Genomic DNA, 56,391 nt, shown 5'->3' with positions numbered 1-56,391 from the left:
CAAGACGGCTCGGAGGAACTCCCGGGTGCTGACGACAAGAAGACCTTCAGCGCAAGGCGCCTGGGGTAACAGTCAGCGGGCCGACCGAGAGGTCGCCAAGGGAAGCAAATAGCGATCCCCGCCTTACATAAGCGCAAGCAGTTGCCCACTGCGACACAAATTCAAATCTATGAAACTTGCGCTGACATCGTATCTCGCCATATTCGCAGAACTCGATTGAGCGCATTAACTTCGGCCAGAAGACGATTGTTTTCTCGCTTCAGACGAAACAACTCAGCTCGTTCGTCCCCTGTCAAGCCGTCGTCATACACAGTGGGACGAGGAGTCAGCCCGCCCCACTGACGCCTATCGTGCGGAAGGCCCAGCGCTTCGGCCAACAGTCGCACAGTGTCGTGACGCGGATGACGGCGCGTGCCGCGTTCTAGGGCACTGATCGCCTCAACACTCAAAGAAGATCGGTCCGCTAGCTTTTCTTGCGTAAGCCCCGCCGATTGCCTGTGCCACTTCAAGATCTCCCCAAATCTTGGTTGCAATTACTCCGCCCCCTCCAAGCAGCACCGTGGCAATAACACCAAAGTGGCCACTTTGGTAAAACAGATCCACCGTCAAGCCGTCGAAATTCGGGATCTCTACCAGTTTCCCCAGCGCATCAACGCTAACCCATGCAGCGATACTGGGCAACGACGCGAGCAGCACCCAGTACTTAAGTGTTAACCCACTCGGGTGAACCTAACTCGGCTTGTACGGGTTGCCGTACGAGTGTCGTACGGGTTGTCCCTTCCACTGCAACATCCTTATGCAGAACCATGCCACTAGATAGAAGAAGCTCGAACAGTTAAAGAAGCGGAACTGATGCTATAACTGGAAATTATGTTCGACCTGACAGTATTGGAGTATTATGATTAGCGGCACTGGGCTAACCTTCTCCCGAAAAAACCTAGCAGTCCTTTTCATTATTGCGCTTGCTAGCATGTTGTTTGCAGTGCAGAACGCCCCTCAGGCCGAAGCTGCGAACAATTGCAGATATAATGCGGTTGTAGACAATCACGATCGCTTGAATTATTACTTTGGTATCGGCTACGCAAATTGCAACGGCATCGATAAATTCGAAATTTCCGTTGCACTATATAAAGGTGGCGCCCCCGGAGAGTCGGGTGCACAACGAGTCTCCAGCGGCTACCGTATGTGCGATAGAGTCTCAACATCCTGCGCTGCTTCGACTGACATGATCGCCAGAACACCGGGATCCGGAGTTAAATGGTGTGCCAGAGTTGCAGGTAGAAGCGCAGTGGATGGATGGGGGAATTGGTTCTACAACACGTCGTGTAGGTACAGTTGACAAGATTCGTAATCTCCGAATCAAGGATAAGGATCCAGAGGATGTCCAAAAAGAAGAACTGCGCGACCAAATCCAGGCTAGCTTCGGCGATTCTCTGCGTGTTGGCGATGTCATCTGCCAGTCTATTTCTTGGCAGCGGCACGGCTCTCGCCATCGAAAGGGGTAAGTGTGATCCCTACTACGCATCAACTGCCCTGGCGTACGATAATGGGGTATGGAAATCTCAAGGAACAGCCTCGGCTGTTTGCGCGGCCACGCACATTCAGCTCAAGGCAACTCTATACATGAACGGAAGCGTTTATGCTTCTAACACCAAAACTTTCAACCGAAGCTGGGCGTCTCAATTCTATGATATAGAGGTTTCGGCTTACGACGTTGGAGGTACACAGAGATGGCGCACTCTTGCGACCGTGATATGGACTGATACATTTGGCCAGAGAAACGTGCTCACAAGATGGTCGGAACCTGTAACCTACTAATCGCCTAGCCACTTATCCGGGGTTTCGTGAGGATTCTTCCTTTCGAAACCCCGGGTTTGGCGCAATCTGAGATAGGCAGAAGAACCGGAAACATACGGTATGCGAAAGACCTGCAGAGTTACACTATTCACCACACAAAATTCAATCAGAATAACTCTGAGAGCTCATATTCGCTAGCGCTCCAGGAGTGTCCGGAAAAACGCGCAATTTGCTCTTTCTTCAGGTTCTCGAAGATCCGCGCTGGCGGGCCCTGCACACCGCGTCAAGGCCGTGGTCGAACATGACCACGCGGTCGGAGATCTTCTCCGCAAATCGAATCTTGTGCGTAATCGTCAGCACGGTCATGTCCGTGCTCTTCGCGATGTTGCGAATCACGTTCAGCACGTCCCCGATCAGCTCGGGATCCAGCGCCGAGGCTGGCTCGTCGTACAGCAGCACTTTCAGGCGCATCGCCATGGCTCGCGCGATCGCCACCACTGCTGCCGACCACATGAGCACTGAGGCGGTTTACGGTCGACGTGCTGGCTCCGCCCGACCATCCAGCAGTCCATCCCGCGCTCCTGCACCTCGCCCTTGGACATTCCGAGGACCTACTCTGGTGCATCCGGCAGGTTCTGGTCCCCGTCGGTCTCGCGGCCGCGCTTGCTCGACACGATCCAGAGGTTGCCGTCCTCGATAAGCCAGCACGGCGGACTCATCCAGGTCAGCGGCTTGTCGGACGGTTCGGTGTAGGAGCACGCCGACACCGAACTGTCCGGCTTCACAGGGGAAACCTTGTGGCCGGCCTTCGACAGGTAGGCAGTAAACCTCCAGTGAAGTCGATCTGACACGGAGCGGCCACGCACACGTCCGTCGAGACCAAGAGACGTCGGCCGGTGGCCGCGTCTCGGCCCGCCGCACATAACATCTCCTACTCGCCGGGCGGCGGAATCAACGCGTAATCCGTCTTAGCCCGTTAGTGTCGGGACAGACCCGAGCTGGTCACTCCCTGTTCGCCGGGCGGTGGCAGGCCTACAGTCGACGAGAGGTAACAGAGCGTGATTCCTGGACTACCCTGGCCTGATCGAACTCTGGGAGGGAAGTACCGATGAACGAGACACCCACCCTGTTCGACTGGAGCGGAAATCTTCTCGACGGTCTCGGCCTCACCGTGCTTATCACGGTCCTCGGGACCATCCTGATGGTCATCCTCGCGGTAGTGCTGGGCCTGATGGCCCGTTCGCACCGGTTACCGGTGCGTGGCGTCGCCCGCATCGTGATCGAGTTCTTCCGAGGAACCTCACTGATGATCCAGCTGTGGTGGCTGTTCTTCGCGCTACCGCTGATCGGCTTCCGACTCGACGCGGTCGTGGTCGGCGTGCTGGCCCTCGGACTGAACTACGGCGCGTACGGCGCCGAGGTGGTGCGTGGGTCGATCAACGCAGTCCCGAAGACACAATGGGAGGCGGCAACAGCGCTGAACCTGTCGGCGTGGACTCGGATGCGCCGCGTCGTCTGGCCACAGGCCATCGCCTTGATGATCCCTTCGATGAACAACCTGTTCATCCAGCTGCTGAAGAGCACCCCCTTGCTGTTCACGATTTCGCTGGTCGACCTGATGCAGATCGGTGAGTCGTTCCACAAGGCGGGCGGTGACCGTCCGTTCATCTACCTCGTCCTGATGGTCATCTACTTCATCCTCGCCTACGCGGTCACGTTCTTCTCGAACCTTGCTGAGGTCGCGGCCAAGGCACGACTGGGACAACACGAAGGCGTGAAGAGCCTCTTCCGGACACGCAGGCCCCCGCAGAAGATCGAGGTGACGGCACCGTGAACTGGGACTGGAACTACGCGTTCGAGGCGCTTCCCGAACTTCTGACGCACTTCGCCAAGTACACGCTGGTAGCCACGGTGCTCGGTACGATCCTCGCCGCCATACTCGGGCTGGTCTTCGCAATCATCCGGTACTTGCGAATCCCAGTACTGGCACAGCTCACCACGGCGTTCATCGAGTTCATCCGCAGTACGCCGCTGCTGATTCAGCTGTTCTTCCTGTTCTTCGCCTTGCCGAGCTTGGGAGTCACCCTGTCGCCGATGACGGCGGGGGTGATCGGTCTCGGTGTGCACTATGCGTGTTATTGCGCGGACGTCTACCGGGCAGGCATCGAGGCAGTACCTACAGGACAATGGGAAGCCAGCACCGCCCTGCATCTTCCTCAGCGGATCACTTGGCAGCGGGTGGTCCTCCCACAGGCGATCCGCAACGTGCTTCCGGCCTTGGGCAACTACGCCATCGCGATGTTCAAGGAGACGCCGTTCCTGGCGCTCATCACGGTGCCCGAGTTGGTGCACACCGCACGGGCGTTCGGCAGCCAGACCTACGAGTGGCTCGAGCCCCTTACGCTGGCCGGGCTGATCTTCCTCGCAGCAAGTTATCCGACCGCGCTTCTGTTGCGACGCCTGGAAATCAAGCTCAAAACGTCCTGAAACGACGATCGGGCCGGCACCGACTGCGGCGGTACCGGCCCGATCGTGACCTTAAGGCTCAGCCTGCTTCGACCGAGCAGAGTTCCTCGGTGGTGGCCTTGCGTGCAGCGTCCGCGGAGAAGCCCCACTTCTCCAGGATCGCCTCGAACTCCGGCGTCTCCTTGAACGCCTTCAGTTCTTCGTTGTACTTTCCTTGGAACTCGGTGTCCGTCTGCCGGAACGCCGCGCTGGAGCCAGTGGTGGGGAAGTCCTCCAACGGCGCGGTTATCTCGAAGTTCCCACCCTTCTCCTTCTCTGCTTCCAGGCTCAAAGTCGGCAGCAGGACAGCGTCGACGCGACCGTCCGCCAGTCCCTGTAGCGCATCCGGTGCCGCGGGGTAGGTGGGCAGCTTGCTTTCCGGCACACCCAGGGACTTGGCGGCCCGCAGTTCGAAGCTGCCGGCCAAAACAGCGACCTGCACATCCTGGTTCATGACATCGTCGATCGTGGTGAGTCCCTTGGGGTTGCCCGCGGGCACCGCGAACGACTCGGTCGAGACGATCACAGGCGAGGCATAGAGCACCTGCGAGCAGCGGGCCTGATCCATGAACATCCCGGCAGTGACCATGTCCCAGCGATTGGCCGTGAGGCCCGGGATCATCGAGTCGTATTGAGTCTGCACACCCTCGATATTTGTGATGCCCATGCGCTCGAGCACGGCCTTGGCCACGTCGGGTTCAGCACCGGTCAACTCACCTTCGGCAGTCAACACGGTGTAGGGCGGTTCATTTGCGATCGCCAGTCGGATCGGCTGACCAGAGTCGACACGCTGCTGCAGTCCACCCTCGGACTCGGGCTGACCGGTGTCCGGATTGGTCGTTTGGCACGCGCTGAGGACTGCTCCGCCTCCGACGGCGGCGATCCCTATGGCCGAGTAGCGCAACAACGCACGGCGGGAGAGACGGTTGACCTTCGGGTCTGACACGAAAACACTCCGTTCAGGTGATGGCGGTTGCTTGACCCTATCCAATCACCAGTACTTGTGCGGCGCATTGTTATGCAATGACCACAGTCCGCCACTGGCCGTGCAGGCCTGCATACAGGGGGTCCTAGATCAGCAGGTCACGGCCGAGTGCAACGCACGCGAACTTGGCGAAGTGACCGGGCTTTCAGAGGCACCGTCGTCCAGATCGGACAGCTCGATGTCGCACCTGGACTACCGCACCCAGATAACCGCCGGTCGTCGTCTGTCGGGTGGTGAGGCAAAATCTACTCGGGCCACTCCGGCCTGCGCTTCTCCAGGAATGCGGCCATGCCTTCCTTTGCCGCCGGAAGCTGCGAAGCCGAAGCCATGACCTCGACAGCGAGCGTATACGCCTCGGCCTCGGGGCGGTCCAGCTGAGCATAGAGAGTCCGCTTGCCGAGCGCCCTGCTGGCGGGGCTGCCCCTGGTCGCCCTGCCCAGTAACTCGGTCACAGCGTCATCAAGGTCGCCATCCGGGACGACAGCATTTACGAGGCCCCACCACTCGGCAGTGTTCGCGTCGACGACATCACCGGTCAGGGCCATCTCCATCAGCCGCTTTCGACCGATCGACCTGGCAACCGGGACGGCAGGGGTATGACAGAACCAACCACCCTTGCCGCCGGGGAGAGCAAAGCCCGCTGACTCGGCCGCAATCGCCAGGTCGCAGGACGCGACTAGCTGACAACCGGCGGCGGTGGCCAGGCCGTGGACGCGTGCGAGCACGACCTGTGGCACAGACTCAATCGTGCGCATCAACTCAGTGCAGAGCTGCAGCAGGTCTCGCACGCCACTCAGGTCACGATCTGCGACATCACCAAAGTCATGCCCCGCCGAGAAGACGGGACCATCGCCGGCCAACACGATTCCGGTCGCATCGGAATCCCCTGCCTCCTTGAAGGCCTGCAGTAGCTCGGCGAGGTGCTCCCCGGACAGTGAGTTCCGCCGGGCGGCCCGGTTCATCGTGATCGTGACCGTGTCGCCGTCACGCTTGACGAGGATGTGCTCGTACTCGGTCATACCTCGACCGTACTGCGTCGAGGCCCCCTGTGGATACGGTCGCTTACGCCCGATCAATGACGGCGTGCAGGAACTCCCTGGTGCGCTCGTGGTCCGGGTCGGTGAAGAGCTTTTCCGGGTCAGCTTCCTCGATGACCTGGCCGTGGTCGAACATCATCACCCGATCCGACACATCGCGGGCGAACTGCATCTCGTGAGTGACACACAGGATCGTGATGTCAGTCCGGGACGCGATCTCCTTCAACACCGCCAGGACACCGGCGACCAGCTCCGGGTCCAACGCGGAGGTCACCTCGTCCAGCAGCAACACGTCCGGTTGCATCGCCAGCGCCCTGGCAATGGCGACACGCTGCTGCTGGCCACCGGAAAGCTGGGACGGATGGGCATCGACCTTGTCGCTCAGACCGACCATCTCAAGCAGTTCCCTGGCCCGCTTCTCGGCCTCTTCCTTCGACAGGCCGAGGGTGCGCACCGGTGCCTCGGTGATGTTCTGCAGCACCTTCATGTTGGGGAACAGGTTGAACTGCTGGAAGACCATGCCGATCCTCCGACGCACCTTGCGGAGATGCTTCTCGTCGGCAGGCACCATCTTGCCCCCACGGTCTGTGTGGGTCAGGCATTCATCACCGACATAGATTTTCCCGCCGTTGACCTTCTCCAACGTCATCAACAGTCGTAGGATCGTCGTTTTGCCCGAACCACTCGGTCCGATCAGGGTGACGAACTCGCCTGGCTTCACCTCGAAGTCCAGCTCGCGCAGCACGACATTGTCACCGAACTTCTTGATGACACCTTCGAAGCGGATCATCACATCGGTGGCCGTGGCCGAGGGGGTGTCAGTGTGTGAGGCCAAAACGACGCTCCAAGTATCGAACGATTAATGAGGACGGGTAACTGAGCAACAGGAACAAGATACCTGCGATGGTAATGGGCTCGACGTAGCGGAAGTTCAGTGAAGCGAACTCGAACGCCTCGCCCACGATGTCCGGGAGCCCGATCGCGAACAGCAGGGGGGTCTCTTTGAACATCGAGATCGTGTAGTTACCCAGCGCGGGCAGCACTCGTGGGATCGCTTGCGGCAGGATGATGCCGCTCCACGTCCGTGACCTCGGCAGACTCAATGCCGTAGCTGCCTCCCACTGCCCGGGAGGGACGCCTTCGATCCCGGCACGATATACCTCAGCTGTGTAGCACGCGTAGTGCAGGCCGAGCCCGATGACACCAGCAACCAGTGGGGACAGTGTCACCCCGAATCCCGGGAGCACGAAGAACAGGAAGAAGAGCTGCACCAGCAGCGGTGTGCTCCGGATGAACTCGATCAGCAGCCAGGTGGCGGTACTGACCACCCGGATCGGAGAGCGCCGCATTAGGGCGAAGACCAAACCCAGTGCGTAGGCGACTATCGACCCCAGCACGGTCGCCTGGAAGGTGACTAGCAGGCCGTCCAACACGACCGGTAGCGCCTCCCAGGCGAACTCCCAGTCCCAGGTCATACCCCGCCTCCACCAGCTGACGGAGGCGCAGCAGCGCGGTACCTCTCTCGGAAGGAAGTCCGTCTCGTCGGTGTCCTACCGACCTGTGCCGCGGTCCAGCGTTCCAGCCAGCGCATGCCGAAGGTGATCAGGATGGACAGTGCCAGGTAGGCCAGCAAGGTGAGTGTCCAGATGAGCAGCGCCTGATTGGTGAACCTGTTGAGCAGGACCTCCCGCGCCTGGTAAGTCATCTCATGCACAGTGATGAACGTCAGCAACGCGCTGCCCTTGAGCAGCTGGATGAACAGATTGTTGAACGGTGGCACCATGTCCACCAAGGCCTGCGGCAGGATCACCCGCCGCATCCGTTGCGCGGGTGTCAGACTGAGAGCCACACATCCCTCGTACTGCGCCTTCGGTACCGACTGGATCGCGCCCCGAACGATCTCCGCCCCGTACGCCCCGAAGTTGAGCCCGAGCACGAGAATGCCCGCCCACAGCGGCACGATCTGGAAACCGGTCAACACCGGGAGCACGAAGTAGATCCACAACAGCTGGACCACTTCGGACGTACCGCGCCAGAATTCGACGTAGGTACGCGACACGACCCGGACCAGCACACGGTCGGAGAGCATCGCGAGTCCGAATACAAAGGACAGCACGGTGGCAAGCACGATTCCACCCAAGGTCGCCTCAAGTGTGAGTACCAGACCGTCGAGAATCGTGGAAACGAACAGAGGAAGATTGTCGAACATGGTCGGTCTACCGGCGCCGTAGCGCGATCACGCTGTCGCGCAGAGCTGCTCGGTCGTCACGTCATCCGGCGGCAGGTTGTCCTCAGTGAAACCAAAGGGCTTGACGATCTCCAGCCACCGCCCGCTGGACTGCAGCTTCTCCAGTTCGGTGTTGAACGCTTCGAGGATCTCGTCCTCGCCCTTTCGGAAGACGAACCCACCCGCCTGGATCTGCTCCTCACCATCGACCATGGGAACGAAGCCGTCGGTCACTTCGAGGGCAGCGTCCGGATTCTGCTCCAGCAAGGCCTTCAGCGAGATGTCGGTCAACGCACCCGCGTAGGCGCGATTTGCGAGCAGCGCCTGCAGAAGTTCCGGTTGTCCGTCATAGGTCTGGATCTGCTCGTCTGGGACGCCGAGCGCGACAGCCACCTGCTGTTCGACGGTGCCGGACAGCACCGCGAGGTTCACCCCCTTTGCCTTCACGTCGTCGAAGTTGAGCACCTGCTGCGGGTTTCCCTTCGGGACCAGGAAAGCCGTCGGCGTGATGTAGTCGACGTGCGAGAATGCGGCGTTCGCACAACGGTCGGGCAGAATCGCCATACCGGCGGCCACCATGTCGAACTGACCGGCGTTGAGCGCCGGAATCAACTGACCGAACTCCACTTGGGTTGCCTCGACGTTAGGGATACCCATGGCTTCGAACACCGCCTTGGCCACCTCTGGAGACTCGCCGGTGACCTCTCCGTCCTCTGTGAAGCCATAGGGAATCTCCCCGGCAATACCAATCTTGATAGTGCCAGCGTCCCGGGCACGCTGCAGGGTGTTGACAGCACCGTCCCCACCGGTCTCTGGGACTTCGGAGCAGGCCGACAGGAAGACCGGACCGCCGATGGCTACGGCACCCGCCACTGCAGAACGTCGGAAGAACTCTCGCCGAGTCCACTTGCCCTGATTCATCGTCCTGCCCCTTCCGTGATCGTCCCGTAGTCACCGAACGTTAGGGCATCACTGAAGAGGCTCAAAGCAGGTTCGGAAACTCCATACCCGCCGTTACCGGATAGAGATCGCCTACCGTCCTGGCAGTCCGTTCGCCTCGCGCACGATGGTCACGATGCCGTCCATGATCTCCGTCAGCTCGTAGTCCTTCGGCGTGAACACGGCGGCGATGCCCCGCTCGGTCAGCAGCTTCGCATCGTCGGGCGGGATGATTCCGCCGACGATCACCGGGATGTCACCCGCTCCGGCCGCGTGCAGCCCGTCCACCACCTCCGGCACCACCTCGAGGTGTGAGCCGGAGAGCACCGACAGGCCGACCACATGCACGCCCTCCTGTACGGCGGCGGCCACGATCTGCTCGGGCGTCAGCCGGATGCCCTGGTACACGACCTCGAAACCGGTGTCGCGAGCCCGCACGGCCACCTGCTCCGCGCCGTTTGAGTGCCCGTCGAGCCCGGGTTTGCCGACCAGGATCCGCAGCCGCTCCCCGAGTTCCTCGCTCGTCGCCTTGACCCGCTCCCGGACCCGCTCGATCTCGGCCACGCCGCCCGAGGACATCGAAGCCCCCGACACCCCGGTGGGAGCCCGGTACTCGCCGAACACCTCGCGCAGCGCCCCCGACCACTCCCCCGTCGTGACACCTGCCCGCGCGCACTCCAGCGTCGCGTCGAACAGGTTCTGCGAGGTCTTCGCGACCATGCGCAGTCCCTGCAGCGCGGCCTCGACCTGCTCACCGTCACGCTGCTCGCGCCATTTCTCGATCGCCGCGACCGCTTCCTTCTCGACCGCGGGATCCACCGTCTCGATGGCTTTCGCGCCCTCGGCCTGCAGCGGGCTCGGCTCGGTGGTGTCGAACTTGTTGACGCCGACGAGCACCCGCTCGCCCGCCTCCATGCCCCGCCGGTACTCGGCGAGCGAGGACACCAGCTGCGACTTCATGTAGCCGCTCTCGACGGCCGCGACGGCTCCTCCGAGCTCCTGCACCCTGGCGATCTCCTCGCGGGCGCCGGTCTTGATCTCTTCGACCTTCGCCTCGATAACCCGCGAACCGTCGAAGATGTCCTCGTACTCCAGCAGGTCGGTCTCGAACGCGAGCACCTGCTGCATCCGCAGCGCCCACTGCTGGTCCCACGGCCTCGGCAGGCCCAGCGCCTCGTTCCACGCCGGCAGCTGGATCGCCCTGGCCCGCGACCCCCGCGACAGGGTCACCGCGAGCATCTCCAGCACGATCCGCTGCACGTTGTTCTCCGGCTGCGCCTCGGTCAGGCCGAGTGAGTTGACCTGGACGCCGTAACGCAACCTGCGCGCCTTCGCGTCGGTGACGCCGTAGCGCTCGGCGGTGATCTCGTCCCACAACTCGGTGAAGGCGCGCATCTTGGACATTTCCTCGACGAACCGCACACCGGCGTTGACGAAGAAGGAGATCCGCGCGACCACCTTGGCCATATCGTCGGCGTCGACCTGACCGGAGTCGCGTACGGCGTCGAGTACCGAGATGGCGGTGCACAAGGCGTAGGCGACCTCGTGCGTCGGAGTCGCCCCTGCCTCCTGCAGGTGGTAGCTGCAGATGTTGATCGGATTCCACTTGGGTACGTGGTGCACGGTCCACGCGATCATGTCGGTGATCAGCCGCAGGCTCGGTCCCGGCGGGAAGATGTAGGTCCCCCGGGACAGGTACTCCTTGATGATGTCGTTCTGCGTGGTGCCGGTCAGCTTTGCCAGCACCTCATCGACGTCCCGGCCCTCCTGCTCGGCCTGCTCCTCGGCCACCGAGACGTACAACGCGAGCAGCCACATCGCGGGCGCGTTGATCGTCATCGAGGTGTTCGCCTCGGCGAGCGGGATTCCAGCGAACAGCTGGCGCATGTCCCCGATGTGCGAGACCGGCACCCCGACCTTGCCGACCTCCCCCTTGGCGAGCTTGTGGTCCGGGTCGTACCCGGTCTGCGTCGGCAGGTCGAAGGCCACCGAGAGCCCGGTCTGCCCCTTGGCCAGGTTGCGCCGGTAGAGCTCGTTCGACGCGGCCGCCGAGGAGTGGCCCGCGTAGGTCCGCATGACCCATGGACGATCGAGTTCACGATCCGATGGATAGGGCACGACAAACCTCCCGATCGACGACCGACCCAGCATACTCGTCGGTAACATTTTGTGACGAGTGGAACTCGACACGTCCAGCACGGGCAGCGCCCGCCAACACTGTGACGAAAATCCGACGGAGTCACGGCTCATCACCCGTTAGGGTCGATCAGTGTGACGTGGAGTGTGTACGGCAGCTATCTCGTGGTCGTCGTGCTGGTGGTCATCGCCCCCGGTCCGGACACGATGGTGACCCTGAAGAACTCGCTGGCCGCCGGCTGGCGAGGCGGGCTGATGTCGGTCTTCGGCATCTTCAGCGGCAACGCCGTGCAGGGCAGCGCGGCCGCTCTCGGGCTCGGCGCGATCATCGCCCATTCGCAGCCGCTGTTTCTCACCCTGCGCTGGCTCGGCGTCGCCTACCTCTGCTACCTGGGCTTCCAGGCGTTGCGGGCCGCCTGGCGCGGTAACTACGGCACCCTTCAGGACACCAAACAGGCCAAGTCCTCAGGGTTCCGTCGCTGGCGCGAGGGGTTCCTGTCCAACGTGACCAATCCGAAGGTGCTCGTCCTGTACCTCTCGGTGCTGCCCCAGTTCCTCAACCCCGCGACCACCTCCGTGCTCGACGCACTTGTGCTGGCCTACACCGTGGCCGTCCTCGGCAGTATCTGGCTCCTGCTGATGCTGTTCTTCGTGCACAAGGTTCGGGCCTGGCTCCAGCGCAGGAAGGTGCGCCGCTCGCTCGACGCCGTTACCGGCAGCGCTCTGATCGGCTTCGGTGTGGCACTGGCAGCCCAGTCCTGAGCCAGTTGCCCGAAGCTGCACCGAAAGCCTTGACTGCGGGACACCCGCGTGGTGAGTTCCTCGCCATGACAGATCACTCCTTCGTGTCACATCGCCCCGGGTCGTCACGCTCGGCCAGGGCCACCCGCCGCGCGCTCACCCTCACCGCTGCGACCGCCGCGGTGCTGCTGAGCGCCACAACGGCCGCATCGGGAATCAGCTCCTACAACGCCACACCGGCGCCGGAACGCACCGAGGTCGGTGCGCTCGTGGCCACCTGGGACAACGACGAAGACCCAGCCACACCGGACAGGGTCGACTGGGTCTGCTCCGGCACCATGCTCGACGGCGGCACCTTCCTCACCGCCGCGCACTGCACGAGCGGCTGGCCGGACAACGTACGGTTCTACGTCTCGCTCGAGCAGGACGTGCAGGCCGGGCTCGACGCGGCCGCGCAGCGGTTCCCCGGGCAGCCCACCTCCGTCGCGCGCAGCGTCGGCGTCGAGGGTTCGGCTCACTCGGACCCGGCCTACCCTGGCAATTCGGCCGACTCCCACGACATCGCGGTGATCGAAGTGCCCGCTGCGGAGATGGCGCAGCGCTGGTCGTTCACCCCGGCGGCGCTGCCCTCGGCAGGCGAGCTCGACCAACTGGGACCACAGGGCCTCCGCGAAACGGACTTCGTGGTCGCCGGGTACGGCACCCAGGAGGCGCAGCGCGGCCCTGGCGGGCACACCCACCCCGGTGGCGGCGTACGGATGAAGGCGCCGGTCTCCTTCGACGCACTGAACAAGACGTGGGTGCGTCTCGCGATGACCGAACCACAGGGCAACGGCGGCGCCTGCTACGGCGATTCCGGCGGACCGAACTTCGCGACGATCGACGGTGTGCGCACGCTCGTGTCCACCACGATCACCGGGGACGCGCCGTGCTACGCCACCAACGTCACCTACCGGCTCGACGCGCCGGGCGCACGCTCGTTCCTCAGCCCGTTCGTCGCGCTGCCCTGACCGTTCCCGGTGTGCCTGGCTCGCGACGTGGGCCGGGCACGCCGGGCATCAGGAGCGCTCCGGATTTCCGACGACGCGCTCGATCCGCGCGCCGAGCCGGTTGAGATTCTCCACGAAGTGCGGATAGCCGCGGTCGATGTGGAAAACGTCCCACACCTCGGTGATGCCGTCCGCGCACAGGCCGGCGAGGACCAGACCAGCTCCCGCACGGATATCCGACGCCCACACCGGCGCGCTGGAGAGCCGCTCGACACCCCGCACCACGGCATGATGCCCGTCGGTCCGTGCGTCGGCACCGATACGCACCATCTCCTCGATGAAGCGGAACCGGGCCTCGTAGACGTTCTCGGTGATCATCGATGTGCCCTCGGAGACCGAGGACAGTGCCACCGCGAACGGCTGCAGGTCCGTCGCGAACCCGGGGTACGGCAGGGTCACGAAGTCGACGGACTGCGGCCTGTCGTGCTGCACGATGCGGAAGCCCTCACCGTCGAACGTGGTGACCTCCGCCCCGGCGAGGCGCAGCTTGTCCAGCACGAGGTCGAGGTGGTGCGGGTTGACCCCGCGCACGGTCAGGTCACCCCTGGTCATCGCCGCCGCGAAAGCCCAGGTGGCCCCGACGATCCGGTCGCCGATCACCCTGTGCTCCGTGGGGTGCAACTCGTCCACGCCGTGCACGGTCAGCGTCGAGGTACCAGCGCCCTCGATCTTCGCACCCATCTCGATGAGCATCATGCAGATGTCGGCGATCTCGGGCTCGCGGGCCGCGTTGTCGATGACCGTCGTGCCGTCGGCGAGGACGGCGGCCATGAGGATGTTCTCGGTGGCTCCGACACTGGGGAAGTCGAGCCAGATCTGCGCCCCGTGCAGGCCGTCTGCCTTGGCCACCACGCAGCCGTGCTCGATGGTGCTGGTCGCACCCAGCTTGCGTAGCCCGTTCTGGTGCATGTCCAGCGGCCGCGACCCGATGGCGTCACCGCCGGGCAGGGCGACCACGGCCTGCTTCAGCCTGCCGACCAGCGGGCCGAGCACGCATACCGAGGCGCGCAGCTTGCCCATCGCAGGCGAGTCCGCACGTGCCGAAAGTTCGGCCGGAGTGGTGATGCGCGCGGTGTCGCCGTCGATCTCGACCTCGCAGCCGACGCTGCGAAGGACGTCGCCCATCAGCGGGACATCGAGGATCTGCGGGCAGTTCGTGATGGTCGTGGTGCCTTCGGCGAGCAGTGCAGCCGCCATCAGTTTCAGCACACTGTTCTTGGCGCCGACGACCTCGACCTCGCCGACCAGCCGCCCTCCGCCATGGACGTCGAAGTGCTCGCTCATGCCTCTTGCCTCACTCGCCGGCGGGCTGCACATCGCTCAGTTCCGTACCCGATTCGCTCACGGTGCCGGTCGCTCATGGGCGTTCATCATGCCTGCCATGCCGATCGGACCGACCGGCAGGTCGATGCTCACTGGACCGAAGCGTGGGATTCTGTTATCTATTTGCGAACTAGTAAGCGACCTTGAAGGAGATACACGTGCTGGGGCGTACGGTCACGGCGGCCATGGCGGTCGTCGCGAGCACCATCCTGCTACCGGCCTCTCCGGCGGCCGGTTCACCATCCGCCGCGACGATGCCGCTGTGTGGAGCATCGTTCCTGCCGGAATCCAAGGGCGAGACTTACCAGCAGGCTTTCGCGCGGGTAAACGATTACTACGGCCTCGAATCGGTGCGCCTCTTCTACTCCGGATTACCCCGCCACTGGCCTGGCAAGCTCGACGCGGGCAGGCTCCCGCTCACCGTCTCGTTCAAGGCCGATCCGGCCGAGATCACCGCGGGCAAGCACGACCGGCACTTCCGGAAGTGGTTCGCGGAAGCACCCACCGACGTCGATGTGCACTGGACCTACTTCCACGAGCCCGAGGACAACATCACGAAGGGGCAGTTCACCGCCGCCCAGTTCCGTGCGGCGTGGAAACACCTGCACCACCTGGCCGAGCAGGCCGGGAATCCGCGTCTGCGGTCCACGCTCATCCTGATGTACTGGACCGCCGACCCGAACTCCGGGCGGAACTGGAGGGACTACTACCCCGGCACTCGGTACGTCGACGTGCTCGCCTGGGACGCGTACAACCAGATCGTCGGAGTCACGAAGAAGTACCGCTCCGCCGACACGATCCTGCGCCACGTGGTCGCGGCGAACAGGGCCGCGGACGAACCGCTGGCGATCGGTGAACTGGGCACCGGCCTCGCGACGGGGGACGACGGCCGCGGACGCGCGGCCTGGCTCCGGGAAGTCACCGACTACCTGGCCGAGCACGACGCACTGTGGGTGCAGTACTTCGATGTCGACTACACCGCTCATGGGCACTCCGACTACCGGCTGCGGGACCAGCAGAGCAAGGCGGCCTGGCGGGACTTCTGCCGGAGGTGAGCCGGGACCCCGGCTAGGGTGGTGCCATGTCGGTACGGATCAATCGCGTGTACACGAAGGTCGGCGACAGCGGCACCACCGCACTCGGGGACGGCTCCCGGGTACCGAAGACGTCGGCGAGGCTGGGCGCCTATGCCGACGTCGACGAGACGAACTCGGTCATCGGGATGGCCATCGCGCTCGGCGGGCTGACCGACGAGGTCGCCGCCGTCCTGCGGTCGATCCAGAATGACCTGTTCGACGTAGGAGCTGACCTGTGCGCCCCAGTTGTGGACGATCCGCCCTATCCCCCGCTGCGCGTCACCGAGCCCTACATCGAGCAACTGGAGCGCTGGTGTGACGACTTCAACGAGCGGTTGTCGAAGCTGACGTCGTTCATCCTGCCGGGTGGCACCGCGGGGGCGGCGCTGCTGCACCAGGCCCGCACGGTCTCGCGCAGGGCGGAGCGGTCCGGCTGGCAACTGGTGGAGGCCGACGCCGAGCGGACGAACGTCCTCGCCGTGAAGTACCTCAACCGGCTGTCGGACCTGCTGTTCATCCTCGCGCGCGTGGCGAATCCCGAGGGCGACGTCCTCTGGAAGCCCGGCGGCGAGCGCTAGCCACCCAGCCACCCCCGAGCCACCTGGCCACTACCGAGCCTCGCACTTTCCCGGGAAAGTGCGAGGTTTCGTGCGTGGTCAGCTCGCGCGGGGGACGCGGCGGCCCGGGGGCGCCGACTCGAGCCAGGACAGGAAGCCCGTCAGCGCGCCAGGGCCCATGGCGATCTCGATCGCCTCCTGGGCGTCGGACTCGCAGCGAAGTACGGTCGACCCGGCCGGCACCGCGTAGGACTCGGTGCCGATCGGATCACGCCGGTCGGCGATCTCCAGGCTGTCCCGGTGAAACACCCGGTCCGGGCCGGTCCGCAGGCTCCAGACGCGGTGCCAGACGAACTCCGCGCCCTGGTAGCGGCCGATCCCGAGATGCCAGCCCGACCTTTCCTGGTCGGGCCGCCACCGCAATGCGACGCTCACGCCGCCGAGCTTGCGCATTCGCACCCAGCGAATCAGATACCAGGCGACGATGAACAGCACACCGAGCAGGACTGCCAGGACAATCAGTTCGATGCCCAAGGCCGGCTCCCGCTCGTCGCTCGATCAGACCGACTGGCCCGCTGCGCGCAGCCTCGCGCTCGCTCTGGCGCGCTCGGTCTCGTCCTCCGCCGTCAGCGCCGCCCTGGCCGCCTGGACGTCGATCTCCTCCGCCAGATCCGCGCTCTCCGCGAGCACACTGACCGAACTCCCGGTACAGGACAGGAAGCCGCCGTGCACCGCAGCCGTCACCGTCTCACCGTCGGTGGTGGTCACCTTGACGATGCCACCTTCGATCAGCTGACCGAGGACGGGCTCGTGGCCAGGCATGATGCCGATTTCACCCTCGGTGGTCTGTGCCACCACGAAGGTGGCCTTGCCCGACCAGAGGCGCCGCTCAACGGCGACAAACTCAACGGACATCTCAGCCACGTGGGTCTCCTTCACATCGGGCGCTGAAACCAAGTGTAATGGTCGCGCCGACCGCAATGGGTACGCCTATGCGAACGACGGGGCCGGGATCCTGCCAATCCACAGTGGACCATGCTGGAGCCGGCCCCGCCGCACGCGAGAGGGTCACTTACCGGTGATTTCCTTGTACTTCTTCTCGAGGTCCTCGAGGCCACCGATGCCCAGGAACGCCTGCTCCGGGTAGTGGTCGAAGTCGCCCTTGGCGATCTTGTCGAAGGACTCGATGGTCTCCGACATCGGGACCGTGGAACCCGGCTGGCCGGTGAAGGTCTCGGCGACCAGCATGTTCTGCGAAAGGAAACGCTCGATCCGGCGAGCCCGGTTCACCGTCAGCTTGTCCTCCTCGGACAGCTCGTCCATACCGAGGATCGCGATGATGTCCTGCAGCTCCTTGTACTTCTGCAGGATCCGGATGACCTCGGAGGCCACGCGGTAGTGGTCGTCACCGACGATCGCGGGGTCGAGAATCGTCGAGGTCGAGGCCAGCGGGTCCACCGCAGGGAAGATGCCCTTCTGGAAGACACCACGGGAAAGCTCGGTGGTGGCGTCCAGGTGGGCGAACGTCGTGGCAGGCGCCGGGTCGGTGTAGTCGTCCGCGGGCACGTAGATCGCCTGCATCGAGGTGATCGACCGGCCCTTGGTCGAGGTGATCCGCTCCTGCAGGGTGCCCATCTCGTCAGCCAGGGTGGGCTGGTAACCCACGGCCGAAGGCATCCGGCCGAGCAGCGTGGAGACCTCCTGGCCCGCCTGGGTGAACCGGAAGATGTTGTCGATGAACAGCAGCACGTCCTGGTTCTGCACATCGCGGAAGTACTCCGCCATGGTCAGCGCGGACAGGGCGACCCGCATACGGGTGCCCGGCGGCTCGTCCATCTGCCCGAAGACCAGCGCGGTGTCGTTGATGACGCCGTCCTCGGTCATCTCCAGGAAGAGGTCGGTGCCCTCACGGGTGCGCTCACCGACACCGGCGAACACCGAGGTACCACCGAAGTTCTTCGCGACACGGGTGATCATTTCCTTGATCAGCACCGTCTTGCCCACACCGGCACCACCGAACAGGCCGATCTTGCCACCCTGCACGTACGGGGTGAGCAGGTCGATGACCTTGAGGCCGGTCTCCAGCATCTCGGTCTTGCCCTCGAGCTGGTCGAACGCGGGCGCCTTGCGGTGAATCGGCCAGCGCTCCATGTCGGCGCCGTAGCCGGGCTCGTCGAGGCACTCGCCAAGCGCGTTGTACACGTGGCCCTTGACCTTGTCGCCCACCGGAACCGAGATCGGCGCGCCGGTGTCGGTGACCTCCGCACCGCGGACGAGACCGTCCTGCGGCTGCAGCGAAATGGTCCGGACGAGGTTGTCACCGAGGTGCTGGGCGACCTCGAGGGTCACCGTCTTGCGCAGCTCCGCGAACTCGATCTCGACCTTGAGGGCGTTGAACTGGGCGGGTACCGCACCGCGGGGGAACTCGACGTCGACGACCGGACCGGTCACCGAGACGATTCGGCCCTTGGTGGCGGCGGGGGCATCTTGGGTGGCAGTCATCAGTCATCACTTCCGTGTTCAGGGGAGCGCGATCGCGTGCGTGAACTCGTGCGCGCGCAGGTCGAGGTTGCCATATCACTCATCAGTCGTTCCCGCCCGTTGCGGCGAGCGCGTTCGACCCACCGACGATCTCGCTGATCTCCTGGGTGATCTGGGCCTGGCGGGCCTGGTTCGCCATCCGGGTGTAGGTCTCCACCAACTCGTTGGCGTTGTCCGAGGCCGCCTTCATGGCGGTCCGCTGAGCGGCCAGCTGGGATGCCGCCGACTCCAACAATGCCGAGTAGATGCGCGTTTTGATGTACTTCGGCAGCAGAGCGCCGAGAAGTGTCTCCGCGCTCGGCTCGAAGTCGTAGGCCGGTGGTACCTCGCTGGATCCCGCGGCCGAGTCCTGCTCGTCGGTGTACTCGACCTCCAGCGGGGCCAGCCGCCTGGCGACCGGCGTCTGGGTCAGCATCGACGTGAACTTGGTGTAGACGAGGTGGACCTCGTCGACACCGAGCACTCCCTCGAGCTCAGGGTCGCCGGACGCGCCTTCCGCACCCGCGAGGAAGGCCTTGGTCAGCGCCTCGCCGACCTCCGCCGCGTCCACGTAGTGCGGCTGCTGCGAGAAGCCGGTCCAGCTGTCCGCGAGTTCGCGGCCACGGAACCGGTAGTAGTTCACGCCCTTGCCGCCGATCACATGCAGGACGGGTTCCTTGCCCTGCTCGCGCAGCAACGAGAGCAGCTCCTCGGTGGCCCGCAGCACGTTGGTGTTGTAGCCGCCGCAGAGACCCTTGTCACTGGTGACGACCAGGACCGCGACGCGGGTCGGGTTCTCCCGCTCGACCAGGAACGGGTCATCCAGGTTGGATGCCGCTCCGGCCAGTGCGGAGAGCACGTTGGTGATCTCCTCCGCATAGGGCCTGGAGGCCTCGACCCTCGCCTGGGCCTTGCTGATCCGCGATGTCGCGATCAGCTCCATCGCCTTGGTGATCTTGCCGACCGACTTGGTCGATCGGACCTTCTGCCGTAGCTCGCGAAGTTGCGCCATCTACTTACCCGGTCACTTCTTCGGTGCGGGCTTGTTGACCTTCACGGTCTCCTGCCCGACGTTGTCGGCGTCCATGGCCTCGGCTTCTGCCTCACTCATCAGCGTCTCGCCGGAGGAGGTGGTGAAGCCCTTCTTGAACTCGTCAGCCGCGGCGACCACTCGTTCCGCGAGCTCGGGGCTCCACTTTCCGGTGTCCCGGATCTCGGCGAGGACGCCCTCGTGCTTATGCCGCAGGTTCTGCTGCAGCTCGCTGTTGAACCGGCGCACGTCCTCCACCGGAACCGTGTCGAAGTGCCCGTTCGTCCCGAGGAACACCGAGACGACCTGCTCCTCGACCGCGACCGGCGAGTACTGCGGCTGCTTGAGCATCTCGTACAGCCGGGCACCGCGCTCGAGCTGGGCCTTCGAGGTCGCGTCCAGGTCGGAGGCGAAGGCGGCGAACGCCTCCAGCTCCCGGTACTGCGACAGGTCGATCCGCAGCGAACCGGAGACGGTCTTCATCGCCTTGATCTGCGCGTCACCACCGACTCGCGAGACCGACACACCGACGTCGATGGCCGGCCGCTGACCGGAGTTGAACAGGTCCGACTGGAAGAAGCACTGCCCGTCGGTGATCGAGATGACGTTGGTCGGGATGTAGGCCGAGATGTCGTTGGCCTTGGTCTCGATGATCGGCAGACCGGTCAGCGAGCCCGCGCCCAGCTCGTCGTTCAGCTTGGCGCAACGCTCGAGCAGACGGGAGTGCAAGTAGAAGACGTCGCCGGGGAATGCCTCGCGGCCCGGCGGGCGGCGCAGCAGCAGCGACAGGGCACGGTAGGCGTCGGCCTGCTTGGTGAGGTCGTCGAAGACGATCAGGACGTGCTTGCCCTCGTACATCCAGTGCTGACCGAGAGCGGCTCCGGTGAACGGGGCCAGCCACTTGAACCCGGCGGCGTCGGAGGCCGGGGCGGCGACGATGGTGGTGTACTCCAGCGCGCCCGCGTCCTCGAGGGACTTCTTCACCCCCGCGATCGTCGAGCCCTTCTGGCCGACCGCGACGTAGATGCAGCGGACCTGCTGCTTGGGGTCGCCGGTCTCCCAGTTCTTCTTCTGGTTGATGATCGTGTCGACGCAGACCGCGGTCTTACCGGTCTTACGGTCACCGATGATCAGCTGGCGCTGTCCGCGGCCGATCGGGGTCATCGCGTCGATCGCGGTGATGCCCGTCTGCAGCGGCTCGGACACCGGCTGACGCTGGACCACGGATGCGGCCTGCAGCTCCAGCGCGCGGGACTCGGTCGACTCGATGTCGCCGAGGCCGTCGATGGGCTTGCCGAGCGGGTCGACGACGCGGCCGAGGAAGTCGTCGCCGACGGGGGCGGACAGGACCTTCCCGGTCCGCTTGACCTCCTGGCCCTCCGCGATCGACTCGTAGTTACCGAGGATGACGACACCGATCTGGCGCGGCTCCAGGTTCAGGGCCACCCCGAGGATGCCGCCCGGGAACTCAAGGAGTTCGTTGGCCATCGTCGAGGGGAGGCCTTCGACGTGGGCGACGCCGTCACCCGTGTCGATGACCGTGCCGACCTCTTCCCGGCTTACATCCGGGGAGTAACTCGAGACGTAGTTCTCGATCGCACTGCGGATCTCATCCGAGGAGATCGTCAGCTCCGCCATTGTCGTTCCCGCTCTCGCTTGTGTTGACTGCTCGACTCCGAACCTGCTGCGCTCCTCGCTCGCTGCGATGCTCGCATGTTCCTCGTCTCGCGGTTCTTGCCAGTGTCTGAAAGTCTGTGTGGTGATGCCGCGACCGGCTCAGCCGGCCAACTGCCTGCGTAATGCCTCGAGCCTGCCTGCCGAGCTGCCGTCGATGATCTCGTCACCGACCCGGATAACGAGACCCGCGCCGATGCTCTCGTCGAGCTCGACGTGCAGCGCGATCCGCCGCCCGTAGATCTGCCTGAGCTTCTCGGCCAACTGCTCCTGCTGCTCGCCGGTCAGCTGGGTCGCGCTGGTCACGTGCGCGACCGAACGATCGCTTCGTGCGGCAGCCAGTTCGACCAGTTCGCCGAGGGCGAGTTCGACACCGCGGCCGTTGAGGCGGAGCACCACCTGCTCGACCAGGATCTGCGTGACCGGATCGACCTTGTCCCCGAACAGGTTCCGCACCAGGGTCCGCTTGGCGTCCGCCGGTGCGGACTGGTCGGACAGCGCCTGCTCCAGCGCCTGCTCCCCTGCCACGATACGGGAAATCAGGAAGATCTGGTCCTCGACGGCGGCGAGGTTGCCGGCCTTCTCCGCGCTGGTCAGCAGCGCGGAACGGCCCAGCGACTCGACCCCGTCGACCAGCTCACGCGGGCTGGACCAGCGGTTGCCGACCACCGCGTCGAGCACGGTCAGCGTCGGGTCGGAGACCTTGGCCCCGAGCACTCCCCGGACCAGCCGCTTGCGGGCCTCCGGGTCGGACGAACCGTCGGCGACGGCTCGGCGCAACCCGGCCTCCCTGCCGAGCAGGGCGACGACGGAGAGCAGCTCCTCACCGACGGCGGACGGACCCGAACCGGCGTCGCCGAGCACCTCGTCGAGACGGTTCTCGGCAAGGTGAAGAGCCTCCCGGCTCGCAGCATGCAGCATCATCTACGTCTACTTCCTCGCTCCGGCACCGTTGGTCTCGAGTTCGGCGAGGAACCGGTCGACCGTGCCGCGACGACGGGCCTCGTCCTCAAGGGACTCGCCGACGATCCGGCTGGCCAGCGTCACGGCGTTGCGTCCGAGTTCGGCTCGCAGCTCGGCGACGATCTGTGCCTTCTGCGCCTGCAGTTGAGCCTCACCCTGGGACACGATGCGCCGGGATTCCTCCTGGGCCTCCGCCCGCAGCTCTTCCTTGATCTGCTCGGCCTCGAGCCGGGCATCATCGCGGATCTTGGCAGCCTCGGAGCGGGCTTCGGCGAGCTGCGCCTTGTACTGCTCCAGCGCCTGCTCGGCCTCGGCCTGAGCCTTCTCGGCCTTCTCGATCCCGCCCTCGATCTTCGCCGTGCGCTCTTCGTAGAGGTTCTCGAAGCGCGGAACGGCGTACTTGCGGAGCAGGAACAGCAGGATCAGGAACGCGACCAGACCGAGAATGACCTCGGACAGGTGCGGCATCACCGGGCTGGGTTCTTCCGCCGCAAGGATCATCTGTGTATGCAACACGACGTCTCCCAAATGGGCTTCGGTCTAATCAGCCAGCGGATGCGATGAAGTAAATGACCAGACCGATCAGGGCCAGCACCTCGGTCAGCACGAAGGTGGTCCAGGCGATGGTCATCAGCTTGCCCTGAGCCTCGGGCTGGCGAGCGGTTCCGTTGATGACGGCGGCCCAGATCAGACCCACACCGATACCGGGGCCGATAGCGCCAAGACCGTAGCCAATGGCGGCAAGACCGGGGTTGATGTTGGTCGCAGCCTCGGCAGCCTGCGCAAGAACAATGTTGCTCACGTGCATTTCCCTTTCAACTCGGTCCGCAGCTATGCGGATCGGGGGCTTTGTTGTTCCACTTAGTGGTCGGCGGACAGTGCCGCGCCGATGTACCCGGCGGACAGCACGGCGAAGACGTAGGCCTGAATCACCTGGATAAGGGCCTCGACAAAGGTCATCAGAATGGCGAAGCCGAACGACACCACCGAGACCGCCTTGAGTCCGCCGCCTGCCTCCAGCAGCAGATACTCACCGGCAACCGTGAACACCATCAGGATCAGGTGACCCGCGAACATCGCCGCGAAAACTCGGACTGCCAGGGTGATCGGGTTGAACAAGAACTTCTGGAAGAACTCGATCGGCGTCAGCAGCAGGTAGATCGGCTTCGGCGCACCGGGCGGCACCAGTTGGTTTTTCAGGTAACCGGTGAAACCGTGCCGCTTGAAGCCGACGTAGTGGTAAACCGGATAAACCACCAGAACAGACAGTGCCAGCGGGAAACCGATATGCGACATCGTCGGGAACTGCACGATGGGGATGATCCCGAAGATGTTGTTCACCAGAATGAAGGTGAACAAGCTCAGGATTAGCGGCACGAAGGGCCGGAAGTCCTTGGAACCGATCTGTTCCCTGGCGATGTTGTTGCGGCCGAGGTTGTAGACCGACTCGGCGGCGAACTGGAACTTGCCGGGGACCACCTTCATGCTGCGCGAAGCGAGCATGAAGAACGCCGCGATGATGACGACCGACAGCACTACTAGCACCATCGGCTTGGTGACGAATGTGCCCTCGCCAAAGATCGGCGGCAGGTTGAAACTTTCAGCGCCGGGGGGAGCGAACTCGCCACCTTCGGCTAGTACCAGCGCGCCCAACTGGGCTCCTTCCGGTTCTCCCGGCCGGCGTTCACTCCGCCGGGGGAATCGTCACGATCTGGACTTAACGTACCTGACACCAATCAGGTACCTGGAAGCGGATACCCCACTGTGTGTAGAACACGATGTGACTCCCGGAACCGGCTCGTTCCCTCAAGCGGGTAAGCGGCAGTTCACTGGAGTCGCCACGCTGCTTGGGTGAAGTCACCAACCGGGAGAACAGCGATGCCGCCTCCACGCCGCGGACGATACCAGTCGGTACCTCGACGCCGTACGGCCGTACTCCTTATGTGGCCGACGCCCTACTTCGAGCCGTCGGGGATGATCGTCGGGATCTTGGTCCGCCGGAAGGCGATCACCTCGGCGGCCGCCCAGACCAGGATGACGGCCAGCATGGTGAAGGCGAGTGACTCGCGGTGCAGTGCGTCGATGCCGCCGAGCGCGGTCATCACGCCGAGCAGAACCAGCAGCTTGAAGATGTAGCCACCGAGCGAAACGGCCATGACAGCCATCGGCTCCATACCCGAGGACTTGCGCATCATCCACAGTGTGGCCAGCGAGGAGCCGAAGGCGATGACACCACCGATGAGCGCGCCGAACAGGCCGGCCCAGCCAACCAGCACAGTCGCCACGATCGCGCCGACGACCACGGTCGCGACTCCCGGCCACAACGCCGTCTTCACCATGGCGTCGGCCAACCTCAGCACCGACTCTGCATGAGGATTTCGCTGCTCGTTCATCTCGGTCCCGCTGTCGCTTGCTTCTGCGCTCACTACCGCACTCCCTGCTGGATTCCCAGACCTAAACTGTGCCAGACCTGTCTCGATGGTCTCGCACCTGGGAGCACACCCGGTCGGCGGGCAGCGCCGCGCACCCCCGCGAGCTGGTGTCGCACCCGATTCCCGTACCCCACGCCCCGGGGGCCCCCTGCCCGTGTCTCGCACTTTCCCGGGAAAGTGCGAGACGCGGAACTTCCCGTCCCTGGTCACGCGCTTCCCCCCGCGCACTTTCCCGGGAAAGTGCGACACCCGAGGGTGGTGGCCGGAGCGGGGCGGGCGGGTTTCAGGGACTGGTTCCGTTGCGTTGCCGCTTCAGCCGGGGGACGCCGGAGATCAACACGGCCACCAGCAGCCCTATACCGACGATCCAGAAGACCGCGGCGTTGTCGAACAGCGTGACCGAGACCGCCCCGAAGGCCAGTAGCGCGGCCCACAGGTAGATCAGCAGAACCGCCCTGCGCTGGGAGTGGCCGATCTCCAGCAACCGGTGGTGCAGGTGCATCTTGTCCGCCGCGAACGGGCTCTCGCCCCGGCGCGTCCGCCGGATCACCGCGAGGAGCAGGTCCAGCAGCGGCAGGAACAGCACCGCCGCGACGACGAACAGCGGTGACAGCAGCGCCAGGATGTCCGAGGGGCTGAATGTGATGTAGTTGATCTTGCCTGATGCGGAGGTGCTGGCGGCGGCGAGCATCAGGCCGATCATCATCGATCCCGAATCGCCCATGAATATCTTCGCGGGCTGGAAGTTGTGCGGCAGGAAACCAAGACACGCCCCCGCGAGCGTCGCGGCGATAAGCGCGGGTGGGTAGCTGCCCACGTCACCACCCGAACTCGCGAGCAGCCCGAGGGAGAAGGCACAGGTGGCCGCGGCGGCGATGAAACCGAGTCCGCCCGCCAAGCCGTCCAGTCCGTCGACGAAGTTCATCGCGTTGACCATGACCACCACGAGCAGCACGGCCAGCAGGCCACCCTGGTTCTTGTCCAGCTGCACCACGGAACCCACGACGCCGTCGACGCCGCCCCACGGCACCCAGAACGAGTTCCACTGCACGCCGAAGATCACCAGGATGCCCGCGCACATGACCTGTCCGGCGAGCTTGGTCCACGCGTCGAGCTCGAACCGGTCGTCCAACGCGCCGATCAGCACGATCGCGCCGCCGCCGATGACCACCCCGAGCGGATCCAGTGAGTACTCGAACGCCCGGCGCAGCACCGGCAACTGGTGGGCCATCGCCATTCCGCCGACGACGCCCAGGTACATCGCGAGCCCGCCCATCCGGGGAATCGGGATCACGTGCACATCGCGCGCCCTCGGTGTGGCGATGGCGCCGATCTTGATCGCGAAGCGCCGCACCAGCCCGGTGAGCAGGAAGGTGAGGGCCGCCGTGACGAGGGCGACCAGGACGTACTCGCGGATGGGGAGGCCTGCGGAGGTGGGCGTCACGACGCTGCTATCCCTGGGAGTGCCGGTGCCGAGCGATCACGGGGCGCAACGCTACCGCGCGTCCCGTGAGCCCCGTGTGCCACCTCTGGCCAGCGCGCCCCGGGTTCAGCTCTTCGGCAGCACCGGGATTCCGAGCACGTCGGATACCGCCTCGGAACTCACCGCACCCTCACGCAGCATGATCGGCGCATCCCCGGTCAGGTCCACGACACTGGACGGAACCGGATCGCCCGTCGGGCCCCCGTCGAGGTACACCGCGACGGAGTCCCCGAGCTGGTCCTGTGCCTCCTGCGCGGTACTCGCGGGCGGCTGTCCGGACACATTGGCGCTGGACACCGCCATCGGTCCGACGTCGCGCAGCAGTTCGAGGGCCACGGGATGCAGTGGCATCCGCAGCATGACCGTCCCCCGGGTGGTGCCGAGGTTCCAGGTCAGGCTCGGCGCGTGCGGCAGCACGATCGATAGGTCACCCGGCCAGAAGGCCTCGATCAGTGCCCTGGCCTGCGGCGGCACTCCGAGTGCGAGACCGTCCACCGTGGTCCAGGACCCGACGAGCACACCGACAGGCATGTCCGGGCCGCGATTCTTGGCGCGCAGCAGGGACTGCACGGCGCCGGCGTCGAACGCGTCGGCGCCGATGCCGTAGACCGTATCGGTCGGCAGTACCACCAGCCGGCTGCTACGAACCGCCGATGCGGCAGCCTTCAGTCCGTCGGTCCTGCTCTCCTGCGTGTTGCAGTCGTACACCGCGCTCATGAGCTCAATCCTGGCACGAGCGTTCCGCTCATCCTCTTAGGGCTGTCACGAAGCGGGGCCTGCCCGCGAGATCGTGATGATCCTCGACGTCGGTGAGCACGCGGCGGGCCCGGACCAGTGACGGCACGGCCGCGGCGTGGGTGTCGTCGTGCTCGATGGCCAGACCGCCACCGGGGCGCAGCAGGCGGGCGCCGACGGTGACCGCGTGGCGGATGATCGCCAGCCCGCTCTCCTGCGCGAACACCGCGTGTGCCGGGTCGTGCTCGGCGACCTCCGGCGGCACCCAGGTGCCCTCGGGAACGTAGGGCGGGTTGCAGAGCACCAGGTCGACCAGCCCGTCCAGCTCGGCGAACATCGCGCTGTCGCTGATGTCGCCGGAGTACAGGCGGATGCGGCTGTCGCCCGCCGCCGCGCGTAACTCGGCGTTGTGCCGGGCCCACGCGAGTGCCGTCGGATCGATGTCCACGGCGTAGACCACGGCGTCCGGCCTGGCGTTGGCAACCGCGAGGGCCAAGGCGCCCGAACCGGTGCACAGATCGACCACCACCGGGTACTCGCGCCCCTTGAGCAGCTTCAGTCCCCACTCCAGCAGCAACTCGGTCTCCGGGCGGGGGACGAACACACCAGGACCGACGTCCACCGTGATGCCCCCCAGCGCGGCCCAGCCGACCAGGTGCTGCAGCGGAACCCGTTTGGCCCGCTGCGCGACCATCTGCCCGATGGCGTCGACCACGGCTGGGTCCACCAGTGGCACCAGCGGCAGCCTGCCGCGCTCCACCCCGAGCACGTGAGCGGCGATCAGCTCCGCGTCCGTCCGCGGTGACGACACACCCGCGGTCTCCAGGATGCGCATCGCCTCCATGATCGCCAGGCGCAACGGTTGCCGATTCACACTGCCATCCTCACAGGACAAGACTGGCACAACCACCTCCGGGCATCACGAACATCCGCCGCAGCGTCCCCCGTGTCCACCCCCAGCGCACCCCGTCCGGAAAGTTCCCCAATGCCACATTGGGGACGTTGGAGTTCCCCAATGCGGCATTGGGGACGTTCAAGTTCCCGAAAGCCACATTGGGGAACTCCAAACTCAGCCGATGGTCTGCTCGGCGAGGCGTTCCTCCCTGTCGGCGTCGCGCAGTGCGTCGAGAACGCCGTCCAGTTCGCCGTTGAGGACCTGATCGAGGTTGTATGCCTTGTAGTTGACCCGGTGGTCGGAGATGCGGTTCTCGGGGAAGTTGTAGGTGCGGACGCGCTCGGAACGGTCCACCGTCCGGATCTGTGAGCGGCGAGTGTCGGCCGCCTTGGCCGCGGCCTCCTCCTCGGCGATCGCGTGCAACCGGGCATGCAACACCTGGAGCGCGCGGGCCCGGTTCTGGATCTGCGACTTCTCGTTCTGGCAGGAAACCACGATTCCGGTCGGCAGGTGGGTGATCCGAACCGCGGAGTCGGTGGTGTTTACGCTCTGCCCGCCCGGACCCGACGACCGGAAGACGTCGATGCGCAGATCGTTGGGATCGACCTCCACCTCCACCTCCTCCGGCTCGGGATAGATCAGGATGCCTGCGGCCGAGGTGTGGATACGCCCCTGCGACTCCGTCGCGGGCACGCGCTGCACCCGGTGCACACCACCCTCGTACTTGAGCCGCGCCCACACCCCGTCAACGTCGGCGGTGCGGCTCTTGATCGAGACGGTGGCGTCCTTGTAGCCGCCGAGGTCGGACTCGACGGCGTCGAGTACCTCCGCCTTCCAGCCCAGCCGCTCGGCGTAGCGCAGGTACATCCGCAACAGATCGCCCGCGAACAGCGCGGACTCCTCACCGCCCTCGCCGGACTTGACCTCCATGACGACATCGGCCGAGTCGTAGGGGTCACGTGGCAGCAGCAGCTCGGTCAGCCTGCTCTCCAGTGCCGGGATCTGCTGGGCGAGCTCCTCCGCCTCCGCCGCGAAAGCGGCGTCCTCCCCCGCGAGTTCACGCGCCGCGACCAGGTCGGAGCGGGCGGACTCCAGCTCGCCGATCGCCTTCACCACCGGCGACAGCTCGGCATAACGCCTGCCGAGCTTGCGCGCGCGGGACTGATCGGCGTGCACCGACGGATCCGCCAGCTGGTCCTCCAGCTCGGCATGCTCGTCGAGCAGTGCCTGCAGGGAACTCGATTCCACGCTTACCTCTTCTCCCGCGAAACGCCCGCTGGGGGCGCGGCGCAGACCTGTCTGGACAAAGAAAACGGCGCCCATCCCCGCTACCGGGAATGGGCGCCGTCAGCGAAGCTACTTGGCGTCGGCCTTCTTCTGCCGCTTTCCGTAGCGGGCCTCGAAGCGCGCGACCCGGCCACCGGTGTCCATGATCTTCTGCTTACCGGTGTAGAACGGATGACAGTTCGAGCAGACCTCGACGTGGATGTCGCCGGAAGTCTTCGTGCTGCGGGTGGTGAAGGTGTTGCCGCAGCCGCAGGTCACGTTGGTGACCACGTACTCCGGGTGAATACCGCTCTTCATGGGGGTCCTCTCCTACTTGGCCGCCGGGTCCTCGTGGATGTGCACCACGAGGTGAACCGGAGCCGGACGTCAGCGGTTCATTCTGCCAGACGTGCTGGCAGGGGTTTCAACGTGCCCGCGAGTCCGGTTGTTCCCGGACAGGTCGCCCGCCGTGGACGCCATTTGCCCGAGCCGCCGCAGCGCTGCACTGGTCCGTTCAGCGCTGACGACACCGAGAAGCAGCCAGGGCCACCCTCGCGGAGGATGGCCCTGGCTGCATCAGGTGAAGCTGCGGGCGACTAGTCGTCGTCCTGGCCGGGGGCCGTCTTGGAGACCTGCATCAGGAACTCCGTGTTGGTCTTCGTCTTGCGCAGCCGGTCCAGCAGCAGATCGATGGCCTGCTGCGAGTCCAGTGCGTGCAACACCCGGTGGAGCTTGTGCGTCACCGCCAGCTCGTCCGGTGCGAGCAGGAGCTCTTCCTTACGGGTACCGGACGGGTTCACGTCGACCGCGGGGAAGACCCTGCGCTCGGCGATCTTGCGGTCCAGCTTGAGCTCCGCGTTACCGGTGCCCTTGAACTCCTCGAAGATGACGGTGTCACCGGTCGAGCCGGTCTCCACCATCGCCGTCGCGAAGATCGTCAGCGAGCCGCCGTTCTCGATGTTGCGCGCCGCGCCGAGGAAACGCTTCGGCGGGAACAGCGCGGTCGAGTCGACACCACCGGACAGGATCCGGCCGGATGCCGGGGCCGCCAGGTTGTACGCCCGGCCGAGACGGGTGATCGAGTCGAGCAGGACGACCACGTCGTGTCCCATCTCCACCAGGCGCTTGGCGCGCTCGATGGAGAGTTCGGCCGCCGAGGTGTGGTCTGACGGCGGGCGGTCGAAGGTGGAGGCGATGACCTCGCCCTGCACCGACCGCTGCATGTCGGTGACCTCTTCCGGCCGCTCGTCGACGAGCACGACCATCAGGTGACACTCGGGGTTGTTCGTGGTGATCGCGTTCGCGATGTCCTGCATGATCGTCGTCTTACCGGCCTTCGGCGGCGAGACGATCAGCGCGCGCTGACCCTTGCCCACCGGCATCACCAGGTCGATGACGCGGGTGGTCAGCCGGTTCGACTCCGTCTCGAGGCGCAGCCGCTCGTTGGGGTAGAGCGGCGTCAGCTTGGTGAACTCCGGGCGCTTCTTCGCGGAATCGGGGTCCAGCCCGTTGATGGTGTCCACCCGCACCAGCGGGTTGAACTTCTGCCGCTGCTGCTCTCCGTCGCGCGGCTGGCGAACGGCACCGGTGATCGCGTCACCACGGCGCAGACCGAACTTACGCACGAGCGACAGCGAGACGTAGACGTCGTTCGGGCCGGCGAGGTAGCCGGAGGTACGGACGAACGCGTAGTTGTCCAGCACGTCCAGGATGCCCGCGACCGGGAGCAGGACGTCGTCCTCGCGGATCTCGGTGTCGGGGCTGCCGCCGCCCTCACCGCGACCACCACGGCGACGGCGGTCGCGGAACCGGCGGCCCCTGCGGCCACCGCGCTCGTCATCGTCGTCGTCCTGGCCACCGCGGTTGTCCTGGCCACGGTTGCCCTGCTGACCCTGGTTGCGCTGGTTCTGGTTGTTCTGCTGCCGGTCGTTGGGCCTGCGCTGATCACCACCGCCGCGCTGCTGGTCGCCGGAGGTGTCCTTGTCCTCACCACGCTGGTTACCACCCGCGTCGGCGTTGCCGCCCTGACGTCCCGAGCCACCCCGGCGACGACGGCTGCGACCGCTGTCGTCACCACCCTGCTGGCCCTGCTGGTTCTCGCCCTGGGACTGCTGGTTCTCGCCCTGCTTGCGCTCACCCTGCTTGCGCTCGGCCTGCTTGGTGTCGGCCTGCTTGGTGTCGGCCTGCTTCGACTCGACCGGGGCGCTGTCGGCGGGGGCGTTGCCGGCGGACGTGCTGTCGGCGGGCTTGCCCTCCGTGGGCGCGGCCTCGGCCTGCTTGGCCTCGGCGGGCTTGTTTCCTGACCGTCGCGACGCGGCCGGCTGCTCCTGCGCGGGAGCGCTGCGCTCGGTGGCGACGCCCTCGAGCGGGAGGGTGTCCTCGCCCGCGGCACGGCGCTTGCTCTTGCCCTGACGTTCCCTGATGGCAGCGATCAGGTCCCCCTTGCGCATGCCGGACGTGTCACCCACGCCCAGCTCGTTGGCGAGTGTCCGCAGGTCAGCGATGACCATGCCGGACAGACCGCCCGCACGGCGCTTCGGCGTGGTGCCATTGGCGTCCTGCGGCGTGTGCTCCCCAGCAGCCGCGGCGTCCGCGCTCTCAGCGCCGCCAGCGGGCGGGTTCACCTTGGTTTCCACGTCGCCGCCCAAAAGATCGGTGTTGCTCACACAAGTCCTTCCTTACCGACCCACGCCTCCACGGTGGATCAGCGGACTGCCGCCCGCGTCCGAATTGCGAGACGGCGTTGTTGTCCCGATGCAGGCAGATCCAGCTGAGACGCGCGAGTCACAGCGGCGAGGCCGCCAGCACGGGAGTTGCGGGCCTCAGGTGAGGCACGCGAAATCGGCCACCGCACATCCGCCTGTGTCTCTGCCGTGATCCCGCTGCGCGGAACTGTGGCTGGACGGTAGATGCGATCCGGGTCAACGACCCCGGAACCGGCACCGAGTGCGGATGCGCACGGTGAACGAACGCCCCCGAGGGTAGACCGCCCTGGTACGAGGTGCAACAACCACCCCCACCCGGCGCGCCGAGGGTCTGCTTCGACGGGTCGCGGTTCGGTAACCGAATCGCTATTTCGTCACGATTTGCACGCCGGCCAGGTCGACGGGCAACTCGTAGACCTCAAACGATTCAACATCGACCGAACCCGGCAATATTCCCGCATGGGTGAGCGCGAGCACGGTCGGCCCCGCGCCGGAGATCGTCGCTGGCACGTCGTGCTCACGCAATGTGCGCACCAGCGCGGCACTCGCCGGGTAGGCGGGTGCGCGGTAGTCCTGATGCAGCCGGTCGGCCGTGGCGGCCAGCAGCAGGTCGGGGCGCGCGGTCAGCGCGTGCACCGCCAGCGCGGCCCTGCCCGCGGTGAACGCCGCATCGGCGTGCGGCACCCGTTCGGGCAGCAGTCCCCTGGTCGCGTGGGTGGACGAGCGTTCGGCCGGCACGGCGAGCACCGGCCGGATACCCGCGGCGGGGGTCAACCGCTCGGCCCGGAACCGCCCCGCCTCGGACCATGCGATCACCACGCCGCCCAGCAGACTGGCGGCCGCGTTGTCCGCATGCCCCTCGAACTCGGCCGCGAGGTGCAGTGCGTGTGCGTCCAGCTCGCGTCCCGCGATCGCGTAGGCGGCGGCGACACCGGACACAACGGCGGCGGCGGAGGAACCGAGGCCGCGGGCGTGGGGAATCGCGTTGTGGCAACGCAACCGAATGCCGGGCACATCGATGCCAAGGTGCGCGCTCGCGGCGCGCAGCGCGCGAATCACCAGATGGGATTCGTCGGTGGGCACCTCGGACATGTCACCGGCACCGGCGTCCACGACCTCGATCTCGAGGCCGCCGGCGCCGGTGAGCTCGAGTTCGACCACGTCGTGCAGGCCGAGCGCCATACCCAGCGCGTCGAAACCGGGGCCGAGGTTCGCCGTGGAGGCCGGCACCGTCACCCGGACCGATCGCACCGTTGTCACGACAGTTCCAGGGCCGCCGCGACAGCGCCCGGGTCCACCGGAAGCGGTTCGACCTCGACGTTGCCCTCCAGTGCGGTGCCCGGATCCTTGAGGCCGTGCCCGGTCAGCGTGCACACGACCGTGGAACCTCGGGGGATACGCCCGTCCGCGGCGGTGGCCAGCAGACCGGCCACGCTCGTCGCCGACGCGGGCTCCACGAACACGCCCTCCTTGCTGGCAAGCAGGCGGTACGCGGCGAGGATGTGCTCGTCGGTGACGGCCTCGAACATCCCGCCACTGGAGTTCTTCGCCTTGACCGCGGGATCCCAGGACGCGGGGCTGCCGACCCGGATCGCGGTCGCCACCGTCTCCGGATCCGCCACTGGGGCGCCGTGTACGAGTGGCGCGGCACCGGCAGCCTGGAATCCGAACATCCGTGGTGTGCTTTCGACCACACCGTCCGCCGCGTACTCGGCGTATCCGGACCAGTAGGCGGTGATGTTGCCCGCGTTGCCGACCGGGAGGCAGTGGATGTCCGGGGCCTTGCCGAGGACGTCGCAGATCTCCCACGCCGCGGTCTTCTGCCCCACGAGGCGCACGGGATTCACCGAGTTCACCAGGGTCACCGGGTGGTCGGCCGCGGTCTTGCGGGCCAGTTCGAGGCAATCGTCGAAGTTGCCGTCGACCTGCAGGATCCGGGCCCCGTGCAGGACCGCCTGCGCGAGCTTGCCGAGCGCGATCTTGCCCTGGGGCACCAGCACGGCACAGGTGAGGCCGGCTCGTGCCGCATATGCCGAGGCCGAGGCAGAGGTGTTGCCGGTGGACGCGCAGATCACCGCCTGCAGCCCGCTGGCCAGCGCGTGCGTGATCGCCACGGTCATCCCGCGGTCCTTGAACGAACCGGTGGGGTTTGCGCCCTCGACCTTGAGGTAGACCTCGCATCCGGTGAGCGCGGACAGGTGTGGCGCGGCCAGGAGCGGGGTGTTGCCCTCGCCGAGGGTCACAACGGTGGCGCCGTCCGGGATCGGAATACGGCCGCTGTATGCGTTGATGATTCCGGGCAAGCCCGGTGTGGTCGACATGTCGGTCAGTCCTCGCCTTCCACGCGCATCACGCTGACGACCTCGCGCACAACGTCGAGTCGCCCGATCTCCTCAACCGTCGCCCGCAACGCGGCATCCGGCGCGAGGTGGGTGACGATCACCAGGCTCGCGGTGGAGTGCCGGTCCCGCTGCCGGACGGCGGCGATACTCACGTCGTGGGCCGCGAACGCCTGCGCGACCTGGGCGAGCACACCCGCGCGGTCGGCGACGTCGAGGCTCACGTGGTAACGCGTCAGTGTCCGGCCCATCGGGCTGACCGGCAGCGCGGCGTGCGCGGACTCCCGGGGGCCCCGGCCGCCGACGACGCGGTTGCGGGCGACGGCCACGAGATCGCCGAGCACGGCGCTCGCGGTGGGGGCGCCGCCTGCGCCCTGGCCATAGAACATCAGCTCACCGGCGGCGTCGGCCTCGACGTAGACCGCGTTGAACGCGCCGTTGACCCCGGCGAGCTGGTGGCTGCGCGGGATCATCACCGGATGCACCCGAGCCGAGACGGACTCGGTTCCGTCCTCGTCGATGACCCGTTCGCAGATCGAGAGCAGTTTGACCGTCCGGCCCAGAACCCTGGCCGCGACGATGTCGGAGGCGCTCACACCGCCGATGCCCTCGCGGTACACATCCGCCGCGGTCACCCTCGTATGGAAGGCGAGCGAGGCGAGAATGGCCGCCTTCGACGCGGCGTCGTAACCGTCCACATCGGCCGTCGGATCGGCCTCGGCGTAACCCAGCCTGCTCGCCTCGTCCAGCGTCTCGGCGTAGCCCGCTCCGGTCGAATCCATTGCGGACAAGATGTAGTTGGTGGTGCCGTTGACGATTCCCATCACCCGCGTGATCCGGTCCCCGGCCATCGACTCACGCAATGGGCGCAACAACGGGATCGCTCCGGCGACCGCGGCCTCGAAGTACAGATCGGCGCCGGAGGCGTCGGCCGCCTCGGCCAGCTCACCGGAGTACTCGGCGAGCAGGGCCTTGTTGGCGGTGACGACGGACTTGCCCTTCTGCAGTGCGGACAGCAGCCAGCTGCGCACCGGTTCGATACCGCCGATCAGCTCCACGACGACGTCGATGTCGGAGTCGATCAGCTCGGCCGCGTCGGCGGTCAGCAACTCCTGCGGCAGCTCGGGGTGTTTGTCCGGCCGCCGCACGGCGATACCGGCCAGTTCGATCGGTGCGCCGACCCTGGCAGCGAGTTCATCGGCCTGCTCGGTCAGCAGCCGGACGACCTCACTGCCGACGGTCCCGCACCCGAGCAGGGCGACCTTGATCGGGGGAACGCGACCCTGGTCGTTCACGACACCTCCTGTGCTTTGCGGGACACGCACGCCCTCTCGGCCTTCGCTCACGACACCTCCAGTCGCAGCATGTCCTCGGTCGTCTCCCTGCGCAAAAGCAGCCGGGCACTGCCGTTGCGCACGGCGACCACCGCGGGCCGCGGCTGCCGGTTGTAGTTACTCGCCATCGAGTAGCAGTAGGCACCGGTCGCCGCGACCGCGAGCAGGTCGCCCGGTGACAGGGTGTCGGGTAGCCAGCAGTCACGGACCACGATGTCACCGGACTCACAGTGCTTGCCCACAACGCGGGACAGCGCGGCGCCCACTCCCTGGGGCTGCCCGTCGTCACTCGCGCGGGAGACCAGCCTGCAGTCGTAGGCGGCGTCGTAGAGCGCCGTGCGGATGTTGTCGCTCATCCCGCCGTCGACGCTGACGTAGCGCCGCATGCTGTCATCGCCAAGTGAGAGGTCCTTGATGGTGCCGACCTCGTACAGCGTCACCGTTCCTGGACCCGCGATGGCCCTGCCCGGTTCGCCCGCGATCCGCGGAATCGGCAGTCCGGCGAACTCGCACTCCTTGCGGACGATCTCCCGGATCTGGGTGATCATTTGCGCGGGCGGCGGCGGATTGTCCTTGTCGGTGTAGGCGATACCGAACCCGCCACCAAGGTCCACAATAGACAACTGCTCGACGAGCTCGTCCCCGTGTTCCTTGCCGAGTTCGGCCATCAGCCCGATGACCCGGCGTGCCGCGACCTCGAACCCGTCGGCGTCGAAGATCTGCGAACCGATATGGCTGTGCAGCCCGACCAGCTGCAGGGACGGGGCGTTGAGCACCCGCCGCACGGCCTCGGCCGCGTCGCCCGAAGCGAGGGAGAAACCGAACTTCTGGTCCTCGTGCGCGGTCGCGATGAACTCGTGGGTGTGGGCCTCGACGCCGACGGTCACCCGGATCAGTACGGATTGGACCACGCCGTTCCGGGCTGCGATCTCCGCGAGCCTGGCGATCTCGTAGTACGAGTCGAGCACGACCGTGCCGATACCGGCCTCGACGGCCTCCTCGAGTTCCGGCACGGACTTGTTGTTGCCGTGGAACGTGATCCGCTCGACGGGGAAGTCCGCACGCAGGGCGACGGCGAGTTCACCACCGCTGCAGATGTCGAGGCTCAGGCCCTCCTTCGCGACCCATTTGGCGATCTCCGTGGAGAGGAACGCCTTCGCCGCGTAGTGCACCAGAGACGGATCGTCGAACGCGTTTGCGTACTCGGCGCAGCGGGACTTGAAGTCCGCCTCGTCGATCACGAACAGCGGCGTTCCGTAGTTCTGGGCCAGCTCGCGTACGTCCACACCGGCGATACGGACGACACCGTCCGAGCCGCGGTAGGTGTTGCGCGGCCATACCTTCGGGTACAACCGATCCAGCTCATCCGATGTGGACGGAGGGAAGCCGGACTGGTCGGCGTGCGGGTAAACCTCGGCGTGCCGAGGACCCGCTGGGTGAGCGCACATAAGTCTCTCTACATCCGTTCCGGAGCCGAAACGCCGAGCAGCGCCAGTCCGTTGGCGAAGACCTGCCGGGCGGCATCGCACAGCGTGAGCCGCGCGTGGGTCAGCGGGGTGGCCTCCTCGTCGCCCTGAGGCAGGACGCGCGCGACGTCGTAGAACTTGTGGTACGCCGACGCCAGCGATTCGAGGTAGCGGGCGACGCGGTGCGGTTCGCGCAACTCGGCCGCCTTCGTGAGCACGCTCGGGAACTCCCCGATCGTGCGGATCAGGTCACCCTCCCTCGGCAGGGTGAGCAGGCTGAGATCGGCGTCGCCGGGGTCTCCGTCGGCGATACCGAGTTCGGCCGCGTTGCGGTGCAGCGAGCACAGCCGGGCGTGGGCGTACTGGACGTAGTACACCGGGTTGTCGTTGCTGTGCTTACGCAGCAGATCCAGGTCGACGTCCAGAGTGGAATCGACCGAGTAGCGCGTCAGCTCGTACCGCGCGGCGTCCACCCCGACCGCCTCGACGAGGTCCTCCATCGTGATGACGGTGCCCGCCCGCTTGCTCATCCGCACGGGCTTGCCGTCACTGACGAGGTTCACCATCTGACCGATGAGGACCTCGACCACGTCTGGGTCGTCACCCATCGCCGCCGCGGCCGCCTTGAGCCTGGCGATGTAGCCGTGGTGATCCGCGCCGAGCATGTAGATGCAGAGGTCGAACCCGCGCTCACGCTTGTCCCGCAGGTAAGCGATGTCCCCGGCGATGTACGCGGGCGCGCCGTCGGTCTTGATGACCACGCGGTCCTTGTCGTCCCCGTGCTCTGTGGTGCGCAGCCACCAAGCGCCATCCGCGGCGTAGAGGCTGTTCGACTCCTTGAGCTGTTCGACGGCCCGGTCCACGGCACCGGACGCGTGCAGGGAGTCCTCGTGGAAGTACACGTCGAAGTCGGTACCGAACTCGTGCAGGCTCTTCTTGATCTCGCCGAACATCAGCTCGACACCGACCCTCCGGAAGATCTCGTCGCGTTCGGCCGCAGGCCGGGACAGCGCGCTGGGCTCCTGCCGAATCACCTCGGCGGCGATGTCGGAGAGATAGGCACCCGCGTACCCGTCCTCCGGGGCGGGCTCGCCCTTGGCGGCGGCGACCAGCGAGCTGACGAAACGATCGATCTGCGCGCCCGCGTCGTTGAAGTAGTACTCGCGGGTCACCTTCGCACCCTGCGCGGTGAGCAACCTGCCGAGCGCGTCGCCGACGGCTGCCCAGCGGGTTCCACCGAGATGGATGGGCCCAGTGGGGTTGGCGGAGACGAACTCGAGGTTGATCACCCGGCCGCCGAGCGCCGCGCCGGTGCCGTAGGCATCCCCCGCCGCGAGCACCCTGCGGACCACCTCGCCCTGCGCGTCGGCCGCCAGGCGCAGGTTCAGGAAGCCGGGCCCGGCGATCTCGGCGCTCGCGATGCCCTCGGCGCCGCTCAGCTCGTCCGCGAGGGCCTGGGCGAAGTCGCGGGGCGCGAGCCCTACTTTCTTCGCTACCTGCAGCGCCAGGTTGGTCGCGTAGTCTCCGTGTTCAGGATTTCGCGGGCGCTCGATCGTCACCGGGTCCGGGAGGACGGCGTGGTCGAGGCCACGTGCGGAGAGAACCTGCTTGGCGGAGGCGCGGACCAGGTCGGCGAGAGCGGCGGGAGTCACTCGTCGAATTCTAAGTGCGACCTGGTCCCGGCCCCGCGTGTGGGTAAGGTATGGCCGCTCGTCGCCCGGTCGGCACGCTTCACACACACTGGTGGTGACCGAGTTGACGGCGATCCGACACCAGGTCCCTACACTGGACCGGCGGTACACCTCGACGAAACGCGGGAGTCATGGCGAGCGGCAACAAGAAGAAGGGTACGCCGAAGAAGGCCGTGCAGGCAGCACGCGGCTCGGTGGTCACCAAGAAGCAGACGCCCTGGGGCACGATCATCGCCGTCATTGCGGTCCTCGCGCTGGCGGGCGGCGTCTTCGGCTACTACTACATCGCCTCGGCGGACAAGCGCGCACAGAGCGCGCGCGAGGAGGCCGCCGAGGCCTTCGTGCCTTCGGCGGAGAACCCGGACCCGTCGACCAAGCTCGCGGGGATCAAGATCGAGCAGTACGAGGGCAGCAGTCACGTGCTGCCCACCGAGCGGGTCGACTACAACCAGTCCCCGCCGTTCGGCGGACCGCACGACGGCTTCTGGGCCGCATGCACGGGCATCGTCTACCCGAACGGGGTGCGGACCGAGAACATGGTCCACTCGCTCGAGCACGGCGCCGTGTGGATCGCCTACAACCCGGAGCAGGTCACCGGCGAGGCGCTGGAGAAGCTCAAGCTGCGGGTCGAGGGCAAGCCCTACACGATGATGTCGCCCTACCCCGGTCTCGATTCGCCGATCTCCCTGCAGTCGTGGGGACACCAGCTCAAGGTCGACAGTGTCGACGACGAGCGGATCGACCAGTTCATCGCCGCGTTGCGACTGAACCAGAACACATATCCTGAGGTCGGCGCCACGTGTGACGCGGTCGGCCCCGGTCAGTTCGACCCGGACAACCCACCACCGTTCAACCCGGCTCCGCCCGGACCGGATGCCAAGCCGATGGACTACAAGGGCACCGGCGGCGCGACCCCGGACGACATGACCGGTAACGGTGGTCAGCAGCCCTCGGGTCCGCAGACTCCAGCGGGGAGCTGACCCATGGGTGAGCAGGATCTCGGCGCTTCGCGGCCTGAACTGGGCGAGGACGGCACGGGGCGCACGCCGCTCTGGTCAAGGGTCGTGATCGGCGGTGCCGCCACACTCGCGGTACTGCTCGTCGGCGCCACGATCGGGATGCTGCTCACCCAGACGATGCGTGAGGAGCCCGCCGCCCAGCCTGCGGCGGGTTCGGTGGAGGTCGGCTTCGCGCAGGACATGTCCGTGCATCACCTGCAAGCGGTGACCATGGCGAACTGGGCCCGTGACCACAGCACCAATCCGCGGATCCGGCAGCTCGCCTTCGACATGGGCAGTACGCAGCTGGAACAGGTCGGCAGGATGAAGGGCTGGCTGATGCTCTGGGACCAGCCGGAGCAGACGACCGGTGAGTACATGACGTGGATGACCGGCCCAGGCGGACACGGTGAACACGGCGATCATGGGGCGATGAACGCCGCGGCGTCGGCGCAGGACGCTCCGATGCCCGGAATGGCGACCAACGACGAGCTGGCCCGGATGCGGGCACTGTCCGGCACGGAACTCGATGTCTACTTCCTGCAGCTGATGCTCCGCCACCACCAGGGCGGCACCGAGATGGCTGAGTACACGCAGGAGCACAGCTCGATGCCCGCGGTCGACGCGCTGGTCACGAGCATGCTCCGCTCCCAGGGCGCGGAGATGGACCTGATGCGGGACCTGCTCGCCGAGCGCGACGCGAAGCCGCTGCCCTTCCCCTGACCGGGCGTTACCAGCTCAGTTCGTCGCAGCGGCGCGCCGACTCCCTCGGCTCGACCTGCAGGGTCGCGTGCTCGATCGAGTAGCTGCCCTTGAGCAGGTTCTGTGCTTCGGTGAGCACCCGCGCGGAGGTGGCCTCCCCCTCGATCGTCAGATGGGCCGAGGCGACCTCCATACCGGAGGTCAGCGTCCAGACGTGCAGGTCGTGCACGTCCACCACGCCAGGCAGCGCGGCGAGTTCTTCGCTGATCCTGCCGACGTCGACACCGTGTGGCGCGTGCTGGAAGAGGATCCGCAGCGCCCTTCTGGCCAGCACGAACGTGCGGGGCAGGACAAAAAGGCCGATCGCGACACCCGCGATCGGGTCGGCGTAGCGCCAACCGGTCGTCAACGTGATGAGCCCGCTGATCAGCACCCCGACGGAGCCGATCAGGTCGGCCAGCACCTCGAGATACGCACCGCGGACGTTCAGGCTCTCCTTCGCCCCGGACCGCAGGAGGAAAAACGCGACGAGGTTGGCGATCAGCCCTGCCGTCGCGACGAGCATGACCGGCAGGCCTGGCACCGCGGGCGGATCGGTGATCCGCTCGATCGCCTCGTAGAGCACGTAGCCCGCGACGCCGAAGAGCAGCACGGCATTGGCGAGCGCCGCCAGCACCTCGGCGCGGTACATCCCGTAGGTGCGGGTGAACGTCGGGCCACTACGGCGGGCGAGCAGGACCGCGGTGAGTGCCATGCCCACACCGAGAACGTCGGTGAGCATATGCGCGGCGTCGGAGATGAGGGCCAGTGAGGACGTGGCAAACCCGACGACGACTTCCAGCACCATGAAGGCCGCGCCGATCGCCAGCGCAATGGCGAGCCGTCGTACGTAGCGTCCTGAAGCGCTACCCGACGACGGCGCCTGCACGTGGCCGTGCCCGTGACCCATCTGGCTGCCTCCCGTGGTTCCTGCGCCAACTGCCGGGAAACATATAGTGATATGCGCATGAGTGCAATAGAGGTGAGGCTCACCTGACACCCGTAGCTTAGGACTCCGGCACAGGAACGCCCCAGCCCCCTTTCGGACTTTCCCCCCACCGGGATCCGCAAACCGCACGGCCGGGGGTTGTCCGACTCCCCCGGCAACGTCGAACAAAGGGCCATGCGCTAGGCTTTCCGACGTCGCACAGCAGCGGCCCTCGTAGCTCAGGGGATAGAGCACTGCCCTCCGGAGGCAGGTGTCGCAGGTTCGAATCCTGCCGAGGGCACCCCAGGATTGATCGCACGAAACAGGCCCCGGCCAGCGGAAACGCCAGTCGGGGCTTTCGTATTTCTAGACCGTCGAAGACTTTCGGGAAACAACGAGGCCGACGCTTCCCCACCCGTCAGTGTTCGGCGGCATCTCCGATGCGATAACCGACACCCGGTGTCGTCGTGATGATCGCCGGACTGCCGAGTTTCCGCCGCAACCTCCCGATGGTCACGGTCACGGTGTTGGTGAACGGGTCGGTGTTCTCGTCCCAGACCTGTTCCAGCAGGTCCTCGGTGCTGAGGAACGCCGGACCCGCCTGCAGCAGGGCCTCCAGTAGTGCGAACTCCTTGACGGAGAGCTCCAGTTGCCGACCGTCGCGAGTAGCTGTCCGTTGAGCGGGGTCGAGTTCGATCCCTGCCCTGCGCAGGATTCTGGCGCGGGCGAAGGGACGTCTGCGAGCGAGTGCGCGCACACGCAGGACAAGCTCGCGGAAGTGGAAGGGCTTGGCCAGATAGTCGTCGGCTCCCAGGGTGAGGCCGCTGACCCGGTCCTCGGACGCGCCGGCGGCCGTCAGCATGAGAACCATGGCGCGGTCGTCCCGTTCGGTGATCATCTGGCAGAGGGTGTCGCCGTGGATCCCGGGCAGGTCGCGGTCCAGGACGACGACGTCGTAGGTGTTGACGTCGAGTTTGGCGGCGGCGGTGAGACCGTCGTGGGCGATGTCAACGGCCATGCCCTGATCCCGGAGCCCTTCGGCGACGACCTCGGCGAGTGAACGCGCGTCCTCGACCACCAGAATCCTCACGTCGTGATCCGATCCGGTGCGGCTGCCTGCGGTAGCGAGATCGTGGCACGCAGACCGCCGTCAGGCCTGGCGTCCAGCTCCAGTCGGCCGCCATGCGCGTCGGCGACGCCCGCGACGATCGACAGGCCGAGCCCGGAACCCGTCTGTGAAGCGGTCCGGTCGGCCGCGAGCCGCTGGAACGGCTGGGCAAGACGGTCCACCTGCTCCTGCTCGAGAACTGCCCCGCCGGTCTCGACGACGAGCCGGGCCATCCCTTCCTCGGTCGTTGTCGAGACCTGGATCCAGCCGTTGTGCCGATTGTGAACGATCGCGTTGTCGATGAGGTTCTCCACCATCCGGCAGAGCAGGGTCTGGTTGCCCAGAATCCACGTCGTATCCCGCAGGCCAGTGTCGTCGAGAGCCAAGTTCTTCTCGGCGATGTCGGCGATGCGGCTGGTCACGGCCGACGACACGAGGTCGCCGAGTGAGACCGAGGTGCGGGCCTCGAGCGCTCCGTGCTGGGTGCGGGCCAGCAAGAGCAGGCCCTCCAGCAGGCGGTCGACCTGGTCGAGTTCGCTGCGCACCCGCCCGGCCAACGCGACGGTCGACGTCGGCGCTTCCGGTTTGGCCCCGGCGACGTCCAGCGAGACTCGCATCGTGGCCAGCGGAGTGCGCAGTTCATGGGAAGCGTTGGCGACGAACCGGCGCTGGGCCGCGAAGGACGTCTCAAGGCGTTCCAGAAGATCGTCGATGGTGTCCGCCAGGTTCTTCACCTCGTCCGCAGGACCCGGCACTGCCAGGCGCTCGTGCAGATTGTCCGCCGAGATCCGGCGCGTCCTCGCGGTGATCGTCCGCAGCGGGCGCAGAACCCGACCGGCGATGAACTTGCCAAGGACGACCGACACCACGGCCATCACGACGAGCGCGATCAGCGAACCCACCAGAAGCTGCTGTGCCCGCCGGCCCTCCCAGCCCGTCCACTGTGCCTGCAGCTCGCGGGCGAGTTCCGGAGCGACTGCCGGATCGGCTCCCCCGCCCGGCGCGATCTCGGCTACCTGCACACCCGCCAGCAGGTTGGTCAGGGCCAGCAGGCCGATGCCGGACACGAGGAACAGGAAGGCGTACAGGACCGTGAATCGCAGCCCTACTGGATGATCCGGTGCCACAAGTCTTCGTAATTTGCCCATCTGCCCTCTCCCCTGCCGCGTGCGTGCTCCAGAATGCCCTGCCGGACCTAACAAGGACATGACAGCCCTGGTTCGGCCGGTGTTAGCACCCGATCCGTAGAACCGATCACGTGCAAACAACCAACGAAGCCTGCGACGACACCATGAGCGCGCTCGTGCGCAAGGAGTGGATCGGGTTCCGCAGTCGCGGCCGGATCACCGCTCTGCTGATCGCGGTCCTGATTACCGTCCTGTTCGGACTTCTTCTCGCCTTCACCGAACGCTCGACCTGCGGCGTCAGGGACGTCGAGGTCGCCTGTCCCACCGATCCCGTGGGACCACAAGGACGCGCGGTGAGTGACCAGTTCTACTTCACCCACCAGGCACTGGGCGATGACGGGAGCATCACTGTCCGGATGACCGAGATGACGGGCGTCATCACCTATCCGCCCCCGGACCACGACGAGATCGTGCCCGGCCTCGTGCCCTGGGCGAAAGCCGGAATCATCGTCAAGGACGGCAGCACACCAGGCTCCTCTTATGCGGCGCTCATGCTCACCGGCGACCATGGCGTGCGAATGCAGCACGACTACGTCCACGACACGGCTGGGCAATCCGGGGGCGTGTCGCCGACGACACCACGCTGGTTACGCCTGAGCCGTTCCGGAAACACCATCACCGGTGCGGAGTCGAGCGACGGGGTGCATTGGACGAAGGTCGGCACAGCTCGTCTACCCGGGTTACCCGAGACCGTACGAGTGGGGCTCTTCGCCACCTCCCCCGGTGACCTGACACTCAAGCCGACCGGCCTCGGGGCGAGCACTTCGCAGACACGGTTCACGCAGGCGAGCGCCACGTTCGACAACGTCACCGTGGATGGCGGCGCCGGCACCGGATGGACCCACGAGGCGGTCGGGGACATGGGCAACACGGACTGGGAGCGAAGCCACAGGGCGCCCGGAACCACCGAGTCGAACGGCACGCTGACGGTCACCGGTTCCGGCGACATCGGACCGGTCGCCACAGTGGGCGGACACGCCGTGGAGGACACTCTCGTCGGACTGCCCATCGCACTGATCGTCGTGATCGCGGTATCCGCCCGATTCCTCACCGGTAAGCGCCGCGGGGATCAACCAGCACACGCGCCACTCGGCGCCCGGGTCCTCGCGGCGAAGGCCTTCGTTGCCGGCGCAACGGCATTCCTCACCGGACTGGTCGCCGCGGGGATCGCGGTACCGATCGGCACGACGGTACTGCGCGCCAACGGAAGCAGTGTCCTTGCGGTGCCCGCGCTGGTGGAACTGCGAACCGTCGTCGCCGCCGCCGCGCTGGTCGCCGTCACCACGGTTCTCGCCCTCGCCCTCTGCGCGCTGTTGCGCCGCGCCTGGGCGGCCGTTCTCGTCACGACCGCGGCGGTTGTCCTCCCGTACGTCGTGGGCACCCTGCCGCTGCTGCCCGACGAGATCTCCGGAGCACTGCTGCGATTCAGTCCGGCTGCCGGCTTCGCAGTCCTGCAGACACTTCAGGAGTTCCCTCAGGTCATCGCCCACTATGCGCCACAGGAAGGCTACTTCCCGCTGCCCGGCTGGGCCGGGCTCGCGGTTCTCTGCGGCTGCACGGCCGCCCTACTCGGCCTCGCCGTCATCCGCGAGCGCAGGCGGGCCACCGGGCCTGGGCCGGAGCCGAAATGGCGATGACTCCGGGGTTTTCCTCACCATCGGCCAGCGGGCGAGTCAGGCGGCCGCGGCGGAGGACTTCGACTGTCGTGTGCGTCCCAGCCGGAACGCGCTCGCGACGCGGACCAGCAGCCTGGCCATCCGAGCGGGCAGCGAATCCGGGGCTGGTACTCGCACCGGCCGTACCCTGGTGTTCTGCAGGGCGGCGAAACGCCAGCCGTCCTCGGTCCGCACGGCCACCAGTGTCTGCCGGGACAAGCGGCTCTTGGGCAACGTCGAGCGCCAGGCGACCAGTACCGATCCCGTGGCATGTAGCAACGCGACATCCGGGCCCACAAAACGGATCGATTCGATCTCCCCGACCAGTGTCGAACCCGTCAGCACTCCCCGGAACAACCGGTCATGCGACTCGACCATCGGATCGCGGCCCCTTGCCCAGGCACCGTCGAACGACACGTAGTCGGCGTCAGCCGTGAAGCAGGCGCCGTACGCCTGTGCGTCACCATCCGTCCAGGCCTGGCACAGTTGCCCGAAAAGCTCGGTCAGCTGGATGTTGTCGTTCATGATCTCCCCTTCTTCGTGCCGGTGCCGCCAACCTGATTCGGACCAGAACGCGCCTGTGCACGCAACACGGCCGCACGCTCACCTGCGAAGTCGATGGACCGGCGGAGAAACTCGGCGACAGTCTCCAGTTGCGCCACGTCGAATCCGGCGACGAGCTCATCAGCCGCGCCGCGTATTCCGGCGAAGAGCTCCGCCACCTCCGCCATCCGTTCCGGGATCGGCCGCAGCAGTTGCCTGCGGCCGTCCTCCGGATCGGGCTCGCGCCGGAGGTACCCGGCGCGTTCCAGCCTTGCCACCACCCCGGTGATGGCGCCGCTGGTCAGTCCGGTCGACGCCGCCAGCTCACTGCCGGTCAGCACTCCGTGCTCCAGCAGGAGATCGAGACATTTGTGATCGGACGGCCCAAGGCCGAGGCGTTCGGCGATCGAATGATGGAACAGAACTGTGGTGGTACTGAACTGACGAGCCAGTGAGCCGACGACCAGATCAGCCAGCTCCGCGCGCTTTTTCTCCGAATCCACCAGTATCCCCTTGGCAACTCTCTTAGTTGCTAAGCTACCTGTTGGGGCTGCTGACCGTCAATGCCGATTCACCAGGACTCCTTTTTGTAGTGCACGGCAAGCCCCTTGCGGCCAGGGGCGAGTTCCGGTCGCAGCACCAGATCCTCGTCGTAGTCGCCGCCGTTCTGATAGCGGAACGGGAGCGGTTCCTCCTCTCCCAGCGAACTGAGCCGCACCCGCAGTTCCTTGGCGGCCGACTCGTACGCGTCCTCCGGCACCCGGTCCGCGCCGTACACCACGACAGGCGGCAGTACCGACATGCCGCTGTACCAGAACGTGCCGTGCTGAAGCGGGAACAAGACCTCGTTGATCTCACCGCTCACCCCGCGCGGCCCCATACTCGCTGACCCAGCCCCCGCCGTCACTACGACCATCGCTCGCTTTCCGGCCAGCCTGCCCTCGCCGTACCGCAGTGTCCGGCCCGAACCGGGATCCACGACACCATAAGCGAATCCCTTGACGAACACCCGGTCGAACCATCCTTTGAGGATCGCGGGCATTCCGTACCACCACAGCGGAAACTGGACTATCACCGCATCCGCCCTGACGAGCTTGTCCTGCTCCACCCGGACGTCCGCACTGAGCCGGCCGGCTTCGAAGGCGCGTTTGGACTCCGCGCCCACCACAAGACGATCCCCTGGGGCATAACCGAAGTCCTCCGCACTGACCACCGGGTTCCATCCCATGGCGTACAAATCCGACACCTCGACCTCGTGCCCGAGTTCACGCAAGGTACGCACACCCTCGTCCCGCAGCGCCGCGTTCAGCGAACGCTGTTCCGGGTGAGCGAAGAGCCACAACACCTGCACGATTCACACCTCTCGATCTGTGGGCCGGACCGTTCCGCACCGCTCAGTTCGATCCTGCGCGCCGGCGCCGACCGGCACGAGTGACCTGATAGCCAACATGTGAAAGAATCGGGCCATGTCCTGGTTCAAGCACCGCGAGCGGCACCGGGTCGCCGTTCTTGTCCGTGACGGCCTCCTGCCGATGGAGCTGGGGATCGTGCACCGGCTGTTCAGCCAGGCGTTCTCCACTCGCGGCGAACCGCTCTACGAAGTCCGTACCTGTGCCCTCGCTCCGGGAAAGGTCCGCACCGACGCGGACTTCACCATCGACGTCGAGCACGGCCCGGAAATCCTCACCGAGGCAGAGACAGTGGTCGTCCCTGCGTCGGACGAGGACTACGAGCCGACCGTGGACGGCACGATGAACCCGCAACTCGCCGCCGCGTTCGCGCAGATCCGGCCTGGTACCAGGATCGCCTCGATCTGCACGGGATCATTCGTACTGGCAGCGGCCGGACTGCTGAACGGCAGAACCGCGACCACACACTGGAAGTCGGTAGACCAGTTCCGCGAGTTGCATCCATTGGTCCACCTTGATCCAGATGTGCTCTACACCGAGGACCGCAACGTGCTCACCGCCGCGGGGGTCGCGTCGGGGATAGACCTGTGCTTGCACATGATCCGCTGTGACCACGGTTCCGCGGTCGCCAACGAGGTCGCGCGGGGAACCGTGGTCCCGCCCCACCGCGAGGGCGGCCAGGCGCAGTTCATCCAGCGACCGGTGCCCGAGTCAGGGCAGTCCTCGACGGCGAAGGCCCGTACGTGGGCGCTCGAGCACCTGGACCGCCCGCTCACGCTGCGCGAGCTCGCCGCGAAGGAGTCGATGAGCGTGCGCACGTTCACCCGCAGGTTCCGGACGGAAACAGGTATCTCGCCAGTGCAGTGGCTGACTCAGCAGCGGGTGGAGCGCGCTCGGCAACTGCTCGAGGAGACCGATCTGTCCATCGATCGAATCGCGGAGAACGCCGGTTTCGGCACCGCCGCGTCACTGCGCCAGCACCTGCAGTCGGTCCTTGGAGTGTCCCCGAGCGCCTACCGGGGCACCTTTCGCGGGCCGATGGGAACCCCGGCCGCGTGACCGAAGTGGACGCGAGCCGGACGGCGACACTCCAGCCGCACCCCGCTAGAATCGGCAACGAGTAAGTCGGCACTCCGGTGGGTAGTCAACCGGATACCCAACTCGATTCGGGGGAGGCCATGAAGAAGGTCCTGACCATCGCTGTGGTCGCGCTGCTGCTGTTTTTCCTGATCTCTCAGCCGACCCAGTCCGCCGCCCTGGTGCAGTCGCTGCTCGGTGGCCTGCGAGATGCAGCTGACTCGCTCCTCACGTTCGTCCAGAACGTCTTCACGTGACCGCCCGGTAACTCAGTCCTTCTTGATCTGCGCGATCGAGCGGACCACCGCCATACAGATGTCCTCGACGTAGTCCAGGCCGGCCTCCTCGGCTATGGTCCGCGCCTCCGCCGAGGCGATTCCCTGCTGCAGCCACAGCGCCTTGGCGCCGATCTCGACGGCCGCTCGCGCCACATCGGCTGCCTCGGGCGACGGCCGGAACACCTCCACCACCTCGACCGGTTCGGGCACCTCGGCCAGCGAGCGGTAAGCCCGCTCTCCGAGAATCGACTCGGCACTGGGATGAACGGGAATCACCCGGAAACCGGCCGCCTGCATCGCTGCCGGAACAGAATGGGCGGACTTGTCCGGATTCGTGCTCAGGCCGACCACCGCGATCGTTCGGTACTGGCGCAGAATCCGTTCTGCGGTCTCGTTCACGTCGACGCACTCCTGTCTTGTCGGTGTCCACTTAGTACCGCTGGTCAGCGGCCCCGATCTGCCCGGTACCACCGGGGAGAGGTGTTCAACGGCGGCCGCAGACGCGCCTGCACCACCAGCACGGTCGGCTCGTCGGCGTGACTGAACTCGCGCAGTCTGCGCCGGAAGGCCCTGCCGAAGCCTTCGACGCGATCGGCCCTGACCCCGAACGACCGCGCGAGTCCGACGAAGTCCGGCGTCACCAGATCGACCCCGCGAGCGGGCAGCCCCGCCTTTTCCTGGTCGTAGCGCAGCATTCCGTAACCGCCGTCGTCGACAATGATCGTCGTGACCGGCAGCCCTTCCTGCACCAGAGTCGCGAGTTCCGCGCAGGCGTAGAGGAACCCGCCGTCGCCGCAGACGCACACCGCCCGCCCCGCGCCGGCCGCGGCTGCCCCCAACGCGGCCGGGAAGGCGAACCCCAGGGTGCCCCAGCCCATCGGGTAGGCCAGCTTGCGGGGAGCGGCCACCCGGTGGAACCCACCGATCCAGTATCCGGCGACACACATGTCCGCGATCAACACCGCCCCTTCGGGCAGGGTCTCCCGCAGCGCGGACAACAGTTCGGCGGCCTGGGGTTCCTCCGCCCGCACGCGCCGCCGCACGCGGTGCTCGATCCGATCGAGCCTGTTCCGGAGCCGGTCGAGTCCCGGCCGGGGCGCGAGCCTGGTCAGCAGGTCCTCCGTGACGGCGAGCGCATCGCCGACGAGCGTGATGTCCGGACGGTAGTTCTTCGCCGCGTCGGCCGCGTTCACATTCACCGCGATCATGGCCGGGGGCTGGGGCATCCGCCAGTTCTGGGTCATCAGCCCGTCGAAGTCCGTGCCGACACCGAGTACGACGTCGGCCTCGTCCCAGAGCTCGCCCACCTCGGGGACGTGCACCGGATCCGCCGCCAGGCACGGATGTTCGGGCGGAAGCAGACCCCGGGCCGCGAACGTGGTGACCACCGGTGCGGCCAGCCGCTCGGCCAGCTTGCCGAGCACAGCTCCCGCCCCTGACCGCAGCGCACCGCCACCCGCCCAGATGAGCGGGCGCGCGGCCCCGGAGAGCATGCCGCGAGCACGCTCGACGGCCATGGTGTCCACCGCCGGGATGAGTTCGGTCCGGCCTTGTTCCGGCGCCCGCCCCGCTTCCTGGTGCAGGAAATCCGCCGGAATGCCCACGTACACGGGGCCGCTCTGCGCGACCATCGCTGTCCTGCCCGCGTCCAGCATCACGGACGCGATCTCGTCCGGCGAGGGCACTGTGTACGCCGCTTTCGTGACAGGCGCGAACAGCGCCCGCTGGTCACGGGACTCGTGCAACACGCCCCGCACCACACCCGGCCGGTGCAGGGACGAGGGAATGTCCGTGGCGACGATCAGCACCGGCGACCCCGACGCCATCGCCTCCCCCACCGCGCCGATGGTGTTGGCCGCACCGGGTCCCGTGGTCACGAGCGCGACACCGAGTTTTCCACTGGCGCGGGCGTAACCGTCGGCCGCGTATCCGGCAGCCTGCTCGTGGCGGACGCCGACCAGCCTGATCCCGGCCAGGCCGAGCGATTCCCAGATCGGCAGGTTGTGTACGCCTGGCAGGCCGAACGCGACCTCGACACCGAGTTCGGCAAGCGCTTCCGCGAAACACTGCGCTCCGGTCTGCGGCACAGGTCCAGCCTACGAAATCGGGCAGCGGACAGCCACGGCGGGCGTCACCACTGAGCGGGCAGCACCTCGGCCGCGGGCGGCGGCCCGGGGGCGGTGCCATCGCCGAACGGCCTGCCGCCCAGTTCCGCCCTTCCGTGCGGTGTCGCCCAGAGCGAGAGATCCGGCCCGTTCGGCACGATGCGCGTGGGATTGACCCCTTCGTGCACCTGGTAGTAGTGCCGCTTGATGTGGTCGAAGTCGACGGTGTCGCCGAACCCTGGCGTCTGGAAAAGATCGCGAGCGTAGGCCCACAGCACGGGCATCTCGGCGAGCTTGTTCCGATTGCACTTGAAGTGACCGTGATAAACCGGGTCGAACCGGACGAGCGTGGTGAACAGCCGGATATCGGCCTCGGTGATCGTGTCGCCGACAAGGTAACGACGAGTGGCGAGGCGCTGCGAAAGCGCGTCGAGCCTGGCGAACAACCGGTCGTAGGCGTCGTCGTAGGCGGCCTGTTTCGAGGCGAAACCCGCTTCGTACACCGCCGCGTTGACGTCGGCGTGCACCTGCCTGTTGATCTCGTCGATCTCGTCGCGATACCGCTGCGGATAGAGGTCCGGGGCGCCTTCTCGGTGGTACTGGCCCCACTCCGTGGACAGGTCGAGGGTGATCTGCGGGTAGTCGTTGGTCACCAGCTTTCCGCTCGGGACGTCGACGACCGCCGGAACGCTGATCCCGCCGTCGTAGTCCGCCTCGGCGGCGTAGTAGGCGTCGGCGAGGAACCCGATGCCGAGTACCGGGTCGACCCCGCCGGGGTCGAGGGTGAACCGCCAGCTGCGGTCATCCTGGATCGGATCGGCCACGGCAAGGGAGATGGAGTTCTCCAGACCGAGCAGTCGCCGCACGACGAGGCCCCTGCTGGCCCAGGGACAGGCCCTGCTCACGACCAGCCGGTACCGCCCTGGCTCGACCGGCCAGCCGGAGGAACCGTCCGCCGTGATCCTGGCATCGAAGTGGTTGGCGGAGCGGACGAACTCTCCCGTCTCCGGGTCTGTCGGAATCGGCATGACGCCAGATTAGTTCCTGTTCGCTTTGGCGGCAGTGTGCGTAGACTCGGGCACTCGGCGCGCTCGAGAACGTGTTCTCGTCGTGTCGGCCAGGACTGCCGCGACGAGATGACAGAGGTGGTACCGGCGATGCCGATGATGCCCGTGACCGACTCGATGTTCCTGCTCGTCGAGACCCGCGAACATCCCATGCACGTCGGCGGCCTGCAGCTGTTTCGTAAACCGGAGGGTGCGGGACCGGACTACCTCAGTACCCTGCGGCGGGATCTGCTGGAGAACACCGACGCTCGCAGCATCTTCCGGCGCAGGCCCGCCAAGCCGGTGAACACGCTCGGTCACGTTGCCTGGTCCGACGACAGCGAACTCGACCTCGATTACCACTTCCGCCACTCGGCGCTGCCACAGCCCGGCCGGATCCGCGAACTACTCGAGCTTACGTCTCGCTGGCACAGCACGTTGCTCGACCGGCACCGTCCACTGTGGGAGATTCACCTGGTGGAAGGCCTGCAGGACGGCCGGTTCGCGATGTACAGCAAGATCCATCACGCACTGCTGGACGGGGTGTCCGCATTGCGACACCTGCAGAACACGCTGTCCGAGGACCCGGATGCACGGGACTGCCCACCACCGTGGGGCTCACGCGCTCCGCAGCGGCCGCGTCCCGCACGAAATCCCCGTTCTCTGCTCTCGACGGCCGGCCGCTCGCTCAACCAACTCGCCGGGCTCGCGCCGGCCGCCGCCAGAGTGGCGAACGAAGCGGTGCGCGAACAGCGGCTCACGCTGCCGCTGCAGGCACCGAAGACGATGTTGAACGTGCCCATCGGTGGTGCTCGGCGGTTCGCCGCCCAGTCCTGGCCGCTGGAGCGGGTGCGCGCGATCGCGACGGCTTCCGGGGCGTCACGCAACGATGTCGTGCTGGCGATGTGTTCCGGTGCGCTGCGGGACTACCTCATTGAGCAACGGGCGTTGCCGGACGCGCCGCTGATCGCGATGGTCCCCGTATCGCTGCGCGGCAAGTCCGACGCCAGGGAGGCCTCGGGCAACAACATCGGCGCCCTGCTGTGCAACCTCGGCACCGACCAGGCCGATCCCGCGGCCAGGCTGGCGGTGATCCAGCGATCGATGCGGGACGGCAAGCGGATCTTCAAGGACCTCACTCCACTGCAGACACTACTGCTCTCGGGCGTCAACGTCGCCGCGCTCGGGGTGTCCCCGATTCCTGGCGTTGTCGGGCATACGCGGCCGCCGTTCAACGTCGTCATCTCGAATGTGCCCGGCCCCCGTAAGCAGATGTACTGGAACGGGGCCCAGCTCGACGGTGTCTACCCGGCCTCGGTGCTGCTCGACGGCCAGGCGCTGAACATCACCCTCACCAGCAACGGCGACAACCTCGACTTCGGGATCACCGGTTGCAGGCGGAGTGTTCCCCACCTGCAGCGCATCCTCACCCACCTGGACACGGCGCTGTCGGAGCTGGAAGCCGCGACGAAGTAACGCTCGGCCGCTCAGGCCATTTCGAGGGATTCGCACTTTCCCGGGAAAGCGCGAATCCGGCTCAGCCCTTCAGCTGTCCTGCTCGGTGTCGAACCGGGTGCGTGCGCGTTCGACGTCGGGCATGTTGACGCTGGTCCAGCGCAGCAGCGCGTCGATGAGATCCTGCAACGTCGTTCCGAGCGGGGAGATGCGGTACTCGACGGCCACAGGTCGCGAGCTGACGACGACACGCTCGACCATCCCGTTGCGCTCCAAACGGCGCAGCGTCGCCGTGAGCGACTTCTGCGTCACGACTGGGATCGCCCTGCGAAGCTCATTGAAGCGCGAGGGTCGCTCGCACAGTTCTTCGAGCACATGTAGGGACCATTTGTCGAGCACCTGGTCGAGCAGTTCGCGGTGCGGCGCGGTGATCTGTGGGCGGCCGGCCGCGGGGTGAGCGGTTTCCTGCATGAAACCTAGTTTCGTTGAAGTTCCCTCCAGATACCAGGTAGACATCCGATACCGGCCAATTGATCTCCGAAGGGACTCCACAATGACCGTGCAGCTGCTCACCCCCGAGGGCATGTTCCAGCCCGTCCCCTACCACCATGTCGCGATCGGCACGGGTACTCGCCAGGTGCACGTGGCCGGGCAGATCGCACGCGATGCCGAGGCGAACCACATTGCGACAGGCGATCTCACCGGCCAGGTCGCGCACGCTCTGCGCAACACCGCGCTCGGCCTGGCCGGCGCCGGAGCGAGCTTTTCCGATGTGGTGCGCCTCAGGTTCTTCGTCACGCACTGGAGCCCGGAGAAAGCGGACGACTTCATGGCGGGCATCGAACGTGTCGTTGACGAACTCGGGATTCCACGGCCGATGCCGCCCCTTTCCCTCATCGGCGTCGACTACCTGTTCGAACCCGACGTGCTCGTCGAGGTCGAGGCGTTCGCTGTCCTCGACTGAGGACCCCCAAAGAGATGTTTGACAGTTGTTGGCGACGCCCTGGAAACTCCCCGGCGTGCACAACCCCGAACTGAGCAAACTGCGTGTCTTGGCCCATCCACTGCGGATGCGCATCCTCTCGCTACTCACCGGCGCCGCCATGAGCGCGGCCGAGGTCGCCCGCGAACTCGATGACAGCCAGCCGAACGTCAGCTACCACCTCCGCAGGCTGCACGACGCGGGGCTGCTGCACGTCGCGGAGCAGGTCTCGATCCGTGGCGGCAGGGCCAAGCGGTACCGCCATGATCCGGACAGCGGCGTCGGCCTGCACACGCATGATCCGGAGGAGGAGCAGTTGCTCGCCGCGGTCCTGGGGGAGGAACTGCGTAGACGGACCGCGTACCGCCTGCCCGATTCCGGTACCACCACCGACGCGGAGTTGTGGGTGGACCCCCGGGTCTGGCAACAGTGCCTGGACCAGGCCAGGGAGCTGGGCCGGGTGCTGCACGAGGCCGCGAAGCCACCACGCACACCGGGCACCCGCCGGGTCAGTACCACGATCGCGATGTTCGCGATGGACCCCAAACGGTGAGCGCGGGACTGACGGAACCGCTGCGGCACAGGAACTTCCGCGCACTGACCGGCGGCCGTACCGCGACCGAACTGGGCAACGCCATCGCACCGGTCGCACTGGCGTTCGTGGTGCTCGACCTAACCGGGTCCGTTGTGGACCTCGGCATCGTGGTCGGGGCGCGCTCCGTGGCCAACGTGCTGCTCGTCCTGCTGGGCGGCATGCTCGCCGACCGCCTGCCGCGGTCGTTCATCCTGCAGGGCACCGCCTTGCTGGCTGCCCTCACCCAGGCGGGCATTGCCGGCAGTGTCCTTTTCGGATTTGCAACGATGCCGCTGCTCATCGTGTTGAGCTTCGTCAACGGCGGCGCCGCGGCGATGTCCCTGCCCGCGGCCGCGGCATTGACGCCACAGACCGTGCCGGGCGAACTGCTGACCCAGGCCAACGCGCTCGTCCGGATAGGGGCGAACTCCGGCCGGATCACCGGGCTGGCGCTGGGCGGTGTGCTCGTGGCGGCGATGGGAACGGGGTGGACCATCGCCGTCAACGCCGCGCTGTTCCTGGTCGCGTCGGTGTCCTACCGCCGGGTCCGGCTGCCCGTCGCGACCCGCACCGAGCCCGCCCGGCCGTTGGCCGAACTCGCCGAAGGTTGGCGTGAGTTCGTCGCACGGACGTGGGTGTGGGTGGTGGTCGCGCAGTTCATGGTGGTCAACGCGGTGATCGCGGGCTGTGTGGCCGTACTCGGACCGGCGATCGCCGACGAGACCATCGGGCGAGGTGCGTGGGGTTTCGTCCTGGCGGCGCAGACGGCGGGCGCCTTTGCCGGCGGTTTTCTCGCCGCACGGTGGCGGCCACGGCACCTGTTGCGGATCGGGGTCGCGGTAACCGCGGTCGAGGCGGTTCCACTGCTCACCCTGGCCTGGGCGCCCGCGGTGATCCCGCTGCTGGTCGCGATGTTCACGGCCGGGGTCGCCATCGAACAGTTCGTGGTGGCGTGGGACGTCTCGCTGCAGGAGAACATCCCGCGGGACAGGCTCGCTCGCGTGTACTCCTACGACATGCTCGGCTCGTTCGTCGCGTTACCCGCAGGCGAGATCGCGGCCGGTCCACTGGCCGAGCGCTTCGGCGCCGCGGTCACGCTGACCGGTGGCGCGGTACTGGTAGTACTGACCACCGGTGCCGCCCTGCTCTGCCAAGACATCCGCACACTGGCCCGCACGCACCAGGCCCCCGTCCCCTAACCTCCCGCACCCAGGTTGGTACGTCTGCAAGTACCCCCAAGCAAGAGGTGGTTTCAACTGGTGGTTGCAACGCTTTTGTTGGTGTGGGGGGCAGAGTAGTTGGTGGAGGGCTTCGGCGGGGGTGTCCCAGCCGAGGGTTTCGCGGGGTCGGCCGTTGAGTTGGGTGGCGACGGTGGCGAGGTGTTCGGGGGTGTGGACGGA

The 56,391-nt window shown here is 66.3% G+C and carries 58 protein-coding genes, 1 tRNA gene and 1 pseudogene; 16 read left to right on the top strand and 44 right to left on the bottom strand.

Annotation, left to right across the window (positions count from 1 at the left end; all coding sequences use genetic code 11):
* Positions 1 to 167: 167 nt before the first annotated feature.
* From D0C15_RS35760 to D0C15_RS34200, 4 genes are all read right to left on the bottom strand, one after another.
* Positions 168 to 509 (bottom strand): helix-turn-helix domain-containing protein, encoded by a 342-nt coding sequence (locus D0C15_RS35760; protein ID WP_211323273.1) that lies wholly within the window; start codon positions 507 to 509, stop codon positions 168 to 170.
* Positions 439 to 696, bottom strand: a complete 258-nt coding sequence (locus D0C15_RS34210) for a hypothetical protein (RefSeq protein WP_162830161.1) — start codon at positions 694 to 696, stop codon at positions 439 to 441. The genes D0C15_RS35760 and D0C15_RS34210 overlap by 71 nt, the downstream gene beginning before the upstream one ends.
* 1,341 nt (positions 697 to 2,037) lie before the next feature.
* Positions 2,038 to 2,310 carry an ATP-binding cassette domain-containing protein gene (locus tag D0C15_RS34205; RefSeq protein WP_211323272.1) on the bottom strand — a complete coding sequence of 91 codons (273 nt, stop codon included), beginning with the start codon at positions 2,308 to 2,310 and terminating at the stop codon, positions 2,038 to 2,040.
* A 98-nt stretch (positions 2,311 to 2,408) separates the two neighbouring features.
* Positions 2,409 to 2,582: a hypothetical protein gene (locus D0C15_RS34200; protein WP_162830162.1), complete on the bottom strand. Its 174-nt coding sequence runs from the start codon at positions 2,580 to 2,582 to the stop codon at positions 2,409 to 2,411.
* 323 nt (positions 2,583 to 2,905) lie between these two features.
* On the opposite strand from D0C15_RS34200, the gene D0C15_RS20305 reads away from it, so the two are divergent.
* Both D0C15_RS20305 and ehuD (D0C15_RS20300) read left to right on the top strand, forming a co-directional pair.
* Positions 2,906 to 3,631 carry an amino acid ABC transporter permease gene (locus tag D0C15_RS20305; RefSeq protein ID WP_116047916.1) on the top strand — a complete coding sequence of 242 codons (726 nt, stop codon included), beginning with the start codon at positions 2,906 to 2,908 and terminating at the stop codon, positions 3,629 to 3,631.
* Entirely contained in the window at positions 3,628 to 4,284 is a 657-nt protein-coding gene (ehuD, locus tag D0C15_RS20300) for an ectoine/hydroxyectoine ABC transporter permease subunit EhuD (protein ID WP_116047915.1), read from the top strand. Before D0C15_RS20305 ends, ehuD (D0C15_RS20300) begins: the two co-directional genes overlap by 4 nt.
* Before the next feature lie 58 nt (positions 4,285 to 4,342).
* Here ehuD (D0C15_RS20300) and ehuB (D0C15_RS20295) read toward each other — a convergent pair whose 3' ends face one another.
* From ehuB (D0C15_RS20295) to D0C15_RS20265, 7 genes are all read right to left on the bottom strand, one after another.
* The gene (gene ehuB / locus D0C15_RS20295; RefSeq protein ID WP_116047913.1) at positions 4,343 to 5,248 is read right to left on the bottom strand and encodes an ectoine/hydroxyectoine ABC transporter substrate-binding protein EhuB; all 906 of its coding nucleotides are present in this window, start codon (positions 5,246 to 5,248) and stop codon (positions 4,343 to 4,345) included.
* Between the two features lie 284 nt (positions 5,249 to 5,532).
* Positions 5,533 to 6,306, bottom strand: a complete 774-nt coding sequence (locus tag D0C15_RS20290; protein ID WP_116047911.1) for an enoyl-CoA hydratase-related protein — start codon at positions 6,304 to 6,306, stop codon at positions 5,533 to 5,535.
* A gap of 43 nt (positions 6,307 to 6,349) precedes the next feature.
* Positions 6,350 to 7,114 (bottom strand): ectoine/hydroxyectoine ABC transporter ATP-binding protein EhuA, encoded by a 765-nt coding sequence (ehuA, locus tag D0C15_RS20285; protein WP_116047909.1) that lies wholly within the window; start codon positions 7,112 to 7,114, stop codon positions 6,350 to 6,352.
* Positions 7,115 to 7,142: 28 nt separating this feature from the next.
* Positions 7,143 to 7,799, bottom strand: a complete 657-nt coding sequence (gene ehuD / locus D0C15_RS20280; RefSeq protein WP_116047907.1) for an ectoine/hydroxyectoine ABC transporter permease subunit EhuD — start codon at positions 7,797 to 7,799, stop codon at positions 7,143 to 7,145.
* On the bottom strand, positions 7,796 to 8,533 hold the full coding sequence (gene ehuC, locus D0C15_RS20275; RefSeq protein WP_116047903.1) for an ectoine/hydroxyectoine ABC transporter permease subunit EhuC: 738 nt from the start codon (positions 8,531 to 8,533) through the stop codon (positions 7,796 to 7,798). The genes ehuD (D0C15_RS20280) and ehuC overlap by 4 nt, the downstream gene beginning before the upstream one ends.
* A gap of 27 nt (positions 8,534 to 8,560) precedes the next feature.
* Positions 8,561 to 9,472: an ectoine/hydroxyectoine ABC transporter substrate-binding protein EhuB gene (gene ehuB, locus D0C15_RS20270; RefSeq protein WP_211323271.1), complete on the bottom strand. Its 912-nt coding sequence runs from the start codon at positions 9,470 to 9,472 to the stop codon at positions 8,561 to 8,563.
* 111 nt (positions 9,473 to 9,583) lie between these two features.
* The gene (locus D0C15_RS20265; protein WP_281270720.1) at positions 9,584 to 11,608 is read right to left on the bottom strand and encodes a protein meaA; all 2,025 of its coding nucleotides are present in this window, start codon (positions 11,606 to 11,608) and stop codon (positions 9,584 to 9,586) included.
* Between the two features lie 153 nt (positions 11,609 to 11,761).
* Between D0C15_RS20265 and D0C15_RS20260 the strand changes: the two genes are divergently transcribed.
* Both D0C15_RS20260 and D0C15_RS20255 read left to right on the top strand, forming a co-directional pair.
* Complete coding sequence (locus D0C15_RS20260) at positions 11,762 to 12,388, top strand: LysE family translocator (protein ID WP_116047896.1); 627 nt, start codon at positions 11,762 to 11,764, stop codon at positions 12,386 to 12,388.
* A 65-nt stretch (positions 12,389 to 12,453) separates the two neighbouring features.
* The gene (locus tag D0C15_RS20255; RefSeq protein ID WP_116047894.1) at positions 12,454 to 13,377 is read left to right on the top strand and encodes a trypsin-like serine protease; all 924 of its coding nucleotides are present in this window, start codon (positions 12,454 to 12,456) and stop codon (positions 13,375 to 13,377) included.
* Positions 13,378 to 13,425: 48 nt separating this feature from the next.
* Here D0C15_RS20255 and murA read toward each other — a convergent pair whose 3' ends face one another.
* Positions 13,426 to 14,700 (bottom strand): UDP-N-acetylglucosamine 1-carboxyvinyltransferase, encoded by a 1,275-nt coding sequence (murA, locus tag D0C15_RS20250; protein ID WP_116047891.1) that lies wholly within the window; start codon positions 14,698 to 14,700, stop codon positions 13,426 to 13,428.
* Between the two features lie 197 nt (positions 14,701 to 14,897).
* Between murA and D0C15_RS20245 the strand changes: the two genes are divergently transcribed.
* Complete coding sequence (locus tag D0C15_RS20245) at positions 14,898 to 15,794, top strand: glycosyl hydrolase (RefSeq protein WP_116047889.1); 897 nt, start codon at positions 14,898 to 14,900, stop codon at positions 15,792 to 15,794.
* A 26-nt stretch (positions 15,795 to 15,820) separates the two neighbouring features.
* Positions 15,821 to 16,393 carry a cob(I)yrinic acid a,c-diamide adenosyltransferase gene (locus D0C15_RS20240; protein ID WP_116047887.1) on the top strand — a complete coding sequence of 191 codons (573 nt, stop codon included), beginning with the start codon at positions 15,821 to 15,823 and terminating at the stop codon, positions 16,391 to 16,393.
* Positions 16,394 to 16,471: 78 nt separating this feature from the next.
* Here D0C15_RS20240 and D0C15_RS20235 read toward each other — a convergent pair whose 3' ends face one another.
* The 21 genes from D0C15_RS20235 to argS form a co-directional block, all read right to left on the bottom strand.
* A complete protein-coding gene (locus D0C15_RS20235) occupies positions 16,472 to 16,906 on the bottom strand; it encodes a DUF2550 domain-containing protein (protein ID WP_116047885.1) in 435 nt (144 codons plus the stop codon).
* Between the two features lie 24 nt (positions 16,907 to 16,930).
* A complete protein-coding gene (locus D0C15_RS20230; RefSeq protein ID WP_116047883.1) occupies positions 16,931 to 17,296 on the bottom strand; it encodes a F0F1 ATP synthase subunit epsilon in 366 nt (121 codons plus the stop codon).
* A gap of 144 nt (positions 17,297 to 17,440) precedes the next feature.
* Positions 17,441 to 18,874 (bottom strand): F0F1 ATP synthase subunit beta, encoded by a 1,434-nt coding sequence (gene atpD / locus D0C15_RS20225; RefSeq protein WP_116047881.1) that lies wholly within the window; start codon positions 18,872 to 18,874, stop codon positions 17,441 to 17,443.
* An 82-nt stretch (positions 18,875 to 18,956) separates the two neighbouring features.
* Positions 18,957 to 19,904 (bottom strand): F0F1 ATP synthase subunit gamma, encoded by a 948-nt coding sequence (locus D0C15_RS20220; RefSeq protein ID WP_116047879.1) that lies wholly within the window; start codon positions 19,902 to 19,904, stop codon positions 18,957 to 18,959.
* Positions 19,905 to 19,916: 12 nt separating this feature from the next.
* Positions 19,917 to 21,560 carry a F0F1 ATP synthase subunit alpha gene (atpA, locus tag D0C15_RS20215; RefSeq protein ID WP_116047877.1) on the bottom strand — a complete coding sequence of 548 codons (1,644 nt, stop codon included), beginning with the start codon at positions 21,558 to 21,560 and terminating at the stop codon, positions 19,917 to 19,919.
* Between the two features lie 138 nt (positions 21,561 to 21,698).
* Complete coding sequence (locus D0C15_RS20210) at positions 21,699 to 22,520, bottom strand: F0F1 ATP synthase subunit delta (protein WP_116047874.1); 822 nt, start codon at positions 22,518 to 22,520, stop codon at positions 21,699 to 21,701.
* A 6-nt stretch (positions 22,521 to 22,526) separates the two neighbouring features.
* Positions 22,527 to 23,075 (bottom strand): F0F1 ATP synthase subunit B, encoded by a 549-nt coding sequence (locus D0C15_RS20205; RefSeq protein WP_281270719.1) that lies wholly within the window; start codon positions 23,073 to 23,075, stop codon positions 22,527 to 22,529.
* Between the two features lie 28 nt (positions 23,076 to 23,103).
* Positions 23,104 to 23,361 (bottom strand): ATP synthase subunit c family protein, encoded by a 258-nt coding sequence (locus D0C15_RS20200; RefSeq protein WP_116048009.1) that lies wholly within the window; start codon positions 23,359 to 23,361, stop codon positions 23,104 to 23,106.
* Positions 23,362 to 23,420: 59 nt separating this feature from the next.
* Positions 23,421 to 24,212 carry a F0F1 ATP synthase subunit A gene (gene atpB / locus D0C15_RS20195; RefSeq protein ID WP_116047869.1) on the bottom strand — a complete coding sequence of 264 codons (792 nt, stop codon included), beginning with the start codon at positions 24,210 to 24,212 and terminating at the stop codon, positions 23,421 to 23,423.
* A 302-nt stretch (positions 24,213 to 24,514) separates the two neighbouring features.
* The gene (locus tag D0C15_RS20190) at positions 24,515 to 24,952 is read right to left on the bottom strand and encodes a Cg1360 family ATP-synthase-associated protein (RefSeq protein ID WP_116048007.1); all 438 of its coding nucleotides are present in this window, start codon (positions 24,950 to 24,952) and stop codon (positions 24,515 to 24,517) included.
* Between the two features lie 322 nt (positions 24,953 to 25,274).
* A complete protein-coding gene (locus tag D0C15_RS20185) occupies positions 25,275 to 26,435 on the bottom strand; it encodes a glycosyltransferase family 4 protein (RefSeq protein WP_116047867.1) in 1,161 nt (386 codons plus the stop codon).
* Between the two features lie 105 nt (positions 26,436 to 26,540).
* Positions 26,541 to 27,191, bottom strand: coding sequence for an L-threonylcarbamoyladenylate synthase (locus D0C15_RS20180; RefSeq protein WP_116047866.1), 651 nt, complete (start codon positions 27,189 to 27,191; stop codon positions 26,541 to 26,543).
* A gap of 28 nt (positions 27,192 to 27,219) precedes the next feature.
* Positions 27,220 to 28,083: a peptide chain release factor N(5)-glutamine methyltransferase gene (gene prmC, locus D0C15_RS20175; protein WP_116047864.1), complete on the bottom strand. Its 864-nt coding sequence runs from the start codon at positions 28,081 to 28,083 to the stop codon at positions 27,220 to 27,222.
* A 195-nt stretch (positions 28,084 to 28,278) separates the two neighbouring features.
* On the bottom strand, positions 28,279 to 29,352 hold the full coding sequence (gene prfA / locus D0C15_RS20170) for a peptide chain release factor 1 (RefSeq protein ID WP_116047862.1): 1,074 nt from the start codon (positions 29,350 to 29,352) through the stop codon (positions 28,279 to 28,281).
* 108 nt (positions 29,353 to 29,460) lie between these two features.
* A complete protein-coding gene (gene rpmE, locus D0C15_RS20165) occupies positions 29,461 to 29,688 on the bottom strand; it encodes a 50S ribosomal protein L31 (protein ID WP_116047859.1) in 228 nt (75 codons plus the stop codon).
* 278 nt (positions 29,689 to 29,966) lie between these two features.
* Positions 29,967 to 32,036 (bottom strand): transcription termination factor Rho, encoded by a 2,070-nt coding sequence (rho, locus tag D0C15_RS20160; protein WP_116047856.1) that lies wholly within the window; start codon positions 32,034 to 32,036, stop codon positions 29,967 to 29,969.
* Between the two features lie 405 nt (positions 32,037 to 32,441).
* On the bottom strand, positions 32,442 to 33,326 hold the full coding sequence (thrB, locus tag D0C15_RS20155) for a homoserine kinase (RefSeq protein WP_116048004.1): 885 nt from the start codon (positions 33,324 to 33,326) through the stop codon (positions 32,442 to 32,444).
* A gap of 5 nt (positions 33,327 to 33,331) precedes the next feature.
* Positions 33,332 to 34,396, bottom strand: a complete 1,065-nt coding sequence (gene thrC / locus D0C15_RS20150) for a threonine synthase (RefSeq protein WP_116047853.1) — start codon at positions 34,394 to 34,396, stop codon at positions 33,332 to 33,334.
* Positions 34,397 to 34,401: 5 nt separating this feature from the next.
* The gene (locus D0C15_RS20145) at positions 34,402 to 35,709 is read right to left on the bottom strand and encodes a homoserine dehydrogenase (protein ID WP_116047851.1); all 1,308 of its coding nucleotides are present in this window, start codon (positions 35,707 to 35,709) and stop codon (positions 34,402 to 34,404) included.
* Positions 35,710 to 35,756: 47 nt separating this feature from the next.
* Entirely contained in the window at positions 35,757 to 37,196 is a 1,440-nt protein-coding gene (gene lysA / locus D0C15_RS20140; protein WP_116047849.1) for a diaminopimelate decarboxylase, read from the bottom strand.
* An 8-nt stretch (positions 37,197 to 37,204) separates the two neighbouring features.
* Positions 37,205 to 38,866 (bottom strand): arginine--tRNA ligase, encoded by a 1,662-nt coding sequence (argS, locus tag D0C15_RS20135; RefSeq protein ID WP_116047847.1) that lies wholly within the window; start codon positions 38,864 to 38,866, stop codon positions 37,205 to 37,207.
* 170 nt (positions 38,867 to 39,036) lie between these two features.
* On the opposite strand from argS, the gene D0C15_RS20130 reads away from it, so the two are divergent.
* Together D0C15_RS20130 and D0C15_RS20125 are read left to right on the top strand one after the other, a co-directional pair.
* Positions 39,037 to 39,885 carry a thioredoxin-like domain-containing protein gene (locus tag D0C15_RS20130; protein WP_116047843.1) on the top strand — a complete coding sequence of 283 codons (849 nt, stop codon included), beginning with the start codon at positions 39,037 to 39,039 and terminating at the stop codon, positions 39,883 to 39,885.
* A gap of 3 nt (positions 39,886 to 39,888) precedes the next feature.
* Positions 39,889 to 40,626 (top strand): DUF305 domain-containing protein, encoded by a 738-nt coding sequence (locus D0C15_RS20125; protein WP_116047839.1) that lies wholly within the window; start codon positions 39,889 to 39,891, stop codon positions 40,624 to 40,626.
* Between the two features lie 7 nt (positions 40,627 to 40,633).
* On the opposite strand, the gene D0C15_RS20120 is transcribed toward D0C15_RS20125, so the two are convergent.
* Positions 40,634 to 41,554 carry a cation diffusion facilitator family transporter gene (locus D0C15_RS20120; RefSeq protein ID WP_116047836.1) on the bottom strand — a complete coding sequence of 307 codons (921 nt, stop codon included), beginning with the start codon at positions 41,552 to 41,554 and terminating at the stop codon, positions 40,634 to 40,636.
* Between the two features lie 246 nt (positions 41,555 to 41,800).
* Here D0C15_RS20120 and D0C15_RS20115 point away from each other — a divergent pair.
* Positions 41,801 to 41,873 (top strand) — tRNA-Arg (locus tag D0C15_RS20115).
* Between the two features lie 117 nt (positions 41,874 to 41,990).
* Here the strand turns inward: D0C15_RS20115 and D0C15_RS20110 are convergent.
* On the bottom strand, positions 41,991 to 42,662 hold the full coding sequence (locus D0C15_RS20110; RefSeq protein ID WP_211323270.1) for a response regulator transcription factor: 672 nt from the start codon (positions 42,660 to 42,662) through the stop codon (positions 41,991 to 41,993).
* Complete coding sequence (locus D0C15_RS20105) at positions 42,659 to 43,828, bottom strand: sensor histidine kinase (RefSeq protein WP_116047834.1); 1,170 nt, start codon at positions 43,826 to 43,828, stop codon at positions 42,659 to 42,661. The genes D0C15_RS20110 and D0C15_RS20105 overlap by 4 nt, the downstream gene beginning before the upstream one ends.
* Positions 43,829 to 43,938: 110 nt before the next feature.
* Here D0C15_RS20105 and D0C15_RS20100 point away from each other — a divergent pair, with 110 nt between their 5' ends.
* Entirely contained in the window at positions 43,939 to 45,504 is a 1,566-nt protein-coding gene (locus tag D0C15_RS20100) for a DUF1349 domain-containing protein (RefSeq protein WP_245976046.1), read from the top strand.
* Between the two features lie 36 nt (positions 45,505 to 45,540).
* Here D0C15_RS20100 and D0C15_RS20095 read toward each other — a convergent pair whose 3' ends face one another.
* The 3 genes from D0C15_RS20095 to D0C15_RS20085 all read right to left on the bottom strand — a co-directional run bounded on the left by D0C15_RS20095 (position 45,541) and on the right by D0C15_RS20085 (position 47,416).
* A complete protein-coding gene (locus tag D0C15_RS20095) occupies positions 45,541 to 46,047 on the bottom strand; it encodes an SgcJ/EcaC family oxidoreductase (RefSeq protein ID WP_116047830.1) in 507 nt (168 codons plus the stop codon).
* Positions 46,044 to 46,568: a MarR family winged helix-turn-helix transcriptional regulator gene (locus tag D0C15_RS20090; RefSeq protein ID WP_116047828.1), complete on the bottom strand. Its 525-nt coding sequence runs from the start codon at positions 46,566 to 46,568 to the stop codon at positions 46,044 to 46,046. Before D0C15_RS20090 ends, D0C15_RS20095 begins: the two co-directional genes overlap by 4 nt.
* A gap of 68 nt (positions 46,569 to 46,636) precedes the next feature.
* Positions 46,637 to 47,416 carry an NAD(P)H-dependent oxidoreductase gene (locus tag D0C15_RS20085; protein WP_116047824.1) on the bottom strand — a complete coding sequence of 260 codons (780 nt, stop codon included), beginning with the start codon at positions 47,414 to 47,416 and terminating at the stop codon, positions 46,637 to 46,639.
* Between the two features lie 115 nt (positions 47,417 to 47,531).
* On the opposite strand from D0C15_RS20085, the gene D0C15_RS20080 reads away from it, so the two are divergent.
* Positions 47,532 to 48,533 (top strand): GlxA family transcriptional regulator, encoded by a 1,002-nt coding sequence (locus tag D0C15_RS20080; RefSeq protein ID WP_116047820.1) that lies wholly within the window; start codon positions 47,532 to 47,534, stop codon positions 48,531 to 48,533.
* A gap of 119 nt (positions 48,534 to 48,652) precedes the next feature.
* A complete protein-coding gene (locus D0C15_RS34540; RefSeq protein ID WP_170161350.1) occupies positions 48,653 to 48,808 on the top strand; it encodes a hypothetical protein in 156 nt (51 codons plus the stop codon).
* Between the two features lie 12 nt (positions 48,809 to 48,820).
* On the opposite strand, the gene D0C15_RS20075 is transcribed toward D0C15_RS34540, so the two are convergent.
* Genes D0C15_RS20075 through D0C15_RS20065 form a run of 3 tightly spaced genes read right to left on the bottom strand, consistent with a single transcriptional unit; the run spans position 48,821 to position 51,962 of the window.
* A complete protein-coding gene (locus tag D0C15_RS20075) occupies positions 48,821 to 49,228 on the bottom strand; it encodes a CoA-binding protein (RefSeq protein ID WP_116047815.1) in 408 nt (135 codons plus the stop codon).
* Positions 49,229 to 49,272: 44 nt separating this feature from the next.
* Complete coding sequence (locus D0C15_RS20070) at positions 49,273 to 50,916, bottom strand: thiamine pyrophosphate-binding protein (protein WP_116047811.1); 1,644 nt, start codon at positions 50,914 to 50,916, stop codon at positions 49,273 to 49,275.
* Between the two features lie 44 nt (positions 50,917 to 50,960).
* The gene (locus tag D0C15_RS20065) at positions 50,961 to 51,962 is read right to left on the bottom strand and encodes a glutathione S-transferase family protein (RefSeq protein WP_116047809.1); all 1,002 of its coding nucleotides are present in this window, start codon (positions 51,960 to 51,962) and stop codon (positions 50,961 to 50,963) included.
* Positions 51,963 to 52,091: 129 nt separating this feature from the next.
* Here D0C15_RS20065 and D0C15_RS20060 point away from each other — a divergent pair, with 129 nt between their 5' ends.
* The gene (locus tag D0C15_RS20060) at positions 52,092 to 53,456 is read left to right on the top strand and encodes a WS/DGAT/MGAT family O-acyltransferase (RefSeq protein WP_116048000.1); all 1,365 of its coding nucleotides are present in this window, start codon (positions 52,092 to 52,094) and stop codon (positions 53,454 to 53,456) included.
* A gap of 69 nt (positions 53,457 to 53,525) precedes the next feature.
* Here D0C15_RS20060 and D0C15_RS20055 read toward each other — a convergent pair whose 3' ends face one another.
* The gene (locus D0C15_RS20055; RefSeq protein ID WP_116047806.1) at positions 53,526 to 53,906 is read right to left on the bottom strand and encodes a winged helix-turn-helix transcriptional regulator; all 381 of its coding nucleotides are present in this window, start codon (positions 53,904 to 53,906) and stop codon (positions 53,526 to 53,528) included.
* Between the two features lie 82 nt (positions 53,907 to 53,988).
* Between D0C15_RS20055 and D0C15_RS20050 the strand changes: the two genes are divergently transcribed.
* The 3 genes from D0C15_RS20050 to D0C15_RS20040 are packed head-to-tail and all read left to right on the top strand — an operon-like array spanning position 53,989 to position 56,190.
* Positions 53,989 to 54,399, top strand: a complete 411-nt coding sequence (locus D0C15_RS20050; RefSeq protein ID WP_116047804.1) for a RidA family protein — start codon at positions 53,989 to 53,991, stop codon at positions 54,397 to 54,399.
* A 55-nt stretch (positions 54,400 to 54,454) separates the two neighbouring features.
* Complete coding sequence (locus D0C15_RS20045; protein WP_281270718.1) at positions 54,455 to 54,970, top strand: ArsR/SmtB family transcription factor; 516 nt, start codon at positions 54,455 to 54,457, stop codon at positions 54,968 to 54,970.
* Positions 54,967 to 56,190, top strand: a complete 1,224-nt coding sequence (locus tag D0C15_RS20040) for an MFS transporter (protein ID WP_116047801.1) — start codon at positions 54,967 to 54,969, stop codon at positions 56,188 to 56,190. The genes D0C15_RS20045 and D0C15_RS20040 overlap by 4 nt, the downstream gene beginning before the upstream one ends.
* 93 nt (positions 56,191 to 56,283) lie before the next feature.
* Here D0C15_RS20040 and D0C15_RS35115 read toward each other — a convergent pair.
* Positions 56,284 to 56,391, bottom strand: a pseudogene (locus D0C15_RS35115) (IS30 family transposase); the annotation flags it as partial.

It is taken from the genome of Amycolatopsis palatopharyngis (genome assembly GCF_003385185.1).
GTDB lineage: Bacteria > Actinomycetota > Actinomycetes > Mycobacteriales > Pseudonocardiaceae > Amycolatopsis > Amycolatopsis palatopharyngis.
Note: the sequence above shows the minus strand (reverse complement) of the source record. Positions and strands in the feature narration are given on the sequence as shown.

Coding starts and splice junctions, on each gene's coding strand:
- thrC (WP_116047853.1), bottom strand. CDS start 34,396: ATGTCGACCACACCGGGCTTGCCCGGAATCATCAACGCATACAGCGGC.
- D0C15_RS20130 (WP_116047843.1), top strand. CDS start 39,037: ATGGCGAGCGGCAACAAGAAGAAGGGTACGCCGAAGAAGGCCGTGCAG.
- D0C15_RS20255 (WP_116047894.1), top strand. CDS start 12,454: ATGACAGATCACTCCTTCGTGTCACATCGCCCCGGGTCGTCACGCTCG.
- lysA (WP_116047849.1), bottom strand. CDS start 37,196: ATGTGCGCTCACCCAGCGGGTCCTCGGCACGCCGAGGTTTACCCGCAC.
- D0C15_RS20080 (WP_116047820.1), top strand. CDS start 47,532: ATGTCCTGGTTCAAGCACCGCGAGCGGCACCGGGTCGCCGTTCTTGTC.
- D0C15_RS20125 (WP_116047839.1), top strand. CDS start 39,889: ATGGGTGAGCAGGATCTCGGCGCTTCGCGGCCTGAACTGGGCGAGGAC.
- D0C15_RS34205 (WP_211323272.1), bottom strand. CDS start 2,310: ATGTGGTCGGCAGCAGTGGTGGCGATCGCGCGAGCCATGGCGATGCGC.
- ehuD (WP_116047907.1), bottom strand. CDS start 7,799: ATGACCTGGGACTGGGAGTTCGCCTGGGAGGCGCTACCGGTCGTGTTG.
- D0C15_RS20240 (WP_116047887.1), top strand. CDS start 15,821: ATGTCGGTACGGATCAATCGCGTGTACACGAAGGTCGGCGACAGCGGC.
- D0C15_RS20055 (WP_116047806.1), bottom strand. CDS start 53,906: ATGCAGGAAACCGCTCACCCCGCGGCCGGCCGCCCACAGATCACCGCG.
- D0C15_RS20065 (WP_116047809.1), bottom strand. CDS start 51,962: ATGCCGATTCCGACAGACCCGGAGACGGGAGAGTTCGTCCGCTCCGCC.
- ehuB (WP_211323271.1), bottom strand. CDS start 9,472: ATGAATCAGGGCAAGTGGACTCGGCGAGAGTTCTTCCGACGTTCTGCA.
- D0C15_RS20220 (WP_116047879.1), bottom strand. CDS start 19,904: ATGGCGCAACTTCGCGAGCTACGGCAGAAGGTCCGATCGACCAAGTCG.
- ehuC (WP_116047903.1), bottom strand. CDS start 8,533: ATGTTCGACAATCTTCCTCTGTTCGTTTCCACGATTCTCGACGGTCTG.
- D0C15_RS20305 (WP_116047916.1), top strand. CDS start 2,906: ATGAACGAGACACCCACCCTGTTCGACTGGAGCGGAAATCTTCTCGAC.
- D0C15_RS20050 (WP_116047804.1), top strand. CDS start 53,989: ATGACCGTGCAGCTGCTCACCCCCGAGGGCATGTTCCAGCCCGTCCCC.
- D0C15_RS20180 (WP_116047866.1), bottom strand. CDS start 27,191: ATGAGCGCGGTGTACGACTGCAACACGCAGGAGAGCAGGACCGACGGA.
- rpmE (WP_116047859.1), bottom strand. CDS start 29,688: ATGAAGAGCGGTATTCACCCGGAGTACGTGGTCACCAACGTGACCTGC.
- atpA (WP_116047877.1), bottom strand. CDS start 21,560: ATGGCGGAGCTGACGATCTCCTCGGATGAGATCCGCAGTGCGATCGAG.
- D0C15_RS20190 (WP_116048007.1), bottom strand. CDS start 24,952: ATGAACGAGCAGCGAAATCCTCATGCAGAGTCGGTGCTGAGGTTGGCC.
- D0C15_RS20210 (WP_116047874.1), bottom strand. CDS start 22,520: ATGATGCTGCATGCTGCGAGCCGGGAGGCTCTTCACCTTGCCGAGAAC.
- D0C15_RS20060 (WP_116048000.1), top strand. CDS start 52,092: ATGCCGATGATGCCCGTGACCGACTCGATGTTCCTGCTCGTCGAGACC.
- atpD (WP_116047881.1), bottom strand. CDS start 18,874: ATGACTGCCACCCAAGATGCCCCCGCCGCCACCAAGGGCCGAATCGTC.
- D0C15_RS20105 (WP_116047834.1), bottom strand. CDS start 43,828: ATGGGCAAATTACGAAGACTTGTGGCACCGGATCATCCAGTAGGGCTG.
- D0C15_RS34540 (WP_170161350.1), top strand. CDS start 48,653: ATGAAGAAGGTCCTGACCATCGCTGTGGTCGCGCTGCTGCTGTTTTTC.
- D0C15_RS20120 (WP_116047836.1), bottom strand. CDS start 41,554: ATGGGTCACGGGCACGGCCACGTGCAGGCGCCGTCGTCGGGTAGCGCT.
- D0C15_RS20095 (WP_116047830.1), bottom strand. CDS start 46,047: ATGAACGACAACATCCAGCTGACCGAGCTTTTCGGGCAACTGTGCCAG.
- ehuA (WP_116047909.1), bottom strand. CDS start 7,114: ATGATCCGCTTCGAAGGTGTCATCAAGAAGTTCGGTGACAATGTCGTG.
- D0C15_RS20290 (WP_116047911.1), bottom strand. CDS start 6,306: ATGACCGAGTACGAGCACATCCTCGTCAAGCGTGACGGCGACACGGTC.
- murA (WP_116047891.1), bottom strand. CDS start 14,700: ATGAGCGAGCACTTCGACGTCCATGGCGGAGGGCGGCTGGTCGGCGAG.